The organism is Aeromonas sp. 95A, assembly GCF_051919235.1.
Classification (GTDB): domain Bacteria; phylum Pseudomonadota; class Gammaproteobacteria; order Enterobacterales; family Aeromonadaceae; genus Aeromonas; species Aeromonas veronii.
In genome coordinates this window covers 1-57671 of record NZ_JBQBFC010000001.1, presented here as the reverse complement: position 1 = coordinate 57671, position 57671 = coordinate 1, and the positions used below count along the sequence as shown (strand labels likewise).

Sequence of the window (57671 nt, the reverse complement as noted above, 5' to 3'; positions counted from 1 at the left end):
CGCACCTGAGCCTGTTTGTAGGTGAGCTCGCCTTTTTCAATCTGCTCGACCAGCGCCAGTTTAAAAGTCAGCGAGTAATCGCGCTGTGTCCGTTTCACACCTTGTCCCATTGGGTTCTCCATTTATTGGGGGGAAAGGTGTAAACCATATTCAGGATGGGACACTGCAGACAAAAAAAGCCCGACCTTGTTGTCGGGCTTTTGCTGCTTGGAGCCACCACGCACTCGCTCTAGCTGCGATATTGCCCGCAGCCTTATTCGCGCCACAGCCCGCCACTCATCACCCTCTCGATAGCAAACGTCCGGGCGTGCACCAGCAGCAGATCCGCATCCTGTCCGACCCCGATATGGCCCTTGCTGCAGAGCCCCAGCGCCTGTGCCGGATTGCTCGTCACCACGGCCAACGCCCTCTCCAGCGAGACACCGAGCCGGGTCGCGCGCACGCACTGCTGCCACAGGCTGGCAATCTGGCCGCAGCGCATCTCGATTAGCCGCCCCTCGCCATCAAAGCGCGGCAGGCTGGCGTTTGCATCCGAGCTGAAGGTGATGCGCTCGGCTGGCACATTGGCGGCCAGCAGCTCGAGAAGCGCATCGGCAGCAAGCCGCTCGCCATCCTCCAGCAGATCGGGAAAGCTCGAGGTGGTGAGGTCGACCCAACCTCCCGCCTTGCCCCACTCAATGGCCTCGGCAAAGAGCCAGGGGTTGCGGTTGCAGTGAGTGGGATAGAGCTGGCTCAGCGGAATATCGGTCTCATCGCGAAGAGCCCTCAGGGGGGCCAATGCCCCCTTGCCATCCCCGACATGGAAGAAGCTGACCCCGCTCTTGCCCGCAAGCAGCCCGGCCACCCGCGCCTCGCTGGCAAGCCTGGCCAGCTCGTCGTGGGTGGGCGCACTGGATCTGTGGTCGCTGATGGCCACCTCCCCCACCCCCAACACCTCGGGGATCAGGATGATGTCCGACTCCACCGTGCCGGTCAGGGTCTTGACCGGCAGATGGTAGGAGCCGGTATACATAAACGCGCTCACCCCGGCGGCGCGAAACTCGCGCACCTTGCCGAGCACCTGCGTGGGAGTGCGGGTCAGGCTGTCGGTACCAAGCGCCGCCACCAGCGTGGTCACTCCGGCCTTGAGCGCCTCGCTCGCCGCCAGTTCAGGGGTACGAAAGGCAAAGCCCCCCTCACCGCCGCCTCCCGTAATATGGGCCAGCGGGTCCACCATGCCGGGCACCAGATAGTGACCCCGTCCATCGACACACATCAGTGGCCAGTCGGCGGGCACGCTCATTCCCTTGCCCATCCAGGCGATGCGGCCATCCGCCACCAGCAGATCTTGCTGGCCAAGGTGGGTGGGGCTGAAGATCTCGGCTCCCTCGATCAGGGTCAACATGGCGATCCTCCTTGCACGATTGTCGCTTGCCCAATGAAAAGAGAGGGAGCAAGCTCCCTCCCCCCGTCAACCACCATATATATCGTACTTGAAGTACTTCTGGTTGATCTGCTGATAGGTGCCGTTGGCACGCAGGGCCTTGATCGCCTCGTCCAGCTTGCCCTTGAGCTCCTTATCGCTCTTGCGCACGGCGATCCCCATGCCATCACCAAACCACTGGCGATCGGTCAGGGCGGGCCCCACATAGTCGAACTTGTCGCCCCCCTCCTTGCCAAGGAGCCCCTGCTCGATGGCAGAGGCATCGGCCAGCAGGGCCAGCACCCGACCCGCTTTCAGATCGAGATAGGCCTCATCGGCATTGCCGTAGCGGACTATGGTGACATTCGAGCCAAAATTGTCGGTCAGGTACTTGTCGTGGGTGGTGGCACGCTGCACCCCGATGCGCTTGCCCGCCATGCCTTCCGGGGTCAGCGTCAGCTCGGTTCCCTTGGCCGCCACAAAGCGATTGGGAATATGGGCATATTTCTCGGTGAAATCGACCTTCTGGCGCCGCTCGTCGGTGATCGACATGGCGGCGATGATGGCGTCGTATTTGCGCGACAGCAGGGCCGGGATCATGCCGTCCCAATCCTGCGCCACCAGCTCGCACTTGACCGCCATCTGCTGACACAGGGCGTTGGCGAGATCGATATCAAACCCCTTGATCTCGCCCGACGCATCGGTCCAGGAGAAGGGCGGGTAGGCCCCCTCCACCCCGAAGCGCACGGTTTTCCACTCCTTGGCCATGGCGGGGGTAGCCAGCAGGCTGGCAACAAACAGGGCTGAGAGGGTCAGTCTGATCTTCATCTTGAGTACTCCATTACATAAAAAGCGCACAGGCGCGGACAAGGCACCGCAGGCGAATGCATGCGATGACCAAAAGCGGCAAAATCTGGATGAGCGAGATCACGCCCGAGCGGGCGTCAGTGAACTGCTCCAGAGGTTCGATCTATTCGTCGAACCACTCGGAGAGATAGAAAGGCTTGAAGTAGAAGGCCAGAAAAAAGCCTCTGGCTTTGCGCATCATGGTGGTTTGTCGCGTCCTGTGACAAAGATGGCAATCACCTTAGCACGCCCGAATTTTGCCCGGCAAGAGGCAGCCGCCAGGCAGTAGCAAAATCCCGATCATGGTCAAGGCAGGCGGGATCCGTTAGGCTCGAAGCACCTTGCCATCCCATAACAGACCCACAGCGACCGATGAATTTTCTGGCCCATCTCCATCTGGCTGCCCACACCCGAAGCTCTCTCACCGGCAATCTGCTCGGCGATTTCGTCAAAGGCACGCTGCCCACTGGGCTTGCCGCCCACTTCGATGAGGGGATCTGGCTACACCGCAAAATTGACGCTTTCACCGACAGCCACCCCGAGCACAAGGCGGCCGTCGCCTGTTTCGAGGCCCCCTGGCGCCGCTTTGGCGCCATAGTGGTGGATATGATCTACGACCACTGGCTGAGCCTGCACTGGGGACTGTTCAGCACCGAACCCCTGCCCCGCTTCCTGCAACGCAGTTATGAGCAGCTATTGGCGGATCACCCACGCCTGCCGGACGGACTGCCACTCCCCCTCAAACGGATGGCCGAGCAGAACTGGATCGCCTCCTACCGCCACAGGGAGGGGCTGGGGCAAGCGCTAAATGGCATCGGCCGCCGACTGCGTCGCCCGGTACAACTGGGAGAGGCGCTGCTGACCCTTGATGAGTCGCAGTGGCAAACATGCGAGGCGGGATTTCTGCGCTTCTATCCCGCGCTGATGGACTTTAGCCAGCAGCAACTTGCCCAATATCGGGCAGCCCAAGGGGCACAGTGATCCCTCTGGATAGAGCCGCTTCCCCATAAAAAACGCCCCTTGCGGGGCGTTTGTCATCAGTTGGCTTCATCTTTCTTTTTGCGAATGCTTAAGCCAAGTTCCCGACCACGCAGTCGGGCGTAATAGATGGTGCCGACAAAGGCGATAGTGGTGAAGACCAGCTCCACCACCGCCAGCCACCGCTCCCCCTCATCCGTGGTGATCAGGGTGAGGGCGTGCAGGAAATAGGGCATCAACACGAAGTTGCCCCAGGCGTGGGTGTAGGGGTTGCCCTGCACGATTCCCTTGAGGGGGAAGAGCAGCGGCACCGTCCAGATCACCGGCAGCAACCAGGGATTGAGGTCCGGATGGGGTGACAGCCACAGATGCCAGAGGATGACCCAGCCCAGCAGGCCGAAGAAGCCGACCAGAGTCAGCAGACGGGCAAAGCGGGTGCTCACTTGAGGATCTCCAGCACCTGCTCCGGCGGGCGACCAATGCGGGCCTGACCATTCTTGATGACAATTGGGCGCTCGATCAGCTTGGGATGCTGGTGCATGGCGCGAATAAGGGCATCACCGCTGACATCGGCCAATCCCAGCTCCTTGTAGAGATCCTCCTTGGTGCGCATCAGCTGGCGGGGATCGCTAAAACCGAGCAGAGAGAGCAGGTTGCGGATCTCATCTTCGCTCGGGGCCTGCTCCAGATAGAGCACCACATCAGGGGCGATCCCGTGCTGTTCCAGCAGGGCCAGGGTTTCGCGACTCTTGGAGCAGCGCGGATTGTGGTAGATTTGGGTCTCGCTCATGGTAACTCCCTGATTAATCGCAAGATGGGATTAGAAACGGCGCTATTGTAGGGGAAAGTGATGGTCAGGGTAAGCGGCAGTGGAAAGGAATTGAAACGAATTTGTTGGCTGATTGTGGCTGGCCTGCTGGGCGCCTGCACACCCGCCCCCGAATTTACCGATGCAACAGGGAAGTCGGTCAGCCTGCGCCACTTTGCCGGCAAGCCGCTGCTGATCAACTACTTCGCCCCCTGGTGCGCCCCCTGCCTGCGGGAGATGCCGCGCCTCAACGGGCTGGCTGCGGAGGGCCAGATCACAGTGGTGGCCATCAACTACGACCCGACCACGCCAGCAGAGCTGAACAAGCTGGCTGCGCAGTATCACATCAAGGTGCCGCTCCTTATTGCCAATGAAGATGCCAGGCTCCCCTTCCCTCGCCCAAGCGGCCTGCCCACCAGCTATCTGCTCGATAGCGAGGGCAAGCTCAAGCAGACGCTGGTCGGCGAGCTCGACCAGCAGCAGATCGAGATGCTCAAGGCGACCGCCAGCAGCCTGAGTCACTAGCCCATCGCTGCTATCACCGTCCCCCACCTCAACGCCACCGCCATAAACAACAAGGGCGCACCAGAGTGCGCCCTTGTTTGATAGGTTTCGTTAGCCCTTGAGGCTGTCGAGATCCTTCTTGGCCCGCTCCAGCTCGGTGATGCGCGCCTCCAGACGAGCCAGGGTCATCCGGTCGCTGGTGGTACCGCGTGCCACGATCAGCTCGTCGATGGCCGCCTGATAATCCCCGCGCAGTGCGAGCATCTCGGCCCGCGCCATATGCAGCTCGGTCATTCTGCCTGCCTTGCGATAGGCATCGGCCAGCAGGTTCCAGGCCAGATTGTTCTCCTCATGGGCACGGGCATAGGGGTCGAGGATGGCGATGGACTTCTTGTAGTTGCCGCTCTCGAGGTAGGCGTTGCCGAGGTTGACCACCACCACTTCGTTGTCCGGCATCCGGCTGCGGAACTTCTCGAGGCGCGCGATGGCCTGGGCACTGCGCCCCTTGGCCAGATCGATGTCGGTCTGGGCATCGACGATAAAGAGATCTTCCGGATGACGGGCCGCCAGCTCCTGCATCAGGGTATCAGCCTCCTCGGTGCGCTTGAGCTGGATCAGCGCCAGCGCCTTGCCATAGATGGCGGCATCCTTGAGCGGATAATCCCCCTTCTGGATCCGGCTATCGAAGTAGCTCAGCAGCCCCTGCGGGGTATCGGTACCAAAACGCACCTGAATCCGCACCTTGGCCAGCCAGAAGTCGAGACTGGGCGGCAAATCGCGGCGACCATAGCTGCCCGCCCGAGCGCGGGCCTCGCTGATCCGGGTCTCCGGCAGCGGGTGAGTGAGCAGCATTTCCGGCGGCTTGCTGGCGTAACGGTATTCGGCAGCCAGTTTCTGAAAGAAGTTGGCCATCCCCATGGGGTCGAAACCGGCATCATAAAGCGTCTTCATGCCGATGCGATCCGCTTCATATTCGTTGTCGCGGGTGTAGTTGATGGCCGACTGCATGGAGAGGCCCAGCGTAGTCTGCAACGCAGCGATACCGGCGGTCGGGTTGATCACCGCCAGCGCGATGGAGCCCACCAGGCCGGCCAGGGTCACCGCCGAGCTGCTCGCCTGCGCCTCCATATAACGGGCGATATGGCGCTGGGTCACGTGGGTGATTTCGTGGGCCAGTACCGAGGCCAGCTCGCTCTCGCTGTCTGCGTAGAGGAAGAGGCCAGTGTGCACCTTGACTCGCCCGCCGAGGAAGGCGGCCGCGTTGATGCTGGGATCATTGATGAGGAAGAAGGTAAACGGGAAACGTACCCCATCGGCGTTGGTCAGCAATCGCTGACCCAGATCGTCAATGTACTGGCTCAGCACCGGATCATCGATGATCGGCAGACCCGCACGGGCAAAGCGCATAAAAGCGTTGCCGTAACGCACTTCCTGCTCGATGGGCAGGGCAGCAACCCCGGCCGTGCCGATGTCGGGAAGCTGATTGTTGGCCTCGGCATGAAACGTGGCGCCCATCAGGGAAGCCAGCAGGGGAAGCGATGCCATCAGGGGGGAAAAACGTGCCACGTTATCTCTATCTCCATCAGAAAGGGCCTCGGCAGAATACCCTTGCCCATCAAGGGCTACAAGCGTTGTTTCATGCTCTTATCACGGCCATAATAGCGGCCACCTGCTTGATGGAGCCCCCATGGAAATTCTCGACCTGACCCCTTGGCGCTGCCCCGAGCCGCTGATCCGGCTCAAGCTCTGGTTAAGGGGGGCCAAAAGCGGTCAAACCGTCACCATCCGGCTGGCCGATGCGGGCTCCCGGCAGGATATTCCGGCCTATCTGCACCGTCAGGGCCACCATGTCGAGATGCAGCAACAACCGGACAATACCCTCTCTTTGCAGTTGGTTGTCGGGGCGAAGCAACCATCTTGAGCTCCAGTGATGTAAGGATGCAGTCATGTTAGAAGTATTGAAGCGCTGGTATCAGACCCGTTTTTCCGATCCCGATGCCGTTACCCTTTTCCTGTTGCTGGTGTTCTGCTTTGCCATCATCTGGCTGTTTGGCGATCTGCTGGCCCCCCTGCTGGTGGCACTGGTAATGGCCTATCTGCTGGAGTGGCCGGTCGCCCGGCTGCAAAAAGCGGGGCTGTCGCGCACCCTGGCCACCAGCGTCATTCTGATCCTCTTTATTGCAGTAGCAGTCGCCTCCTTGCTGGGTCTTATCCCGACGCTGGTCAGTCAGGGGATCAATCTGGCCAAAGAGGCGCCGGCCATGCTGACCCACGCTCAGGATTATGTCCGCACCCTGCCTGACAAATACCCCGAGCTCATCGACGTCAGTCTGGTGGAGACCGTCATCGACAATATTCGCCAGCGCATCCTCAGTGGCGGCGAGCATCTGGTAAGCGCCTCCCTCAGCTCGCTGGTGAACGTGGTCGCCATCATGATCTACCTCATTCTGGTACCGCTGATGGTCTTCTTTATGCTCAAGGACAAGCGGGTACTGATGGGCAGCCTGCGCCGTTTCCTGCCGCGCAACCGCACCCTGGTCAACCGGGTGTGGGTGGAGATGAACAACCAGATCATCAACTACATCCGCGGCAAGGTGATCGAGATCCTGATCGTCGGCATCGCCACCTATGTCCCCTTCGCCCTGATGGGACTGCGCTACTCGGTGCTGCTGGCGGTCGCGGTCGGCTTCTCGGTGCTGATCCCTTATATCGGCGCCGCCGTGGTGACGGTTCCGGTCGCCATGGTGGCCCTGTTCCAGTGGGGGCTCACTCCCGAGTTCGCCTGGCTGATGGTGGCCTATCTGGTCATTCAGGCCCTCGATGGCAACCTGCTGGTGCCGGTGCTCTTCTCGGAAGCGGTCAACCTCCATCCGGTGGCCATCATCATCGCCGTGCTGGTCTTCGGCGGCTTGTGGGGATTCTGGGGAGTCTTCTTCGCCATTCCCCTCGCCACCCTGGTCAAGGCGGTGATCAATGCCTGGCCAAAACGTGAAGAGATGCCCAGTGCCGCAAAATAACCTGCTTCCCCCTGCAATCGTGACAACGGAGTGTCCATGACCTTTTTTCGTCAAATCAGAGCGGCAGGGCTGACGGCCCTGCTCCTCGCTGCAGCCCTCCCAGCGCGTGCCGATATCGATCTTGGTGCCATGGATCTGCTCACCAGCGACAGTCCAACCAGTCCGGTGCCACAAGGCTTTGTCGCCGGTGCGGCGCTCATCGGGGGGCAGGCCCGTTATGAAGCACAAGATAACAGCCTCTACGCCATCCCCGGCTTTATCTATTTTGGCGACCAGTTCATGTTTCTGGGGGATCGAGCCCGCTACTACTTCCACAAGGATGAGAACGTGGCCCTCTACGGCTATGGCCGGGTCCGTTTTGGCAATCTGGATCCCGAGGACTCTCCGGCCTTTACTGGCATGGAGCAGCGAAAATGGCAGCTGGAAGGCGGGATCGGTGGCAACATCATCACCCCCTACGCCCTGCTGACCGTGCGTGCCAACAGCGATGTCACCGGCCGCAGCAAGGGGCAGGAGCTGCTGCTGTGGGCCGACTTCCCCATCCTGCGCGACAACCTGCTGATCATGCCCAGCATGGGACTGATGCTGCGCAGCAACAAGATGGCCAACTACTACTTCGGCGGCATCTCCGAGAGCGAGGCGACTGCCCAGCGGCCCGCCTGGGATACCGGCACCACCCTCTCCCCGATGGCGGCCCTCATCACCAGCTACCGCTTCAGCCCCAACTGGATTGGCATGTTTGCCATGAACTACGAATGGTATGATCGGGACATCAAAAACAGCCCCATCGTCCAGCACGATGGCGAGCTCTATGCGGGTTTTGCGCTGGGCTATATCTGGTAACGGTTATGAGTCTTGAACCGTGAGACACGACCAAACAAAAGGGAGCCCTCGGCTCCCTTTTTCACTGCTATCATCAGGCTGGTAGTACAGCCTGCTCAAGCGCCAATTCAGGCTTACAGCGCCGCCAGAAAATCGATCAGCTGCTGATTGACGAAGGCCGGATTTTCCAGCGACGAGATGTGGCCAGCCATCGGGATCTCCCTGAACGGGCAACCCAGCACCTCAGCCATCAGATAGCCCTCCAGCACCGGACGGGCCTTGTCCTCGCAGCCGGTCATCACCAGTGCGGGAGTAGTGATCTCCTCCAGCCACTCGATACGATCTTCGCGGGTCACAAAGCTGCGGCCCACCGCCACCATGGCGGCAATCTTCTCGTTTGGCCAGGCGGCCAGACGCGCCTTGAAATCGGCCAGCAAGTCGGCATCGGGCTGGTTCGCAAAGAAGATAGGCGCCACCTGTTCGATGATGGGCGCCGGCACGGTGCCGAGCTGCTCGATCATCGCCAGCATGCCGAGGTAGCGCTCGCAGGTGATCTGCGGTTCCAGGCCGACAAAACTGTCCATCAGCACCAGACCCTTGAGGCGGTTTGGCACCATGCGCGCCAGCTCCACACCCCACATGCCACCGATGGAGAGGCCCACCAACACGAACTCCTCAATGCCGAGGGCATCGAGCAGCGCCAGGTGATCCCGCGCCAAAGTCGCCAGGGTGCAGCCACCTTCGGGGAGCAGGTCGGAATCGCCGTGGCCCCACAGCTCGGGAACGATGCAGCGATAGCTGCCCTTGAGCGCCTCGATTTGCGGCGCCCACATGGCGCTGTCCCACAGATAGCTGTGACCAAACAGCAGTACCGGCCCTTGCCCTTCGTCCAGATAGGCCATCCGGCGGCCCGCTATCTCCATAAAATGCTTCATGTTATCTCCTGTTGCCAGCGATGGGCGGGCAGTGTATCACGTCCCCCTTGGCAGGTGACGCCTCCCTGGTGCAAGCTGACAGTGACTCAAAGAAGTCACCCATGAAAGGATGCCAAAAGGAGAAGCCCATGGCGAAGGAGAAGAGCAAGAAGCGGCCACGTCTGGACAAGAAGTGCTACGAGCACCACCTTGCCCATCTGCAGGAGGAGCTGGTCAAGCTGCAGGAGTGGGTCAAGCAGGAGGGGTTAAAGGTAGTGGTACTGTTCGAGGGACGGGACGCCGCCGGTAAAGGGGGCGTCATCAAGGCGATTACCGAACCGCTCAACCCCCGGGTCTGCCGGGTCACGGCGCTGCCCGCCCCCTCCGATCGGGAGCGATCCCAGTGGTACTTTCAGCGTTATGTGGCCCACCTGCCCGCCGCTGGCGAGATGGTGCTGTTTGACCGATCCTGGTACAACCGGGCCGGAGTCGAGCGGGTGATGGGATTTTGCAGCGATGCCGAGTATCGCGAGTTTCTGCGCGCCTGCCCCGAGTTTGAGCGGATGCTGATCCGCTCCGGCATCACCTTGATCAAATACTGGTTCTCGGTCAGCGATGAGGAGCAGGAGAAGCGCTTCAAGGAGCGGATCAACACTCCCATCAAGCGCTGGAAATTCAGCCCGATGGATTTGCAGTCCCGTTCTCGTTGGGTCGAGTACTCCCGCGCCAAGGATGACATGTTCACCTACACCGACACCGAGGATTGCCCCTGGTTCGTGGTGGAGGCAGATGACAAACGCCGTGCTCGCCTCAACTGCATCGCCCATCTGCTGAGCAAGGTGCCCTACGAGGCGATCCACTACGAGCCTATCAAGCTCCCCCCATCAAGACCGAAGGGTATGAGCGCCCGCCGCTGGCCAGCCAGACCTTTGTGCCCGATATTACCGCCGAACTCGAGGCCTGAACCGGGTTACCTTGCCTATCTGCATGTTCAAATCGCAGGCAATAAAAAGCCGGTCTGACGACCGGCAAAAAGGCATTGATTATTAAGAAAGGAAAACCAGCACAACAAAAATCAGGTACGGATATATTTGGCGGTACGGGGGAACGCCTGCTCCTTGGCATCGAACAGGTAGCAGGCTTCGGCCGGGATACCCACGCTGTAGGTCTGACCGGTCGCCACATCCACATCCGAGGTAGCCTTGACGGTAAAGTCGTGACCATCCACATCCATATAAACGAAGGACTCGGCGCCCAGGTGCTCGGCCACCTGCACGATCCCGCTCACCTTGCTGTGCGCATGGGGGTGATCCAGCGGCATCAGGTGCTCGGGGCGAATACCCAGCTCCACCTTGTCACCCACAGCGCCACTGCGGGCATCGACCCGGGCACGCACGGTATCGCCAGAGGTCAACTTGACCAGGCACTCCTGCTCGCCAATCTCCAGCAACTCGCCCGCCAGGAAGTTCATCTTGGGAGAGCCGATAAAGCCCGCCACGAACTTGTTGTCCGGGTTGTGGTAGAGATCCAGCGGTGAACCGAACTGTTCCAGGTTGGTGGCAGCTTCGGCCTTGAGCGGGCTCAGCACCACAATCTTGTCGGCCAGGGTCATCGCTTCCACCTGATCGTGGGTCACGTAGATGATGGTGGAGTTAAGCTCTTTGTGCAGCTTGGCGATCTCGATCCGCATCTTGACCCGCAGCGCGGCATCCAGGTTGGAGAGCGGCTCGTCAAACAGGAACACCTGCGGCTGCTGCACGATGGAGCGACCGATGGCGACACGCTGACGCTGACCACCGGAGAGCGCCTTGGGCTTTCTGTCCAGCAGCGGCTCAAGACCCAGGATCTCGGCGGCGCGCATCACCCGCTTGTGGATGTTCTCTTTGTCCATCTTCTTGAGCTTCAGACCAAAGGCCATGTTCTCGTAGATGTTCATGTGTGGATAAAGGGCGTAGGACTGGAACACCATGCCGACGTTGCGCTCTACCGGCGGCACGTCGTTCATGTAGCGACCGCCGATGGTCAGCTCACCGCTGGTGATGTCTTCCAGACCCGCGATCATCCGCAGCAGGGTGGATTTGCCACAGCCGGACGGGCCGACGAAGACAATGAACTCCCCTTCCTTGATGGAGAGGTTGATGTTGCGCAGGGTGTCCTTGTGAACAGCCGGATCGTAATTTTTGCGAACGTTGTTGAGTACTACTTCAGCCATGACGAGCTCCGCTCTTGAATCTTTGCAAATCGTGATAGCGGGGGGAGTCAGCTCCCCCGGCCATAAACTTAACCTTTCACACCACCGGCGGTCAGACCGCCAACCAACCAGCGCTGTGCCAACAGGAAGACCACTGTGATGGGGAAACCGGAGAGCACTGCAGCCGCCGCGAAATCACCCCACAGATAGTTCTGCGGATAGAGGTACTGCTGGGCCCCGACCGCCAGGGTCAGATTGTTCACATCCTGCAGCAGGATGGAGGCCATGGGCACCTCGGTAATGGAGCCGATAAAGGCCAGAATAAACACTACCGCCAGGATGGGCACCGACAGGGGCAACAGGATCAGACGGAATGCCTGCCACGGGGTTGCACCGTCGATGGCTGCCGCCTCCTCCAGAGAGGAGTCGATGGTCTCGAAGTAGCCTTTGATGGTCCAGACGTGGAGGGCAATCCCTCCCATATACGCCAGGATCAGGCCACCGTGGGTGTTGAGACCCAGCCAGGGAATATAGTCACCAATCTTGTTAAAGAGCGCGTAGATAGCTACCAGCGCCAGCACTGCCGGGAACATCTGGAAAATCAGCATGCCCTGCAGGATGGTGGACTTGCCACGAAAACGCAGGCGGGCAAAGGCGTAAGCACAGGTGGTGGAGAGCGTCACGATCATCAGGGCAGTGATGCCGGCGATCTTGATGGAGTTCCACAACCAGGTCAGCACCGGGAACGGCGGCGGCGTGATGCTGCCGTCGGCGTTGGTGATGGACATGCCCAGCGCCAGCTTCCAGTGATCCAGCGTCGGATTGGAGGGGATGATCTCCCCTACCGCGAAGTTACCGTTACGGAACGAGATGGCGATAACCATGATCAACGGGAAGATGATCAACGCCAAGAAGCCCCACATGACCAGGTGGGTTGCCCACACCCGGTATTTGACTGATTTGGGTTGTACGATTGCCATGTTGAAGCCTCCTTACAGCTGCTTGTCGGCTTTGGACAATTTCAGGTTGAGCAGCGCCAGCGCACCTACGATGAGGAAGATAGCTGTGGCGATGGCACTGGCCAGACCGTAGTCCTGACCACCCGATCCCTGGAACGCAATCCGGTAGGTATAACTCACCAGCAAGTCGGTGGTACCGGCAGGGGTGCTGGCGCCGATGATGTCGGGCGCACCGTTGGTCAACAACTGGATAAGCACGAAGTTGTTGAAGTTGAAGGCGAACGAGGCAATCAACAGGGGGGTCAGCGGCTTCATCAGCAGCGGCACGGTGATCTTGAAGAAGTTCTGTACCGGACCGGCACCATCCATGGCGGACGCTTCATAGAGATCTTCCGGAATGGCTTTGAGCAGGCCCATGCAGAGGATCATCATGTAGGGGTAGCCGAGCCAGGTGTTGACAATCAGGATCATCACCTTGGCCAGGAAGGGGTTGGTATACCAGTCCGGTTTGATGCCAAACGCAGCTTCCAGGAACATGTTGATCTCACCGAAGTTCTGGTTGAACAACCCCTTGAACACCAGGATGGAGATAAACGCCGGAATCGCATAGGGCAGGATCAACATGACCCGATAGAAACCGCGCCCCTTGAGCTCTTCCCACTGCACCAGACAGGCCAGCACCATGCCGATAGCCAAGGTGAAAGCGACGGAGCAGGTTGAGAAGATCACGGTCCAGATGAAGATCTGCAGGAAGGGTGACTGGATGCCCGGATCGGTGACGATGCGCGCGAAATTCTTCCAACCGACGCTCACCACAAAGCCCGGAGCAATGCCCTTGCCGACAAACTGACCCTGTTCGTCGATGTACTGATAGAAGCCGGTCTCACCATTGGGCAGCATCAGCTCGCCATTCTGGGTATCACGCAGCAGGTTGCTGTCTTTGATCACCACGCCGGACTTGAGCACGGCACCATCCATCAGACGGGTGTAGTGCTGCTTCTGGGCGGCAAACTTGCGCAGACTGCTCAGGGTCAGGTGGGTACCGCCATCCGGCAGTACCAGATCAAGGTCACTCAGATGAGTACGATGCTCAACAATGGCGCGGATCGGTGCGGCCTTGCTGGCAGCTTCGCCAGTGAAGGGCTGCAGCTCGACCACTTGCTGGGTGTTCTGCACACGGCCCTCGCGGGACGCCAGCTCACGGGCCTTGTTGGTCATCAGGGAAACAGGTTGGCTGATAAAGGATTGATCATCCTGTGTCAGCAGCAGCTGGAACTGGCCATTGTCGCCACCCAGCAGGGTAAAATCGAATTCACCGCCCGCCACCTTGTAGGTTTTCTTCAGGTGGTAGTCCCGCGCCTGCTCCACGGAGAGCAAGTTGGACCCCGAATAGTTGGTGAAGGCAATGCCAATGGTGTAGGCAAGAGGGAAGATGATAAACACAACCATGCCCGCAACACCCGGAAAGATGTAGCGATGGGCATAGGTCTTCTTGTTCATGAAGACATACAGACCGACGGAAACCACCACCAGATCCAGCAGCGCGAATACCCACTCGCCACTGGCGTACATCATCACGGCTGCGTAGCCGTTGAGGATGGCAACCAGGGCCGCTATGGTCCACTTAAGCCAGGTGTGCTTATCCTTCGGACCGGCATAGGACTCAACAGAAGGTACTACTTCCATGCCAATTAACCTTTATAACGCCAAGAGAGATTTGAGAGAGTGGGAGGCCATGACGGCCTCCCGGGTAGTGCGTGCTTACTGAACGATACGCTTGGCAGCGGTATCCAGAGCTTCGTCAACACCCTGACGGCCGGAGGTCACGTTCTTGAGGGCAGTTTCGAAGGAAGACCAGAAACGGCTCATCTCGGGAACGGATGGCATCGGCTCGCCAGCCTGGGCGTTCAGCATGGTGGCCTTGATGTGCGGATCGGATTCCAGGGTCTTCTGGAAGGATTTCAGCGCAACGGCACCCAGCGGCTTGTCGGCGTTAACCGGCGCCAGACCGGCATCGGTCAGCAGGTAGTTTTCCAGGAACTCGATAGCCAGATCCTTGTTCGGGCTGGCGGCGTTGATGGTGGCACCCAGTACGCCAACGAAGGCTTTGGCCGGCTTGCCGTTCAGGGTCGGCAGCGGCGCTACGCCGTACTTGATGCCGCTCTTGTCCAGGTTGCTCCAGGCCCAGGGACCGTTGATCATCATGGCCACTTCGCCCTTGTTGAACTTGGCGTCCATCACACCGTAGTCGATGCCTTTTTCCAGGTGACCGGACTTGATCATCTCGGAGATGTAGCCCACGCCCATCTTGGCACCTGCGTTGTTCACGCCGGTATCTTTGACGTCATAACCGGTAGCGGTTTTCTTGAAGGCGTAACCACCGTTGGCAGCCACCAGCGGATAGCTGAAGTACGGGGTGTCATAAGCCCACATGATGGCGCGCTTGCCGTTTTTCTTCAGAGTCTCGTCAATCTTGGCGATCTCTTCGAAGGTTTTCGGCGGCTCGGGCAGCAGGTCCTTGTTATAAATCAGGCTGACAGCTTCCATGGCAACCGGGTAACCATAGGTTTTGCCATCAACAGTCATGGCATCCCATGCCAGCTGTTCAAATTTGCCTTTGGTGGCAGCGTTCGGCGTTACCGGAACCAGCAAACCGGCTTTGACCCACTCACCGTAACGGTCGTGAGCCCAGAAGAAGATGTCCGGGCCGTTGCCAGTGGCGGCGGCTTGCTGGAATTTCACTTCAACCTGATCCGGGTGAGCCACAGTAACCTTGATGCCGGTTTCTGCTTCAAACTTCTTACCCACTTCAGCCAGACCGTTGTATCCCTTGTCACCGTTGATCCAGATGGTCAGCTGGCCTTCATCGATGGCAGCAGTAGCAGAGCAAGCGACGCCAAGAGTGGCCAGACCGATCAGGGATGACAGCAATTTCTTTTTCATGAGCCTTTCCTTGTATTAGTTCCGCGCTGTAAGAGCATTGTGTGCGAGATGAATATTATCCCAAGCGGCAAACGGCTCACATGACGCAACTCGCATTTTTGAAATGCAATTACGTATTTCCTTCCAGAAAGTTTTGAAAACATTTTCTTATTTCAGGGAATTACGGCCATTTATCGGCTTAATTCCAGACAACCACAGAATAATAATTACCAAAATGAAATAAAATTTCACGAGTGAAAGGGTTTTCACCTCAATGAAAACCCTTTCAGATGGTTTATTTTGTTTGATTTGTTAACAAAGTACCGCGCCAGTTTCGAGGTCTGCCCGGGCGCAATAAAAAAAGAGACCCCGCCGGGGCGGAGTCTCTTTTTGCGAGAAATGACGACCTGATCACACTCGGGAGCATGACTACGACTGGCGCAGCAGCTGATCCTTAAGATTGGGCGGCACACCCTTGATGGTCAGGGTGTCGGTCTGAGGGTCGTAAAAGATCCGGCTGTTCAGCAGCTTCTGCTCAAAGCTCAGAGTCAGACCGCCGCCGGAGCCAACAAACTTGGTCAAACCACGCAGGGTAGAGCGATCCGCCGGGAAGCGCTCTTCCAGCTCATACTCCTGACCGATAAAGCTGTAAAAATCGAGGTCACCGTCGCCAGGCAATTCTGCAGACAACTCCTTGATTTCGATCTCTTCACCGGCACTCGCCTGTTCGGTGCAATATTTGAAGACCTGCTTTTTATAGTCATTGCGCTCGGTCGGTTCGAGCTGACGACTGTCGCAATAATCTTCGACCGCCTGCAGCAAGCCTTTATTTTGTACCTTGGCATCCATGCCCTCGCGGGCGCCCAGCAGATCCATAAAGAAGTCGCCCAGTTTGCGACCAATGCGCCCCTTGCTGAAGGTGATATAACGGCGCGAATCAGGTTGGGTTTTCCATTCGGTCAAATCAATGCGGGCCACCAGATTGAGTTTGCCGATATCCAGATACTGGATATGGCGCAATTCCAGCGCTTCGCTGACGGTGACGCTCTCCTTGCCCTCCAGCAGGGCAATCAGCAGATAATCGACCCCGACGTAGTTATATTTGGCAAACAGCAGCACCCCTTGCTCATCGAGGGCGTGCTCCACCAGCTGCTTGACCAGCATCTGGGTCACGGTGACCGAGAAGGGAACGAATTCGGTCTGCTCGTCGAGCAGCTGTTCGAGGGCGATACGAAACGCGGGTGAAGGCTGCTTGGGAGCCTCTTCACCGTCGGCCAGCTCGGCGACGGCGGCCTCGGGGTCAGCAAAGAAGCCAAAGCCCTTGCCACCCTTGCCGTTGTAGATCCGATGCAGTTCCGCCATCAGTCCCTGTACCGCCTCATCAGGGAGCAGGGTCTGGCTGCGGGTATCGGCGTGGGGTTGACCATCGCCGCCCTGGCGCAAGGAGTGAAGAATGATCTTGTCGATATCGAGACTCATGTCACAAAGCCATAGTGTTAGCCGAAAGGGTGAAGTATTATAAGGCGCTTTGAACCGAGATGAACTGAAGATTATGCCTATCGTATCAAAGTACAATAACGAGCAATTTGACGCCCTGATGAACGACCTGATCACCGCGCTGGAAAAGCATAAAGCGCCGGTAGATCTCAGCCTTATGGTGCTTGGCAATCTGACCACCAATATCATCAACGGTATGGCACCGGCCCAGCGCCAGGCCATCACTGAAAAGTTTGTCCAGGCCCTGACCGCATCGGTCGATAATCGCCACGACGCACACTGAGTCCCCGACTCTGTTGATTTGACGTTTCTCAACGCAGATGGATCACTATGGTCGAAACCGGTAACCCCTATCGTGATAATGTCTCTCGCCTGATCACCTGGGGGCATTGGTTCTCCTTCTTCAACATTATTCTGGCCATGCTCATCGCCACCCGTTATCTGGGTGCCATCAGCTGGCCATCGACCACGCTTGGCGTGATCTACCTCGTTGTAAGCTGGATTGGCCACTTTTCGTTTCTGAGTTTTGTCACCTACCTGTTGACGATCTTCCCGCTCAGCTTCGTGCTGCCCAAGGAGAAGTCGTTGCGGTTCATCTCGGCCATCATCGCCACCCTGGCGCTGGTGCTGCTGCTGATCGACACCCAGGTATTCCGGCTGTTCAAGTTCCACCTCAACAGTCAGGTATGGCAGTTGCTGCTGGATCAGGCGCAAACCGAAGAGGGCTCAATCTGGAGCATCATCTTCGTTGCCGTGCCCACCATCTTCCTGCTGCAACTGCTGCTGTCGGCCTATGTCTGGCGCAAGATCAACAAGCGCAAGCGCCGCCAGTACGGCAATCAGGTGGGGCTGGCCCTGCTGATCTGCTTTATTCTAACCCACGTGGTCAACAGCTGGGCGGATGCGACCCTCTATCAGCCGATCACCATGCAGAGAGCCAACTTCCCCCTCTCCTACCCCATGACGGCCCGCTCCTTCCTGGCCAAACATGGCTGGCTGGATCTGGATCAGTACGAGAAGCAGGCGGCCTCCCAGGGGGATAACAGCGACAGCCGGATGCACTATCCGCTGCGCCCGCTCAACGTCAACGCCCCCCTGACTCACAACAATCTGCTGATTGTGGTGGTCGATTCGCTGCGCTTTGACATGCTCAACAACATCAACATGCCCAATCTGCAGCGCTATGCGGATCAGCATCTGACGTTCCGCAATCACCTGAGTGGCAGCAACGACGACCTGATGGGCATGTTCAGCCTCTTCTACGGGTTGCCCGGTCACTACTACAAGGACATCAGCAGCGACAAGCGTCCGCCGGTGCTGTTCGATGAGATGCTGCGCCAGGATTACCAGTTCGGGCTGTTCGGCGCGATGGAAGATGCCCAGAAGTATCGCAAGAGCATCCTCGCCGGTCTGCGCAAACAGGTGTTTGTCTCAGAGCAGAGTGACGATGGCAAGCTGCTGACCGACTGGCAACAGTGGCTGGAGAAGCGCTCTCCCGAGCGTCCCTGGTTCTCGCTGGTCTATCTCTCGAGCCCAGGCGACTACCAGTTACCCGCCACCATGAAGGGGCCGTTCCAACCGGAGCTCGCCAACTTCAATCCGGCGACCGCCTATCGGGCGGAGAACCTGCAAAAACTCGAGAACCGCTACAAGAACTCGGTCTTCTATACCGACCAGTTGCTTGAACAGATGCTGACCAAATTGCAGTCGCAGGGGATGGACAGCAACACCATCGTCGTCATCACCTCCAACCACGGTCAGGAGTTCAACGACACCCGCAGCAACAGCTGGGGCGCAGGCAGCAACTACTCACCCTATCAGGTGCAGGTACCGCTGGTACTGGCCTGGCCGGGGCGCGGCAGTGACGTTCGGGAGCAACCGAGCAGCCATTTCGATCTGGCGCCGACCCTGATGCAGGGGATGCTGGGCGTGCGCAATCCGGCGCGCGATTACAGCGTTGGCCGCTCGCTGTTTGATACCAGCCCGCGCAACTGGCTGCTGGCCGGGGATCAGAATGACTTCGCCATCTATGAAGGGGAGACCATCACCCACTTCAACAAGCAAGGTGACTTCGAACTGCTGGAGCGCAACAGCTATCGCCCGATCAAGCACGGCACCCCGGATATGGGCGCCATGATCCAGGTGATGAACGAGCTGAACCGCTTCTATCGCAACCAGTGAAGCGCCCGTTGATGGCTTGATACCATAAAAAACGCCCCGAATTCGGGGCGTTTTTCGTTGTATAGCCGGCCACGTTCACGACAGTTAGCCACCCCACCCTTGCGGGTACTTGTAGCCGACGAAACGCTTGGCTGCATAGGCTTTGAAAGCCGCCGAGTTGTAGGCTGCCGCCACATCTTTGGCAAACGGCTGATCCGCATCTGCGCTTTTCACCACCACCCAATTGATAAAATCGTAGCTGCGCTCCAGAAACAGTCCTTCAGTGAACGGGATTCCGCTGGAGGCGGCAAAATTACCGTTGATCACCGAGAAGTCCACATCCTCGCGCGAGCGGGGCAGTTGCGCCGCCTCCAGCAACACCAGCTTGAGATTGTGCGGATTGTTCACCACATCAAACTCGCTCGCCTTGAGCGGGTTGATCCCCTCCTTGAGGGTCAGCCAACCGAGATCCTGCAACATCAGCAGAGCCCGCGCCTGATTGGTGGGATCGTTGGGGATGGCCACCGTGCTCCCCTTTTTCACCTTGTCGAGTGCCGCCAGCTTGCCGGAGTAGAGCCCCATCGGGCCAGTTGGCACTTGGGTAATGGGTGCCAGCGACAAGCCGCGATCTTTGGCAAAACTCTCCAGATAAGGTTTGTGCTGGAAGCAGTTCACATCCAGTGATCCGTCAGCCAGAGCAATATTGGGAGTCACATAGTCGGTGAACTCCACCAGCTTGACCTTATACCCCTTGGCCTCCAGCTGCGGCTTGATGGAGTCGGTCACCATGTCGGCAAAATCCCCCACCGTAGTACCAATCACAATCTCCTGTTTGGTCGGCAAGGACGCATCGGCGGCAACCGCGGAAAAAGAGAGGCTCCCGACCGCCATCGCGGCAATAAAGGTGCTGGCGCCAGCAGTGGCACGCAAGGAAGCAGTGCAAGAAGAAGGTAAGAAGGAACGAAACGGCATAGGGACTCCCTGTCAGGTACGCATCAAGCTATGGGCCTGCGGCGGGGCCGCCCTCAGAAGTAACGCCCTTCACACCGCAGCAATCTAGCCATCCAAACGGCCATTTCAATTACCATAACAGAGCCATCCACCGCCGCCAAGCAATAAACTGCTGGTTCCACCTCATCACCCTTGCTGTCATCCCCGAATGCATAGCGGCTCTCACGTTGGCACACACAACCATGCCGCTCACGTTCAAGAGCGCACGAGCTCCCCTCGGGATTGTCCCGAATCGGGATGGCTGCGGCGAAGGAGAGTCGCGAGAGGAGTGAATTACAGATAAAAAGATCAGTAGTGGGCGGTGAGAACCATTCTCAATAGAACACATAACCAGCGTCATTGGAATACCTACCATAAACCAGATCGGATTTCTTTGAACCTCATTGCGTTTTTTGAAAATGGCTCTTTTTGAACCCCTGCCACCCGTGTATAGATTTCCGTCGCACTCAGGATGGTGCGATCCAAGATGGAGTTAAAAAAATAATGAAGCAAACATCGTTAGCACTGGCGATCACAGCACTGCTGTCGACCCTGCCCAGTGCGCTCGTTCAGGCAAATGAAGGTTGTGCGCCGCTCACCGGCAAGGAGAGCGGCATGGATATCGGACGCAGCAGCACCGAGCGCTGCCTGCCAGGTGCCAATCCCCTGCAGGATCAGCAGTGGTATCTGCTCAACAGCGGCCAGGATGGATTCAGCGCCCGTGGCGGTATAGCGGGCAATGATCTCAACCTCTGGTGGGCTCATCGCACCGGCGTGCTGGGCCAGGGAGTCAATGTGGCCGTGGTGGATGATGGTCTGGCCATCGCCCATCCGGATCTGGCGGACAACGTGCGTCCGGGTTCGAAAAACGTGGTGACCGGCAGCGATGACCCGACACCGACCGATCCGGATACGGCCCACGGCACCTCGGTCTCCGGCATTATTGCGGCGGTGGACAACGCCATCGGGACCAAGGGGATTGCCCCGCGAGCCCAGTTGCAGGGTTTCAACCTGCTGGATGACAACAGCCAACAGTTGCAGAAAGATTGGCTCTACGCCCTTGGCGACAGCGATGCCAGCCGCGACAACCGGGTGTTCAACCAGAGCTACGGCATGAGTGTGGTGGATCCCCGCTCTGCCAACTCTCTGGATCAATCCCAGCTTGATCGCCTGTTTGAACAGCAGACCCTCAAGGCGCAGGGCGCGGCCTATATCAAGGCTGCCGGCAACGGCTTCAACAAGATAGCGGCGGGCGGCTATGTGCTTAACCGCACCGGCAATGGCCCCAAATTGCCGTTTGAAAACAGCAACCTCGATCCCTCCAACAGCAACTTCTGGAACCTGGTGGTAAGCGCTCTCAACGCCGATGGCGTCAGATCCTCCTACTCCAGCGTCGGCAGCAACATCTTCCTGAGCGCGACCGGCGGCGAGTACGGTACCGACTCTCCGGCGATGGTGACCACGGATCTGCCCGGCTGCGACATGGGTTACAACCGCACCGACGATCCCAGCACCAACCGGCTGCACGGCAACCCGCAACTGGATGCCAGCTGCGACTACAACGGCGTGATGAACGGCACCTCCTCCGCCACCCCCAGCACCTCCGGCGCCATGGCGCTGCTGATGTCCGCCTACCCGGATCTGTCGGTACGTGACCTGCGGGATCTGCTGGCGCGCAGCGCAACCCGGGTCGATGCCACACAGAAACCTGTGATGGTCAGCTACACCAGCAGCACCGGCAAGGTGCGTGATGTGAAAGGGCTGGAAGGGTGGGAGCGCAATGCCGCCGGCATGTGGTTCAGCCCCACTTACGGTTTTGGTCTGATCGACGTCAACAAGGCCCTTGAGCTGGCTGCCAATCACCAGCCCCTGCCCCCGCTGGTACAGCTGCCATGGCAGAAGATCAATGTCACCGGCAGTGCCGCCGCCATTGCGGATGTGGGCAACAGCCCGACCAGCTCAACAACCCGCATCGCGACACCATTGACGGTAGAAGCGGTTCAGGTGATGGTGAGCCTGGATCACCAGCGTCTGCCCGATCTGCTGATCGAACTGGTCTCCCCCGCCGGCACCCGCAGCATCCTGCTGAGCCCCTTCAACAGCCTGGTCGGCCAATCTCTCGACCAGCAGCAGCTGGGCTTTGTACGAACCAAGGGATTGCGCGACATGCGGATGCTATCCAACAAGTTCTACGGCGAATCGGCGCAAGGCACATGGCGACTGGAAGTAACCGATGTTGCCAACGGTACCCGTCAGGTCTCTCTGCTCAATCGCGAGACTCGTGAGCGTACCACCCTGACCGAGCGCAACAATCGCCAACCGGGCAAGCTGATCTCATGGTCCCTGCGGGTCCTGGGTCACGATGCCAACCGCAGCTAACACGCTAGGAGTATTACCATGAACAAACCTGTTACCTTGCTTCTGGCAACCCTGCTGGCCCCCCTCTCGGGACAGCTCTGCGCACAGGAGTCCATCACCATGGATGGCAAGCAGTACAGCACCATAGAGGTGAACGGCCAGACCTACCTCATTCCTGACAACGGCAGCAAGAAGCGGGTCGCCCGCAGCCTTGACAGCAAGGTCCCGCAACAGACCCTGCGCCGCGGTGACGTGTTGATGCAAGGGGCCGCCAGCCCGGAGCTGACTGTAAGCGGCACCCTGCTGGTGGAAGCTGACGATGCCAGCGCCAAGGCGCTGGCGACTCGCCACGGCTTGAACTTCAAGCAGAGCAGCGGCGGCATCGCCCTGCTGGAGGCCAAATCGGGCACCGATCTCAACGCCATCGCCACCAAGCTCAAGAGCGAAGGGGTGAATGTGCAGATCGAGCTGTCAGGGGCCGAACAGCAGCCAAAATAGGCAAATGATGGAAAATACGAAACCACTTTGATGTCTGCATCTATATCTAAAATATCGAGGGGGCTTGAAAGCCCCCTTGTCATTACTGATATCACTCTGGTCCCTAAAAGCGCCAACTTAATACATCCGTGAAGACTGTCGATCTCGCCTGAATGGATAAAAAGGCCCCTATCGGGGCCATTTTCAGCATTTAGTTCAAGATAATGGGAAGGCAGGATGAACAAATCCCTGGTAACCATCGATATGCAACTTGGAAAGCAGTTCCACTTGATGTTGATCCTCGACACGGGTCGCAATGGTGGTCACACCGGCATTGTGTGCGGCGCGACACACTGCTGCCAGGAATGAGGTGTCTGCCCCCGGCTCCATGACCTGACTGGTATAACCGTGATCGACCTTGACATAAGCAGGCGACAACTCCTCCAGATAGCCCAGAGACTGGAAGTGACGACCATAGTGGTCAACCCCCCACTGGAAGCCATGAGCTTGCAAGGTGCCCACCAACGCAGCCACGTTGTCTTTATGTTTCATGATGGCAGCTTCAGGTATTTCAAATAACAACCGCTCTTTGAGCTCTGCATGTTCGGTCAGATAGCGCGTCAGCCAGGTTAAAAACTCATCCGAGCAGAGCGAGCCAGCAGTGATGTTGATCGCCAGTACCAGATCAGACTGTTTTTGCAGTAATGGAACGCAAGCATCAAGCACCGCCTGGTCAAACTCGCCCCCCAATTTGAACTGTTCAATCGCGGGCAAGAACTGACCGGCAAAATAATCTGTGCCATCCCGAGAGATAGAAGCAAACAGCTCGGCATGCAACCTTGCTCCATTATCAAACCGGCAAGCTGGTTGGGCTTTGAAGCGCCAAAGTTGACGTGAAATGGCATCTTGTACCAGATCTCGCCAGGCCAAACGCCCCATCAAACCTTGCTCAGTCCCCCCTTCCATCACCACAGCACCGCGGCGTTCATTGCGCGCCTTGCCAAGCGCATTATCGGCTTTGGTCAACAAGGCAGAGAGATCATCATTGCCATCACGACCGGCAATACCAATGACGGAGAGCGCATCCCCTTCGCCCATTGGATTCACCACCAGATCAGCAATGCGGCTATTAATCACTTCAGCCAACTCTTTTAGCTGAGTCAGATCGTCAGTTGGACAGAGCAGCGCATATTCCGTCGCGGAGATCCGTGCCAAGGCGGCGCCATCCCACCCTTTTAATTGCTCTTTCAAAGCCTGAGCTATCGATTTGACCATGTTGTCACGGGCAGCAAAGCCTTCATCGCGATAGATATCATCCAGCATGTCGACCGCAACCAGCATGACGCCACCTTGGCCAGCCTCCGCTATCCATGCGTTTACCTGACCCACAAAATAGGCTCGGTTGCCAAGCCCCGACACGGCATCGACATAAACCCGCTCACGCAATTTCTCGGCCTCATCGGCTTGCTCTTTGAACTGCAACGCCAACTTGCTTGAGAGGGTGTTGATCGCCTGAACGACCTGCTTCAATTCATGAGTTTTAGGCTCCGGGATCGTATGACCGAAATGGTGCAGCTCGATCTCTACGGCTTGATCACAGATCTGTTTGAGTGGCTTGAGCAAGTAGTTGAGTGCTCTCATCAACAAAATGGTGGTGATCAAAAAGCCGACCAGAAACCAGCTCGCCAGCTCACTCATCCCACGCCACAACTCGTAATAAGCCTGGCCGGGGTGACCCACTACTTTTAATTTTCCAAGCTGCAACCAGCCAGACGTCAGAATTGACTCGTTAGATACCTCAGGAAACAGTCCCAATTTCACAAACCACTGCGGCACCCCCTGAATATTGTTGGTATTTTCCTGCTCGATGACATCCTTTGATGCCAGCAGATCAAGGCGAACCAGTCGATAATAGCCACCATCAAAAATGGCCTGGATCACCGACTCGGCACCAACCTTGTCACCGTTTTCCAGATAGGGGGTGAGCGCAAGCCCCAGTGAGGTTGCCGTATTGATGACCGTTGTTTCCTGTTGCTGCGCCAGATAAGTGCGGGTTGAATTGAATTGCACCCAGTATGTGGCCGCAAATAACAATCCAAACAGCAGCAGCATAGTGGCTAATAACTGTCGATAGAGCGTCATAGGTTAATCATCCAAATTCACCACTGGCCGAGCCAATCGCCCCGAGGTCATGCGATTGCGTAAATCATTCCATAATCCCAAGCGGGATGATTGACCAGCCAGTTCCCCTTGGCCTCGTGCCTTCATCAACCACAAGTGACTACCGTTAAAACTGTAAATAGGCACCAGATCACGCCGCTGTGTGGCAGGGCGAATCGAGCCTATCAAATTATCCAAAATCACCGGAACGGAAGAGGGTGTCTCATAATATGCCACCACCATGTGAAACTGGTTGTAATCAAGAGCCTTGACGTACACCATCCGCATTTTATCATCCGGGATCCCAAGCTCGAGCAGCGTAGAGTATTTGGCGATACTGAAATCTTCACAGTCTCCCCCGGCGGCTCCCAAAAATTCCAGCGGGGTTGCCCAATAATCCTTTTTGCGCCACAACTTGATATCGTCAATAAAACGCATCCGATTGAAAAAATTATTAACCCGCTCAAGCTTTTTTTCTTCGCTCAGGGCCCTGCCCTTCGTCTCCATGACCAACATACGCCAACTGGTTACACGCTTGCCGGCTCTGGCGCCATAGGTCTGCTCCGCCCGCTTGATCAAGTTGAGATCTTCCTGTGGCAGAGGCTGACTGGCACAGAGCAGAAGTGAGAAGGGTAACAGCAGGATCCATAAGGAGTGGCGCAAAGCGCGTAGCGATCGGTATCTCCATTCATTGAGAAGATAACACCATCGGCTACCGGTACCACGCTGGAGTGTCACGTCATATTCCTGCTGCATTATTACTACTGCACTCCTCAAAGCCCGTACAACAACCTGCGTTAGCCAAACATGGTGACTGCCAGCAGCAGTCACCATGTTGGCGTTCATGATCCCTGCGGGATCATGAACAAACGGTTATTGCCTGGCCTGCCATTCAGCGGGTTGTTTGACGCTAAATGCATTGAGCAAGCTGCCTGTCGCGTTGAGAATGCGATAGTCCGCCAGCAGTGCATCATACTCGGCAGTGATATAGCTGCGACGCGCCTCAAACAGTTCGTTCTCGGTGTTCAATACGTCCAGCAATGTCCGTTGACCCAACCCAAACTGCTTCTTGTACGCCTGTACGGTGTCATAGCTGGCGTCAACATGCTCTTTCAGGAAGGTCTTTTGCTTGGCCAACGACTCTTTCGCGTTCCAGGCCAGACGAGTGCCTTCCTCCACTTGGCGGAACGCATTCAAATGAATGTCTTTCGCCTGAGAATAGAGCGCCGATGTTGCATTGCTCTCTGCCACATCAGAACCGCCACGGAACAGGTTGTAACGCATCCGCACCATTGCGGTCAGATCATCGTTGCGCCCTTTTACCGCATCGATATCCTCATTCCAGTTCTGATCGACCTCGAATGTTACATTCGGGTAGAAACCGGATTTGGCGCCTTCATGTTGATACTTGGCCGCTTCGATATCCTGCAGGGAAGAGAGCAGGGTCGGGTGGACTTCGGTCGCCGTTTTCAGCGCACTATCGAGGCTGGTCGGGATAAGTTCGGTATTGGGAACCGGCTGAACCAGATCTTTGGGCACCTCGTTCACGACACGAATAAATTCACTCTCTGCGTCGCGATAGTTGTTTTCAGCCGCAGCCTGATTTGAATAGGCCCTGGCAACACGACCTTCAATCTGGGTCTGATCCGCAGTAGAGCCAAGCCCTGAATCAGTCCGCTTGCTGATGTCGCTGCGGATCTGTTCGTGGGTTTCCAGGTTCTGTTTGGAAAGCTCCAGGATCTCCTGCTGACGCAGCATATTGAGGTAGACCTCAGCTACTCGAAGCGCGGTATTCTCTGCTTCAGAGATCATCGCCAGACGCTGGGCATTGGCTTCTGCTTCGGTTCTGGAGACGTTGTTGCTGACATCAAAGCCATCAAACAACATTTGCCGCAGGCTGAGTCCAGCCTCTTTGCGAGTCAACGAGTCATCACTAGTTGGATCACGACGCGTTGAAGGGCTATCAGTTTTTTCATAGCCTACGCCGCCACGCAGATCGATCGTAGGATAATAGCCACCCTTGGCTCCATCATGCTGATAGAGTCGTGCCTGATACAGATCAAACGCTTCCTTTATCTTGGGATGCGTAGCAAGTGTCTGTGCCACCGACTCTTCCAGAGTCTGGGCCTGACCCAAACTCGGGATCAGGATGCAGCCACTGACCAGCATGGCAACAATCGTTTTTTTCATGTTATCTCCAGTCATGTTTTGTTTTTAGATTGTTGGCTTATCGTTCTCTCAGTGCCGACTGCTTTGCCCGTAAAATCGGCTTAAGCAAATAGTCTAGGACACTTTTTTTACCAGTAATGATATCAGCACTGGCTAACATACCGGGGATGATGGGAAGTGCGTTAAGCTCATCGCCCAAGTAACTCTTCTCTGTTCGAACACGAACCAGATAAAAGGAGTTCCCCTCCTCATCCTGGATAGAATCCGCACTTATCTGTTCAACCTTGCCATGCAATCCTCCATAGATTGTAAAGTCGTAGGCAGTAATCTTGACGATGGCATCCAGCCCCGGTCGCAGGAAGGCGATATCTTTCGGTGACACCTTGGCTTCTACCAGCAAAGTATCCTCCAGCGGCACAATCTCCATCAGATCCATGCCGGGCTGAACCACGCCGCCCAGGGTGTTGATCTTGAGCTTCTTGATGGTGCCCTTGAGCGGTGCAATCACGCTGGTCCTGTCGACCCTGTCTCGCAAGCCAACCTGCCCTTCTGACAACTGGCCAAGTCGCCCCTGCTTCTCGTTCAGTTCAGTCTGGGAGTCTGCTCTGAATTTTAGCGCAATATCATTACGCTTGGAGATGGTCTCACGCAGTACCGAATTGAGTTTTGGGATCAGCAGACGGTTGCTCTCCAGCTCCCCCTGCATCTCGTTGACCTGCCGCTCCAGCTTGATTAGCTCCACTTGAGGCACTATACCTTCTTTCGCCAACGGGCGGCTAATATTCAGTTCCTGTCTGGCCAGATCCACACTGCGATTCACGGTGCGGATCTTGGCATTCAGTTCAATCAGCTCCTGCTCTTTCTGTTCGATTTGCTGACCAAGAATATAGAGCTGGTTCTTCAGGTTATTGAGGCGATCCCGCTGTACAGACCGCTCACGGTGTGCGTATTCGGCAAAGACGGTTTCATAACCATCGGGAAACTGGATTGGCGCTTCACCTACCACGACCTGTTCACGCCACCCCAGTGCCGGGTCGTTTTTCACCTCGACGCTGGCCATCTCGGCGCGCAGACGGGCCACATCCCCCTTCAGGGTGACGACCTCTTGCTCCCGTTCTCTAAAGTCGGAGCGGAAACGGGTGTCATCAATGCGCAGCAGCGGCTGCCCCTTTTCGACGATATCTCCCTCTTTGACGAAGATCTCTTTGACGATCCCCCCTTCCAGGTTCTGGATCACCTGCAGCTGACGGGATGGAATAACCTTGCCCTGACCCACGGTGACTTCATCCAGTTCGGCCCAGGCCGCCCAGACGATGGCACTCATGAAAAAGAGGAAACAGCACCACAACAGGATGCGAGCTCCGGTCGGCGTGGTCAGCAGTACAGCTGCCGCGCCGTCATCGACAAACTCCAGATGCTCGGGTGCTGGCAATACCTCGCCGGAAGGCATCTTTTTGCTGCGCTTGAACCAGTCCATGAGCCCCTTAACCATGGGACACCTCCTGCACGCGCACCTTGCCTTCCTTCAACTGCTGCAACACCACCTCTTTGGGGCCATCAGCAACGATCTGCCCCTGCTCGATAACGATCACTCGCGATGCCACATCCAGCATCGAGGTTTTGTGAGTGATGAGGATCAATGTGGTTTCCGGGCCCAGTCTGGCGAGCTCCTGTTTGACCTGCATCTCGGACTGGTTGTCCATGTTGGAGGTCGGCTCATCCATCACCAGAATGGGGGGATCATTGAGCAGGGCGCGTGCCAGCAGGATCGACTGACGCTGGCCACCGGATAGCTGACGGCCACCCTCGCCTATCTGCCGATCCAGCCCGTTAGGATCCCGGTTGGTAAAGTTGGTGACACCCGCCCGCTTGGCTGCGCGCAAGACTCTCACATCATCCACCAGCGGATTACCCAGCATGATGTTGTCCCGCACCGATCCGAAAAAGAGAATGACATCTTGCGGAACACAGCCGATATTGCGACGGATCACCGCAGGTGGCAGTTGATCGAGTTCAAAGCCGTCGATACGTACCGAGCCATCGGTCGGTCGATACAGTCCCATCAACAACTTCTCGAGGGTCGTTTTACCCGCCCCAATCCGGCCGATAATCGCCACCTTTTCGCCCGGCTGAATGCGCAAATTGATATTGTGCAGAGTGCTGGTTTCCATTCCCGGATATTTGAAGGATACATTTTCAAATTCAATGCGACCGGCAATCACCGGATGATGGATATATTGCTTGCCCTCCTCCTGCTCCCCCGGGGTTTGCATGATTTTTTCCAGAATATCCAGTGCTGACTTGGCCTGGTTATAACGGGTCGACAACACGGAGAGTTGCACCATGGGCGCAATGGCGCGGCTGGAGAGCATCACGGCGGCAATCATGCCCCCCATGGTGACCAAACCTTCTGAGATCTGGTAAACACCGACGATCACCAGACCGACCGTCACCACCTGCTGGATATAACTGGCTAGCGAGGACATGGAGTTGGTAATGCGGCGGGTCTGTACGCCCCAGGTGGAAATATGGGAAACGGCCTGTTCCCAGCGATGCTGGAACATGCTCTCGGCGCCGAAAATCTTGACGGTTTCCAGCCCGGAAATACTTTCAATCAGGTTGGCGTTCTTCTGGGACGCAAGGCGCGACCCTTCTTCGATGGACTGCTTGAGGGGCTCCTGAATATAAAAGCTGTAGGCGATGAGGATCAGCATGGCGACGATGGGAACCACCACCATTACGCCTGCAAACATCCAGATAATAAAAAGGAAGAAGACGGCAAAGGGCAGATCGATAAGAGTAGAAACCGTTGCGGAGGTGAAAAACTCCCGCACCGATTCAAATTCCTGCAGATGTTTTGCGAACGCGCCAGTGGAAGCGGGACGAGACTCCATCCTCATGCCCATCACCTTGGCGAAAATCTTGGCGGACAGTAGCACATCAGACTTTTTGCCAGCGATATCGATAAAGTAACTGCGCAACTGCCGCATCACAAAATCAAAGGTAAAGACCACCATAGCCCCGACCGCCAGCACCCAGAGTGAATCAAACGCCAGATTGGGCACAATCTTGTCATAGACGTTCATGGTGAAAAGAGGGCTGGCGATGGCAAACAGGTTGATCAGAATGGAGGCGATCAGCACATCGCGATAGATGCCGCGGGATTCGAACAAGGTGCTCCAGAACCAGTGTCCATCACGGGTTTCAAGCACCTTGGGCGAGCGTTCGTCAAACTTGAACTGCTTCTTTACATAGAAGAGGCGCCCCAGATACTCATCACCCAACTGGGCTGAAGTCAGCCATTGCGCGGCATCACCGGCCTGCGGGAAAATCACTTTCCCCTGGCTGCGATCTTCGTTCCACTCCAGCAAAATGCAGGCGCCACCACTGCGCATCTGCAATACACAAGGCAGCAGCAAGGGAGAGATATCAGCCAGTGGCTGTATCACTTCACGGGCGGATAACCCGCCCCGCTCGGCAGCACGGCAAAAGAGTGCGGTTGTCAGGCGTCCGGAGACCAGTGGCAACCCGGTCGTCAGGGCATCCTGACTGTTGGGCACACCATAAAAACGGGTCAAGAAGACCAGACACTCCAATAACTCATCAATACGACTTGTTTCTGCTTGCATAGCATCCTGTCACTGCATAAATGAGGTAGATAAGAGCGTTCATCGCTCATATTTCCCTGCTATAGCCACGCTAAAACCGAGTGGCCTTCCCGCTGATGAGACTGATCAGGGGATAAACCTGTCCAGATAGATCGCGACACTCATCGCCAATTTCCCGGCACAGCAGCAATGGCGGCATGATTCGTTATTGGTAAAAATAATCGGCTCATCAATACCATGCTAACACTGCAATCAGGGTGAATGTCGGAGTTAATTGATAATGACATTTATTATGGCGCACCACTATATCAACCGGCACGTACCAAAACTATAGTTTAGGGTATGAAGTTTTTTATATAACCCTATGTTTTACGTGAAAATAATAATCTGGTGCTCAATTATAGGTCAGGAAGTATGAAGGGTCTGCCCAACGCGTGACCTTGCGGGCCGCTCAATGAGAGTGCTTTGGCAATATCCGCCATGGCCGTCCAGCGATTTTCACACCAGGCTGGCGCCAACAGAGTTGGACGGCGCGCGGAGGCCGAAATCCGGTGATACACCACCTCGGGCGGCGTGTGCTGGATCATGGCGACAGCGGCTTCCACATACTGCTCCAGCGTCAATACCTCAAGGCGCCCCGCCTGCCACGCCTTGCCGAGAGTACTGCCCTCTACCACATGAAGCGGATGCAACTTGATCCCCTCAACACCGGTCTCAACGATGCGATGCAGGGTATCGAGGCTGTCCATCGGCACTTCGCCCGGCAGGCCGACGATCAGATGAGCACATACCTTGATGCCGCGCTGATGGGCACGTCTTACCGCATCCTCATAGGCGGCATAACCATGGCCGCGGTTGATCCGTTGCAGAGTCTTGTCGTTGGCGCTTTGCAGCCCGAGCTCCAGCCACACCTCGTAACCCCGGGCCTGATAGCCCGCCAACAGATCCAGCACCGCATCCGGCACGCAATCGGGACGAGTGCCCACACAGAGCCCCACCATATCGCTCACTGACAGCGCCTCTTCATACATCCGCTGCAGATATTCGACCTCGGCATAGGTGCTGGTATAGGCCTGAAAATAGGCAAGATAGCGCTTGGCACGGGTGACTTCGTCCCGGCGAGCCAGCAGTTGTTGCACCACGGAGAGTTGCTGAGCCGACTCGTCAGCAAAAGAGGATACGTTGCAGAAGGTGCAGCCACCACGGCCCAGGGTGCCGTCACGGTTCGGGCAGGTGAAGGCCCCGTGGATGGAGAGTTTGTGGATCTTCTGACCATGACGCTGCTTGAGATCCTGACCGAATGTATTGACGAGTTCGTGTAACTGCATGACACCTCCGCTAAAGGAGCGCCATTGTACGAGCTTGCGCAAAACAGGGGCTGAGCTGGATCAAGCTAGCGGAGAGGGGAAAACATATAAATACCCGACCAATTTTGAATAAATATAGAGAAAAAGCGCAAAAAAAGGATTTTTACAGTTCTTTGACGATTCAAACAGTAAACATCCATATGAAAATGAGACCTGATAACCCACTGTTGAACAATGAAAAATTCAAAGAGACCCGACAGCACACAATTGCAAGCATGGGATATTGAAAATGTGATCCCTTCCGCTGTCGGCCACATCGGGTTGGTAAAATTACTACATTCGCCCATCGTCGCCGAGCGCACCATTGAGCCCGTCAATGGCGATATATTTAACCAACAAAATCAAGCAACACAGAATAAATACTCCATAACTGCGAGCGAATCCCCCTAACCCGACATTTTGTTATGCGAATGTAACCATGAAGACAAACCTGACCTGCGATTGACCTCGCCAGAAAATCCCATTAGTTTGGAGATTCGCCACGTCAGGCAGACGGAACCACAAGAGCCAATCGCAATTTATGCAGTCAGGTGATGACTGTGCGATGCAAGGCCGAGCAAGGGAGAAATGCAATGTCACTATATGATCCAAAGCTGGAGAGGGATAACTGTGGCTTCGGCCTGTTGGCCCACATGGAAGGGGAAGCCAGCCACAAGCTTGTCCGTCTCGCGATGTCAGCATTGGCTCGCATGCAGCACCGCGGCGGGATCTCCGCCGATGGCAAGACCGGCGATGGTTGCGGTCTGCTGCTGCAAAAACCGGACAGCTTCTTCAGAGCTGTCGCCGAGGAGAAGGGATGGCACCTTGGCCGCAACTATGCGGTCGGCATGCTGTTTCTCAACCCTGACCCCGTATTGGCCCAGCAGACCCGCGACATCATCGACGAAGAGCTGGAAAAAGAGACCCTGAGTCTGGTCGGCTGGCGCAAGGTGCCCGTCGATACCAACGTACTGGGTACTATCGCAAAAGCCTCCCTGCCCAGCATTGAACAGGTCTTTGTCAACGCCCCGCCCGGCTGGGTCGACAAGGATCTCGAGCGCCGCCTCTATATCGTGCGCCGCCGCATCGAAAAGCGAGTCAACGACGACTACTTCTATGTGGTCAGCCTCTCCAACCTGGTCACCGTCTATAAAGGACTGTGCATGCCGGTGGACTTGCCGCGCTTCTATCTGGATCTCGCCGACATCCGTATGCAGGCGGCCATCTGCGTCTTCCACCAGCGTTTCTCCACCAACACCAGCCCGCGCTGGCCGCTGGCCCAGCCGTTCCGCTATCTGGCCCACAACGGCGAGATCAACACCATCGCCGGCAACCGCCAGTGGGCCAAGGCACGCAGCTACAAGTTTGCGACGCCGCTGATCCCCGATTTGCAGGAAGCGGCTCCCTTCGTCAACACCACCGGCTCTGACTCCTCCAGCCTCGACAACATGCTGGATCTCTTCCTCGCCGGTGGTATGGACCTGTTCCGCGCCATGCGCCTGTTGATCCCGCCTGCATGGCAAAAACACCCGAACATGGATGACGACCTGCGCGCCTTCTACGACTTCAACTCCATGCACATGGAGCCGTGGGATGGCCCCGCTGGTATCGTCATGACCGACGGTCGCTACGCCACCTGCGCACTTGATCGCAACGGTCTGCGTCCGGCCCGCTACGTCATCACCAAGGACAAGTTCATCACCCTCGCCTCCGAGGTCGGCACCTGGGACTACACCCCGGACGAAGTGCTGGAGAAGGGCCGGGTCGGCCCGGGCGAGCTGTTCGTGGTGGATACCAGCAACGGCAAGGTGTGGACCAGCTTCGAGATCGATGACGATCTCAAAAACCGCCACACCTACAAGCAGTGGATGGATAAACATTGCCGCCGACTGGTCCCCTTCGAGCAGATGGACGACAGCCAGACCGGTAGCCGCGAGTTCTCCGACGACCAGCTGAAAACCTATCAGAAGCTGTTTGGCTACTCCTTCGAGGAGCTGGATCAGATCATCCGGGTGCTCGGTGAAAATGGTCAGGAAGCGGTGGGCTCCATGGGGGATGATACCCCGATGGCGGTGCTCTCCTCCGGCCCGCGTACCCTCTATGACTACTTCCGCCAGATGTTTGCCCAGGTGACCAACCCGCCCATCGATCCGCTGCGGGAAAACCACGTGATGTCGCTGGCCACCTGTATCGGTCGCGAGCAGAACGTCTTCAACGAGACCTTCGGCCACGCCCACCGGGTGCTGTTCCAGTCGCCGATTCTGCTCTACTCCGACTTCCACCAGCTGCTGGCACTGGAAGGTGAGTACTACCGTCATCAGGTGATCAGCCTCAACTTCAAGCCCGAAGAGGGGCTGGAAGCGGCCATCGTGCGCATCTGCAACGAGGCCAAAACCGCTGCCAGGAGTGGCACCGTGCTGCTGGTGCTGTCGGATCGCGATATCAGCGCCGACACCCTGCCGATCCCGGCCGCCATGGCGGTGGGTGCAGTGCAGCGCACCCTGGTGGACAACAACCTGCGCTGCGACGCCAACATTCTGGTGGAGACTGCAAGCTGCCGCGATCCGCACCACTTCTCGGTGCTGCTGGGCTTTGGCGCGACCGCCATCTACCCCTATCTGGCCTACGAAACCCTGGCCAAACAGGTTGAAGAGGGCGTGCTCACCATGTCCCTGCGCCAAGCCATGGTCAACTACCGCAGCGGCATCAACAAGGGGCTCTACAAGGTGATGTCCAAGATGGGCATCAGCACGGTCGCCAGCTACCGCTGCTCCCAGCTGTTCGAAGCAGTGGGTCTGGCCAAATCGGTGGTCGATACCTGCTTCCGCGGCGTATCGAGCCGTATTCAGGGTGCCGATTTTGCAGACATCCAGCAGGATCAGCACAATCTGGCCCGTCAGGCATGGCTGGTGCGCAAGCCCCTCCCCCATGGCGGCCTGCTCAAGTTCGTCCACGGCGGCGAGTACCACACCTACAACCCGGATGTGGTGCAGACCCTGCAAACCGCGGTGCGCTCCGGCAACTATGCCGATTACAAGGAGTACGCCCGTCTGGTGAACGAGCGCCCGGTTGCCACCCTGCGCGATCTGCTGGCCCTGAAGAAAGTCGACAATCCGGTCGCGCTGGATCAAGTGGAGCCGGCCGACAAGCTGTTCCCCCGCTTCGACTCCGCCGCCATGTCCATCGGTGCCCTCGGCCCTGAGGCCCACGAGGCGCTGGCTGTCGCCATGAACCGCCTCGGTGGTCAGAGCAACTCCGGCGAAGGGGGCGAAGATCCCAAGCGCTTCGGTACGGAGAAGAACTCCCGCATCAAGCAGGTGGCTTCCGGCCGCTTCGGTGTCACCCCCCACTACCTGATGAACGCAGATGTGGTGCAGATCAAGGTGGCGCAGGGGGCCAAGCCCGGCGAGGGTGGCCAACTTCCCGGTGACAAGGTCACCGCCCAGATCGCCCAGCTGCGCTATTCCGTGCCCGGCGTGACCCTGATCTCGCCGCCGCCGCACCACGATATCTACTCCATCGAGGATCTGGCCCAGCTCATCTTCGACATCAAGCAGATCAACCCGAGCTGTCTGGTGTCGGTGAAACTGGTCTCCGAGCCTGGCGTCGGCACCATCGCCTGCGGCGTGGCCAAGGCCTATGCCGACTTCATCACCATCTCCGGTTATGACGGCGGCACTGGCGCGAGCCCCCTCACCTCGGTCAAATATGCCGGCTCCCCGTGGGAGTTGGGTCTGGCTGAAACCCAGCAGGCGCTGGTCGCCAACGGTCTGCGCCACAAGGTGCGGCTGCAGGTGGATGGCGGTCTCAAAACCGGCCTCGACATCATCAAGGCGGCCATCCTCGGCGCCGAGAGCTTCGGCTTTGGCACCGGCCCCATGGTGGCGCTCGGTTGCAAATACCTGCGTATTTGCCACCTGAACAACTGCGCCACCGGCGTTGCCACTCAGGATGAGAAGCTGCGTCGCGAGCACTTCACCGGCCTGCCGGAGATGGTGATGAACTACTTCAAGTTCATCGCCGAAGAGACCCGCGAGCTGATGGCCCAGCTCGGCGTCACCCAGCTGACCGACCTGATTGGCCGCACCGATCTGCTGGAAGCCCTGCCCGGCCTCACCGCTCGTCAGGCCAAGCTGGATCTCTCTGGCATTCTGGCCCGTCCGGTAGCACCAGCAGGCTCCAGCCTGTTCAGCCAGCAGCACAACCCCACCTTCGACAAGGGGCCGCTCAACCTCAAGATGGTGGAAGATCTGCTGGAAGCGGTGGAAACCTCAAGCGGTGGCGAGTTCCGCTACGACATTCGCAACACCGACCGCTCGGTGGGTGCGCGCCTCTCGGGCGAGATCGTCAAACGTCACGGCAATCAGGGGATGGCGGCGGATCCGGTCAAGGTGCACTTCAACGGTACCGCGGGCCAGAGCTTCGGCGTCTGGAACGCGGGTGGCCTTGAGATGATCCTCACCGGTGACGCCAACGACTACGTGGGCAAGGGGATGACCGGCGGCAAGCTGGTGATCAAGCCCCATGTCGGCGTGGCGTTCAAATCCCATGAAGCGGCCATCATCGGCAACACCTGCCTCTACGGCGCCACCGGCGGCAAACTCTACGCCGCGGGCACTGCCGGCGAGCGTTTCGCGGTGCGCAACTCAGGCGCCCTGGCGGTGGTCGAGGGAATTGGCGACAACGGTTGTGAATACATGACCGGCGGCATCGTCACCGTGCTCGGTCAGACTGGCGTCAACTTCGCGGCGGGCATGACCGGCGGCTTTGCCTACGTGCTCGACGAGTGCGGCAACTTCGCCAAGCGCACCAACCCCGAGCTGGTGGAACTGCTGGACGTGGCGGATCTCGCCATCCATCAGGAGCACCTGCGCGGCATCATCACGGCGCACCTCAATGAGACCGGCAGCTCGCGCGCCGAGGAGATCCTGGCCAACTTTGACTCCTATGTGCCCAAGTTCAGGCTGATCAAACCCAAGTCCAGCGACGTGAAATCGCTGCTGGGTCACACCAGCCGTTCCAGTGCAGAACTCAGAATCCAGGCGCAATAAGGAGGGAACCCTATGAGCCAGAACGTATTTCAGTTTATCGATGTCCAGCGGGTCGACCCGCCCAAGAAGCCGCTCAAGATCCGCAAAATCCAGTTTGTGGAGATCTACGAGTCCTTCAATCAGCCGCAGGTACAGATGCAGGCTGATCGCTGCCTCGAGTGCGGCAACCCCTACTGCGAGTGGAAGTGTCCGGTCCACAACTACATCCCCAACTGGCTGAAACTGGCCAAAGAGGGGCGCATTCTGGAGGCGGTGGAGCTCTCCCACCAGACCAACAGCCTGCCGGAAGTGTGCGGTCGGGTCTGCCCGCAGGATCGCCTCTGCGAGGGCTCCTGCACCCTCAACGATCGCTTCGGCGCGGTGACCATCGGCAACATCGAAAAATACATCACCGACAAGGCGTTCGAGATGGGCTGGAAGCCCGATCTCTCGAACGTGGTCAAGACCGGCAAGCGGGTCGCCGTCATTGGTGCCGGCCCCGCGGGTCTCGCCTGCGCCGACGTACTGGCACGCAACGGCGTCACCCCGGTGGTGTTTGACAAGTATCCGGAGATCGGTGGCCTGCTCACCTTCGGCATCCCCTCCTTCAAGCTGGAAAAAGAGGTGATGCAGCGTCGCCGCGAGATATTCCAAGGGATGGGCGTGGAGTTTCGTCTCGAGACCGAGGTGGGCCGTGATGTCACCTTCGCCGATCTGCTCGGCGAGTTCGATGCGGTCTTCCTCGGGGTAGGCACCTACAAGTACATGAAGGGCGGCTTTGCCAACGAAGAGGCGCCGGGCGTCTATGATGCCCTGCCCTACCTCATCGCCAACGCCAACCGGTTGCTGGGGTTCGAGAAGGCGCAAGCCGACTATATCGACTTCGCCGGCAAGCAGGTGGTGGTGCTGGGCGGTGGCGATACCGCCATGGACTGTGTACGTACCGCCATCCGTCAGGGGGCCGCCAAGGTGATCTGTGCCTATCGCCGCGACGAGGAGAACATGCCGGGTTCCAAGCGGGAGGTGAAAAACGCCCGCGAGGAGGGGGTTGAATTCATGTTCAACCTGCAACCGGTAGCTGTCGAGCTGGATGCCCATGGTCGCACCGTCGGCATCAAGGTGGTGAGCACCGAGCTGGGTGAACCCGACGCCAATGGCCGCCGCAATCCGGTGATCATCGAGGGCTCCGAGCAGGTGCTGGCTGCCGATGCGGTGGTGATGGCGTTTGGCTTCCAGCCCAACCCCCAGCCCTGGATGGCGGAGTTCGGCATCGAGCTCGACAACCGGGATCGCATCAAGGCCCGCGAGCAGGCGGAGTATGCCTTCCAGACCAGCAACCCCAAGGTGTTCGCCGGTGGCGACGCGGTACGTGGCTCCGATCTGGTGGTGACCGCCATCTACGAAGGGCGCAAGGCGGCCGAAGGGATCATGGACTATCTGGCGGTCTGATCCGACCGGCCAAGACCGTGATGCACTTTCACTATCAGCCCCGCCAATGCGGGGCTGATTTCTTTGACATGCCGCCAGTGAATAGCGATGGCTAACTCTTTGGCATCGGACAAACCCAAGAACTGCGCCATTCTGGCGCGGCATACTCATCGGGCCAATACTCGGTCTGCTGTTGAATTTTACCTTCCGCAACATGGTGAAATGTGATGGCGCGAGCATTTACGACCCCATCGCTGACCAGCACCTCACTGACCACCTCACTCCCTTGTGCCAGAAGACGGACAATCTCGAAGCGCCACAGGCCAGCTGCGGGGTAGCGACGATTGATCTTGATGAAGTTCTCTCGCCCCACAATCCGTTCTCCCGATTGGGGCCAGTCACAGAAAAAATCATCTCCCAGCCAGCTTGCCGCCTTCGCAAAGTCATTGCTCTGCATCTCCTGCCAATAGGCCTCTACCACTGCTTTTGGCTCCATGGTGTTCAATTCCATACTCACTCTCCCTACACACGCACCACCAGCCACTCCCCCTTGCCGACCGGCACCAGCGAGGTGGCAAAGGCCGGATCCTGCCCGACCTCGTTCATCCACTCCACCATCTCGCTGCGATGGGAGATGGCGTTGTCGACCACCAGCAGGCCACGGGGTGCCAGCAGGCGGCGGATCTGCGGCCACCATGCCCGGTAGTGCTGACGATCCGAATCGAGGAAGATGAGCTGATAGCCGCCTTGCGGCAAGGTCGGTAGCAACTCGCCCGCATCCCCTGCCAGCAAGGTTACCCAGGGGGCCAACTCTGCCTGCTGAAAGTTGTCATGGGCCAGCACGCGCTTATCCTCATCCAGCTCAATGGTTGTAACGTGCCCCTCCAGCCGACGCACCGCTTCTGCCAGCCAGAGTGTGGAGTAACCATTGGAGGTGCCGATCTCCAGCACCGCCTGCGCCCCACGGGTCTGCACCAGCACTGACAGCAACTCCCCCGTGTCGCGGGTGATATTGAGCAGCTTGCGGTGGCGTGCCTGCTGCATGCTGTCATTGCGCTCGCCAAGCTGCTCCAGCTGGCGTTTTAACTGTTCCAGTTCCATTGATATCCCTCTCGTCCTTGCCCAAAACCGTTAGCCCACACCTCCAAGCTTGGCATTTGGGAGTCAAATGATTGCTTTCAACCGCCATTCACACCACAAAGGATGAGAAAAGGACAACCATTTGAGGCAGAATTTGTGACGTCTATCTGTTACACTTCGCGCCCGCCATTTTCCGGCTCACTCTCTGACTTGATGTCAGGCGCAGCCGTCGGTGGTTACAACCTCCGTCTCGCTCATGCCGAGCTAACCAAGCCAAACACAGCCCAGCTGGAACACAGGAACCCATTATGAGATTTGAATCGTTCGATTTTGCCCCCGAGATTTTGCGTGCTGTCTCAGATTGCGGTTATCAGGAGATGACCCCTGTGCAGCAACAGGCGATCCCGGCCATTCGCCGTGGCCGCGATGTGCTGGCCAGCGCCCAGACCGGTACCGGCAAGACCGCCGCCTTCGCCCTGCCCATCTTGCAGCGTCTGGTAGACAATCCGGCTCCGGTCCAGCCTTCCAACGCCCGTGTGCTGATCCTGACCCCGACCCGCGAGCTGGCGGCTCAGGTGGCGAGCAACATCAATGACTTCGCCAAGTATCTCGATATCACCACCATCACCATCGTCGGCGGTGGCAAGCAGGACGTGCAGGCCAAGAAGCTCAAAGCGGGCGCTCACATCATTGTGGCCACCCCGGGCCGTCTGCTGGAGCACCTCACCGCCTGCAACCTCAGCCTCTCTGGCGTCGAGTGTCTGGTGATGGATGAAGCGGATCGCATCCTCGACATGGGCTTCAGTGCCGATGTGCAGAAGATCCTGCAAGCGGTCAACAAGACCCGTCAAAACCTGCTCTTCTCCGCCACCTTCTCCGACGCGGTGAAGAAGCTGGCCAACCTGATGCTGGATCGCCCGCAGATCGTCAGCGTCAACAAGCAAAACTCCACCGCCGACACCGTCAGCCACACCGTCTATCCGGTCGAGCAGAAGCGCAAGCGCGCTGCTCTCAGAGCTGATTGGCAAGCAGAACTGGCAGCAGGTGCTGGTATTCGCCAGTACCCGCGAGAGCTGTGATGTGCTGGTCGAGGAGCTGAACCTCGACGGCATCAAGTCCGCCGTTGTCCATGGCGAGAAGGCCCAGGGCAACCGTCGCCGCGCCCTGCGCGAATTCATGGAAGGCAAGGTACGGGTACTGGTCGCCACCGAAGTGGCCGCCCGTGGTCTGGATATCCCGAGCCTGGAATACGTGATCAACTATGATCTGCCGTTCCTGGCGGAAGATTACGTGCACCGCATCGGTCGTACCGGTCGTGCCGGCAAGCGCGGCATGGCCATCTCCTTCGTCAGCCGTGAAGAGGAGCGTACCCTGCTGGAGATCGAGGCCCTGATCGGCCAGAAGATCCGCCGCATCATGGTGCCTGGCTATGAGGTGAGCAGCCGTGACGAGCTGATCAAGCAATTGCAGGAGCGTCGTCGCTTTGGCAAGCGCCCGCAGCGTGAAGATAACGCCGTGGCCCAGGTGATGGCCGAAGCCAAGCTGCAGGGTCAGCGCCTCAAGCGTCTGGCTGCAGCCAAGAAGCCCCGTCAGCCGAAATAAGGCGGGCCGTTGCTCTATTGAACCGCAAAGGCGCCACTGGCGCCTTTGCCATCTCTGTCATCGGTGTTGGCCCCAGGTGGTCAACTCAAGGATTGCTTATGACCTCTCCTACCTACAATCAGGCCCTGCTCGAGATGGCCACCCAGAGCCTGGCCGAACTGGCCCGCACCGCCGAGCAAAAGGCGGGCAAGCGCACTCCGGCGCAAGAGAGCCACTTTCTCTGCACCTGGATGGCCGACTCCCTCAAGGAGAAGCGCTTCTCCCGTCTGGTGATGGAAGATTTGAAAGCTTGGGTGCAGCTTGGCCGCACTCTGGGTGCGGGCGCCGATCTCAAGGGATTGCTGGAGCGCATCGCCTTCCAATACCAGTGCGCCATGACCAATCCGCAGCAACTGGGGGCCAAGCTGGCGGCGCTGCTGGAGGAGCTCTCAGCGGCAGGCTGGCTGGTGCTGACCGAGAGCGAGGTGAACGCCAAGCTGCGCCTGCAATCGGGCGGTCAGGCGAGTCTGGTGGTAAGCCATAGCGAATATGAAGGCCATATCGAGGACGGTGAGCTTGTCAAACCCCTCACCCTCTATGTGCGCGGTGACGAGAAGGTGCTGGCTGAGGCGGCCTTCAAGCACGGCCTGCTGCTGAGCCAGGGCAACAAGAAGACCACCCTGGTCAAACATCACAAGGCCTACCGGCTGATGCCAGACAACGCCCAACCGGCGCTGGCACTGCTGGGCGAGGCCCGCCAGAGCGCCTGATCCCGCCTGTCTTCAGCAATAAAAACGGCAGACCCTCATTTAATGCAGGGCCTGCCGTTTTTTATTGTTCGCTCTTTGGTGATGAGGTCTGGTAGTCGTTTAGCGGATCTTGATGCCAATCTGGCCCGCGTCACACCACTCGAACATCACCTCCTCGCTCTTGCCGCAGCAACTGCCACCACAAACCCGACTCTCGCGCTTGATGACCCGCCCCTTGCGCATCCAGACGCCGAGCATGGCCTCCACCGCATCTTCCGAGGTGTGGAAGTGGCGAGCCAGATCACGCCGGCTCACCTTCTGCTGCGCGGCGAGGTAATCCCCCAGCTCGCGCAGGATCATAAGGTCACCACCTTGCGGGCGACGATGTCACCGTGACGGCGACCGGCCCACCAGAGCAGTACCAGAGAGAGGCCGTAGCTGACGATCCAGAACAGGCTCTGCTCCGGATGAGCGGCAAAGGTCGCGATCTGATAGAAGAGGGTGGCGCACATAAAGGCCATGTAGTTGCACCATACCGCCGTCATCAGCGCCCACTGGCGACCGGTTTCCCGCACCAGCGCGCCCATGGCGGCGGCGCAGGGCATGTAGAGCAGCACGAACAAGAGGTAGGCAAAGGCACCGGCCGCCCCGTCGAAGTGAGTCTGCATATTGCCGTAGGTGGAGACATCCACCTCCTGCGCCTCGGCGGCAGCTTTCTGATCGTCGAGGTTGCCAACATCAAGCCCCATGGGGTCGCTCGGGTTGATCTCCGCCAGATTGGCCGCCACGGCATCGATCGCCTCGTGGAAACTGGCCACCAGCGAGAACTCGCTCGCCTCCTCTTCATCTGCGCCACCACCGGCGTAGAGGCTGTTGAGGGTACCGACCACCGCCTCTTTGGCGAAGATACCAGTGACAATACCGACCGTGGCTTGCCAGTTGTCATCGCGCACACCGATGGGGTGCAGCACCGGCGTGACGGCCTGGCTGATTTTGCTCAGCACCGAGCTCTCCTGCTCCTGATGGCCAAAGCTGCCATCGGTGCCGAGCGAATTGAGCACGCTCAGCACGGCAACCACCAGTACGATGGTTTTACCGGCGCCAAAGACGAAGGATTTGAGCTTCTGCCAGGTCTTGATGGCAACGTTGACCGGACGCGGCCACTCGTAATCCGGCATCTCCATCAGCATGGAGTCGCTCTTGCCCGGCAGCAGGGTGCTACGCAGCAACAGGCCGGTGAGCACCGCCACCAGAATGCCGATGAGGTAGAGACCGAACACCAGGTTCTGGCCAGACTCGGGGAAGAAAGCCACCGCAAACAGGGCGTAAACCGGCAGACGGGCACCGCACGACATGAAAGGCGCCATGGCGGAGGTCATCAGCCGCTCCCGCTCGGAGTTGAGGGTACGGGTCGCCATCACCGAGGGGACGGTACAACCAAAGCCCATCAGCATCGGCACGAACGCCTTGCCCGGCAGGCCGAGGCGGCGCATCAGGGCATCCACCACGAAGGCGGCACGGGCCAGATAGCCGGAGCTCTCCAGCACCGCGAGGAAGAGATAGAGGCAGCCAATCACCGGAATAAAGGTGGCCACGGTCTGCAAGCCAACGCCAAAGCCATCAGCCAGAATGGCGCCCAGCCATTCGGGGGCATTGACCAGCCCCAGCAGGTGATGCACCCCATCGACAAACAGGGCGCCACCCATGATGTCGAAGAAGTCGATAAAGGCGCTGCCGACGTTGATGGCAAACAGGAACATCAGGTACATGACAAACAGGAAGAAGGGGATGCCAATCCAGCGATTGAGCAGCACCCGATCCAGCCACTCGCTCTGGGCCTCGGTGAGCTTGCCCTTCTGCTGACGAGCCTGTTGTACCCACTGGTGGATATGGCCGTAGCGAATATCCGCCAGTTGCAGGTCGATATCCTGTCCCTGATGGGCGCGAGCCACTACATTAGCTGCGGCCGCCTGCTGACCGGGCAGCAGGGTCTCCTGCATCACCGCATCCTCTTCCAGCAGGCGCAGGGCGCGGCCACGGGTAGTGAGGTGATGCGGGGCGAGCAGGGTTTCCAGCTCCGCCAAATCGGTTTCAAGCGCGTGGCCGTAATCGAGCTGCAAGGCGGCTTGCGGCTGACCGATAAACTGCCGGATCTGCTGCTTGAAGGCGGCAACCTGCTTGCTGTTGTGGGCAGAGAGGGCCACCACCGGGCAACCGAGGGATTTGCCTAGCTTGCTCTCGTCGATGACGATGCGGCGCTTTTGCAGGATATCCAGCTTGTTGAGCACCACCACCATGGGCAGGCCCAGTTCGCGCAGTTGCAGCGTGAGGTAGAGGGAGCGCTCCAGATTGGCGGCGTCGATGACGTTGAGCAGCAGGTCGGGTTGTTGGCCCTGGGCAAAGCGGCTGGCGATCTGCTCGTCCAGACTGCCATCCTGACTGGCCAGGCTATAGATGCCGGGCAGATCCATCAGCTTGAAGTGATGCTCACCCGCGCTGAACTCACCCATCTTCTTGTCGACGGTGACGCCACTCCAGTTGCCTACCTGCTGGCGGGCGCCGGTCAGGGCGTTGAACAGGGAGGTCTTGCCGCTATTGGGGTTACCTACCGTTACCAGAGAATAATTCATACCAGCTCTACCTCTATTTTCTTCTGAACCCGCCGCGTGTGTGGCAAGCCGCTTTGCAGGTTCGACTTCTTGTCTCTGAACCGCTCCCGGTGACGTTTCTTGACCGGAGCGGTAGCCGAGCAGGGGGTTATACCGGCTCGACTTCTATTTGCTGGGCCAGACTCTTTTGCATGGAGAGACAGATCCCCTGGCACTGGATCTGGAGCGGGTCCCCCAGGGGGGCGGAGCGCAGATAGATGACTTCAGTCTGGGGCAACAGGCCCATCACCATCAGTTTGCGGCGCAGCGGCCGGGCGAGCTGATTCATATTCTTGATGCGAGCACTCTGTCCCGGTGACAACTGCGTGAGTACCATGACTGACTCCTGAAGTTAAACAATAATAATTCGCTTTTACTTGGGGCATTATAAGCTGTGTCTTCAACTTTTATTTGAGTAAAATCAAACTCCGCTTAGCTAACCCATAAAGTATTGCCATGAGTCACGACAACAACAGCCGCCTCGTTTACAGCACAGATGGCGGCATGATCAAGGAGCAGAGCGCTCCCCAATCCGCCTCCCCCTTCCCCACCGACGGCACCGTGCGCATTCGCCGCGAGACCAAGGGGCGCAAGGGCGCCGGGGTGATCACCATTCATGGCGTACCCGCCGATCAGCAAAAATCCCTGGCCACCCTGCTCAAGAAAAAGTGCGGCACCGGAGGTGGTATCAAGGAGGGAGTGATCGAAATCCAGGGGGATAAACGGGACCTGATCAAAACCGAGCTGGAGAAAGCCGGTTTCAGCGTCAAGCTGGTGGGTGGCTGATCCCCTTGTCACTCATGCGGTTTTTCCCTAGAATGCCCGCTCCCATCGAGGGGGAGTAGTCTCGCACGCCGGTGCCATCCATTGCATGAATACCGGTTTGCGACCCTGATCAACATACTTGGTGCCAAATCACCATGGTCAGGGTGATCCATGCCAACCATGGATTTGACAAGACCTTTGACGGGCCAGTGCCAATACCGGGGACGGATGGCGCAGGCTTGTCTTTGGTTTATAACAATTCCGTCCCCCGGTCATTTTTATGGAAGCCTTGTTAACCTCAACCCTCAGCGTCGCTATTGCCGAAATCGGCGATAAAACCCAGCTGTTGGCGTTGCTGCTCATCTGCCGTTTTCGCAAGCCCTGGCCCATCATCGCCGGCATGCTGGCGGCTACCCTGCTCAACCATGCGGGCGCCGCCTGGATTGGTGAGTTCATCAGCCGCTGGCTCGATCCCAAGATAATGACCTGGCTGGTCGCCATCGCCTTTATCGCCATGGCTATCTGGATTTTGGTGCCGGACAAGATGGATGACGAGGAGAGCTCGCTGGATAAATACGGCCCCTTTATGGCCACCTTCGTGCTCTTCTTTATTGCCGAAATTGGCGACAAGACCCAGATTGCCACCGTGCTGCTGGCCGCCAAATATGACTCGCTGGTGCAGGTCATTACCGGGACCACCCTCGGCATGATGCTGGCCAACGTGCCTGTGGTGCTGATCGGCAAGCTGGGGGCAGACAAGCTGCCGCTCAAGGGGATCCGCATCGCCTGCGCCATCCTCTTCGTCGGCCTCGGGGTGAGCACTCTGATCTTTGCCTGATCGCCTTTTCCGCTGCTCAAGCCCTCCCCTGTGGAGGGCTTTTTTGTTTGCTGCTTTGTTTGCTACGTAATCCGCTGTCGCAACCACCAGCCGCAGAGCCAAGGGACAGTGCACGGTTGCGGGTGCCTCATGCCATAATGGGGCAAACCTCGTGGAGTCCCCCCATGCACAACGTATCAAGAGAGACGCTTCTCGAATGGGTCAAACAGGGACGGCTGGCGCCAGAGAAGCTGGCGGACGCCCTGACCCTCGCCGATCTTCCCCCCATCCGGCGCGCTGGCAGTGGCTGTTTGACCGGCTGCTGCTCTGGCTCGGCGCCATCTGTATCGGGGCTGGCCTCATCTTCTTCGTCGCCTTCAACTGGCAAGAGCTGGGCCGGGTCTCCCGCCTCGCCCTGCTGGAGGCACCGCTGCTCGCCATGCTGCTTCTGCTGTGGCGCAAACCGCTGGGGGATACCCCCCGTCAGGCGCTGCTGCTCGCCATCGCCCTCAATATCGGCGCCCTGCTGGCGCTGGTGGGTCAGACCTACCAGACCGGCGCCGATCCCTGGCAGCTGTTCGCCACCTGGGCGCTGATGCTGGTGCCGCTGGCGGTATTTGGCCAAAGCCCCCTGCTCTGGACCTTAAGCTGGCTGCTCGGCCAGCTGGCGCTGGTGCTCTACTGGCGGCTCGGTTTGTTCACGCTCTTCTTTACCTTTGATGAAGAGGGATTGGGCTGGTGCCTTACCCTGCTCAACGCCGCCCTCTGGGGTCTGCTTCTGCTGGCGCCAAACCGCTGGCGCCTGATGCCAAGCTGGCTGGCGGGTCTGGCTGCCGGTCTGGGGGCCACCCTGCTCACCCTGCTGGCGCTGTTTGATGCCGCCTCCCCGCTGGTGTGGCCGCTCTGGTTTGGCTGGCTCGCTGCGGCCTATGCCCTGTGGCACCACAAATTTATCGCCGGACTCGCCATGGGGTGCCTCAGTCTGATTGCCGTCATCCTCGCGGCGCTGGGCAAGTGGATGGAGCCCGACATCAACGGCTTCTTGCTGCTGAGCCTGATTGCCATCGGCCTTTCGGTCACCGCCGCCCGCTGGCTGCAACAACAACGGAGGTCTCATGAGTGATCTGACCTTTTGGCAAGCACTGCAACAGGCCAATCTGGTAGAAGGGGAGATGCCCCGCAACAACCAGCCCCACTGGTCGAGCCGCTTTCTGCTGGGGCTGGTGGGCTGGATTGCCGCCCTGTTCCTGCTCTTTTTCCTGTTTCTTACCTTCGAACAGCTGACCCGCGAGGCCAACAGCGCCCTGCTGCTGGGGGCCGTGCTGCTGGCGGGGGCCTACGCCCTCAATCGCAGCCAAAGCGGCGATCTCTGGGATCAGTTCGTGCTGGCCCTCACCCTGGCGGCTGATGCCTGGCTGCTCTATGGCCTGCTCGATCAGCTGGACCTTCATCACGCCCTGCTCTGGTTTGGGTTGTGCCTGCTGTCCCTTGCCATCGCCGTGCTGTTCGATCACTGGCTGGTGCGGCTGTTTCACAGCGTGGCGGCGGCCCTGCTGCTCACCCTTGGCCTCGCCTGCCTCGGGCTGCAACTGCTGGCCCTGCCGCTGGTGATGGCGGCCATCACCTTCTGCTGGCTGCGGGCAGATAGGGATCCAGAGCGTCACCAGCTCTACCACTCCATCACGTTGGGGCTCGCCCTCTCCCTGCTGGTGCTGGGCCGTCTGCACCACCCGCTCTGGGACGGCGGCAGCAGCATGCTGGACGAACTGGGGCTGTCCCGCCTGCCGCTCTGGCTCAATCCCCTGCTCTGCGCCGCCCTGCTGCTGGCGGTGATGGTGAAACTCAAGCTCCCCCTGCTGTTTGGCCTGCCACTGGTGCTGATCAGCGCCGTTATCCCCGGCATGGGGGCAGGCGCACTGGTGCTGATCCTCGGGTTTTATGCCGGCAGTCTGGGGCTGATGACCCTCTCGGCCCTGCTGCTGCTCGGTTATGGTTCGCTCTATTACTACGATCTGGGGCTCACCCTGATGACCAAATCCTGGCTGCTGCTGGGCTCCGGCATCCTGCTGCTGGGGGCCCGCCAACTGCTCACCACCTTTGCGGCAAGGAGCGACTCATGAAACCTGTCACCCGACAACTCGCCCTGTTGCTGAGCGGCCTCGCCATCCTGGCAGGCATCAATGCCACCGTCTGGCGCTATGAGCACGCCATGAGCAGCGGCGAAGTGGTGCTGCTGCGGCTCGCTCCGGTCGATCCCCGCTCTCTGATGCAGGGGGATTACATGCGGCTGAACTACGAGATTGCCCGCGAGCTGACCAGCCGCGATGCCCGTGCGACTCAAAACAAGGGCAGCGATACCCTGGTGATCCGCCTCGATGCCCATCAGGTAGCCACTCTGGTGGCCGCTGGCAAACCGGATCGACTCGCCAGCGATGAGCGGCTATTGCAGGTGCACCAGAGCGAGCGGCAGTGGCAGATTGGCCCCGATGCCTACTTCTTTGAAGAGGGCACGGGGGGGCAGTACGAAAGAGCCCGCTACGGCGAGTTCCGGCTGCAGGCGGATGGCAAGACCCTGCTGGTGGGGCTGCGGGATGAGGCCTACCAACCCATCGGGCAGATCCGCGCCCGCTGGTAACGGCAGTGAGTGGCTATTTACGCTGTTCATGGTCACACTCAAGAGAAGGTTGATCGCTAAGGATGTTCCCAATGAGGATATGGCTGATCTGTCATCTGTTGCTGCTCTGCTGGGCCTCGACGGCCCGGGCTGATCTGGGCAAGCTCGAGTACCTCACCGAAGAGTACCCCCCCTACAACTTCAGCGATCCGCAAGGCCAGCCCACCGGCCTTGCGGTCGATCTGCTGCAGATGATCTGGCAACACAGCGGCATGACACCCCAGCCGGTGCGCATCCTGCCCTGGGCGCGAGGTTATTACTTGCTAACCCAGAAGCCCAACGTGGTGCTCTTCTCCACCGCCCGCACCCAGGCGCGGGAGGATCTCTTCAAGTGGGTCTGCCCCATCGGCTACTCGGAGTACATACTGCTCGGCCGCAAAGCGCAAAACATCACCCTGACCGCCTTCGAACAGATGAGCCAGTACAAGATCAGCGCGGTGCGCTCGGACGCCGCCGAGCAGTTGCTGCTCAACAACGGCATGGATGACAACAACATCATCCCGGCCAACCGCCTGTCGCAGGGGTTGAAGATGCTGCTCTCCGGCCGCGCCGACCTGCTCGCCACCAGCAAGCTGGCGGGATATGACGCCATCCGCGAACTGAAGCTCAATAGCGACGACTTCAACGTGGCCATGGTGCTGAGCGCCGAGCAGCTCTGCTACGCCTTCAGCCGTCAGGTGCCAGACAGCGAGATCACCCTCTTTCAGCAGGGCCTGACCCGCGCCCTCGCTTCGGAGGAGTTTCGCAAATTGCAGGCCAAATACCTGCCGGTGCGCTGAGCACTCACCCGATGGGCAGCAGTTCGCTGCCCATTTTATTGATGAAAGATGCAATAGAGGTGGCTAGCTATTCCCGCCGCAAGCAGTCAAACTGGGCTACATAGTTGATTGCGAAGGATCTTTCCCGTGCGGACATGGCACCTACCTCATCTGCTACTGCTCTTGTGGGCCACCTTCGCGCAGGCCGATCCGGGCAAGCTTGAGTATCTGAGCGAAATCTCTCCCCCGTTTAATTTCAGCGACCAACAAGGGATGCCGACCGGATTGTCGGTGGAGCTGATGCAGCTTATCTGGAAAGCGCGGGGCGTATCGCCCCAGCCCATCCGCATTCTGCCCTGGGCCCGGGGCTACAACCTGCTGCAACAAAAACCCAATGTGGTGCTCTTCTCCACCGCCCGCACCCCGCAGCGGGAGGCGCTTTTCAAGTGGGCCTGCCCCATCGATCACTCGGAGTTTGTGCTGCTGGGGCGCAAGGCGGACAACATCACCCTAGGCTCCGTGGCCGAGATCAGCCGCTACAAGGTCGGCGTGGTGCGCTCTACCGTCTCCAGACAGCTGCTGCTCGAACGCGGTATCGATGAGCGCCAGCTGATGCTGGCCAACCGCCTCACCCAGGCGGCCAAAATGCTCACCTCAGGTCGCGCCGATCTCTTTGCGACCAACAAGCTCGCGGGCTATCAAACCCTGCAGCAGCTCGGCTTCAAGCCGGATGACTTTCATGTCGCCTTCGTGCTGGATGCCAGACCGCTCTGCTACGCCTTCAGCCGTCAGGTGCCCGACAGCGAGGTCGCCCTCTTTCAGCAGGCGCTGACCCAGGTCGTCGCCTCGGCAGATTTCTCGGCCCTGCAAGCCAAATACCTGCCACTGCGCTAACGCCCTGATCGCCGCCGACACAGGGCGCAAGATGGCGGCCGCCCCTCGCGCTTTTTTGCCAAACATGCTCCATCGCCTTGGCGAAATCGGCCAGCTTGGTCACACTTGAGCAGATATTCCCTTGATCAGGATGGCAAAAATGAAACCATGGATTGGATTGGCCGGGGCGCTGCTGGCCACCCTCGCACAGGCGAGTCCTGAGCTCGGCAAACTGCACTACATCACCGAAGAGTACAAACCCTACAACTACGCCGATGCCAGCGGTGCCCCCACCGGCCTCGCGGTCGAGCTGCTGCAACTGGTGTGGAAAAAGACCAATACGCCGGCGCAGCCCATCACCATCATGCCCTGGGCGCGCGGCTACTACCTGCTGACCCAAAAGCCCAATGCGGTGCTCTTCTCCACCGCCCGCACCCAGGCGCGGGATCCCCTGTTCAAGTGGGCCTGCCCCATCGGGTATGCCGAGATCGTGCTGGTGGGGCTGGCCGATCGCAATATCACCATCACCAAGCTCGACGATGCCAAGGCGTTCAATATCGGGGCGGTGCGAGCCGATGTGGGGGAGCAACTGCTGCTCAACAACGGCTTTGACGAGACCAAACTGATGGCCGCCAACCGGCTGGCACAGGCGCTCAAGATGCTCACCTCAGGCCGGGTCGATCTGGTCTCCACCAACAAGACCACCATGGAGCAGCTGATCGTCGAACAAAAACTCGATCCCGCCCGCTTCAAGGAGCAGTGGGTACTGAGCTCGGAGCAGTTCTGCTTCGCCTTTAGCCATCCGGTGAGCGACGAGCTGGTCAAGGAGTTCCAGACCGGCTTGACCCAGGTGCTGGCGAGCAGCGAATACCCGCTTCTGCACAGCAAATACTTCCCAACCCCTACCGCCAAATAGCGGCGCGGAGTCGAGCGCCAACAACAAGGGGCCCATTGCGGGCCCCTTCGCTTTTTCCGTTTGCGCTCCCCTCTTTTTACCTTTTGCGTCCCCCTCGCGGCGTCATCCCACCGCCCCGCTACGACCAAACCCCGACAATCATCAACTAATCGCGAATTAATAAAAGTTTGTGCCAGCGCAAAAAATCACTCTTTTCTGATAGTTAGCTCATCAAAACCATAGATAAGACCACTCTGGCTCCGTAATATGGCGACGGGCGTCTGTTGACCCCTTTTCCGAGATCAATGGTCAACGGCGCAATCTGGTAGCGAGAGTCAGGGGCGGTAGCCACTTTAACGTAGGGTCGATTAGCGAAGCGTAATCGTCCGCGGTAACCGTCCCCTCTCCCCTTGCGGGAGAGGGCTAGGGTGAGGGGGGTCGGTAACGTCATTACATGGCGGAATATCGCCAGCCTAAATGGCATGGCTTCGCCATGCAGGACACGAGGACTCCGTCCTCGATGGGGTTTCGCCGCCGCTGCGCGGCTTGGCGAGTGACTTTTCTTTGCGTGGCCAAAGAAAAGTCACCAAAAGAAAGGCCACCCCCACTTGTTCGCCCTCCTACGGCGGGTTCCCTCGGTTCAGGCAAAAGGTTGGCGGAACGACACAGACGGTACATCCCTGTACCGCCTGCGTCTGCGCCGTCGTCCATGACGGCGCTCCTGACCTTGTGCCCTCACCTCGGCGAACAACAGGGGGCAACACCCAACCCGCAGCACCGAGGCCAGTTAACAAGCGTAGGGTGCAATAAGCGCAGCGCATTGCACCGCGCTAACACTTCCCTGCCTATTCGGGGCAAAGATCGGGCGGGTTGTTATCTCGCAGCCAACCCCTAGCCCACCCCATGGCGAGAGCAGATTGTCGCAGCTATGCAACAAGCACCATCGACATGATTGCATAGGTGAAAAATCATATTGGGTACAGTACAAGTGGCATACATCTCTATCGGGAAACAGTTTTTATTGAAGGCCCGATAGTGAGTGTTTAGTAGTGATAACGACCTTATTTCTCGAACGTTCTAATCGAACCTACGACCCTGAAATAATATATAACAATATATTAGGAGAGATTACAGTGTATTTAGAGAGCCTTAAAATTGAAAACTACAGAAAGTTTCGAAACGAAAACAATCTTGTGAGATTTGTAGAGCCAAGTAACATTACTACTACGCAACAAAATGTAGATAACCCCAAATCAGTTATTGGCCCATCTACAACGCTTATCATTGGTAAAAATAATGCTGGCAAGACAACTATAGCCAATGCATTAAAACTAATACACGAGAATCGGCAACCCCGCTCTACCGATTTCAATAATAACTACTTATCAGAACTACACGATCAATACCTTACTACAGACGATGTAAACATTAGCCTGCCAGAGTTAGCTTTTACTATTAAAGTCGTGGTCGACATGGATAAAAACGACCTTATGTCTGGCTTAATAGAATTTGCCCATACACAAGCTCGCACTGATGGATTGAACAGTATTTTAATAAAAATAAGAATAGAGATTACTGAAGCATCAGTTTATAAAGATGCAATAATAAAACTGGTTGAATACTCCAAGAGGCATAGTTTAAGCCGCAATGAAAGCATTCAATTATTTTACGAGTTATTAGATCAATCATCTGATTTTCTAAATCAGGACTCTGAGAAAAAACTTTTCACTATAAAATACTACAATTCTAATGGACATGAGGCAAAAAAGTTTTCATTAAAAGAACTAATTAACCTTAGAGAAATTAAAGCTAACAGGCATTTAAAAGATGGTGTTTTAAGTGAGGTTTTCAATAAAATTATTAAATTCCAGTTTGACAATGATTTAACTAACAAAGGGATTTTGAAAACGGAAGTCAGTGGTATAAACCAAGTATTAACAGAAAAAATAAAGGCAAAAAGTGATAATGTTTCATCTGTGCTCACACAAATAGAGGATAAAAACCATGTCGACTTGAATTTAAGTGGCAACGTTACTTATGATAAAGTCGTGAAAGAACTAATAAAGTATAATTTTTCTGATAATGGCGATTACATACCTGAAAGTCAGTTTGGACTAGGCTACATCAATCTTTTAAACATTATCGGCGAGATTATTTACTATGTTGATAGTTATAAAAAAGATAGCCAAAACAGTTCTATTAATTTACTGTTTATAGAAGAGCCAGAAGCATTTATGCATCCTCAGATGCAAGAGTTTTTCATCAACAGAATTGATAATGCAGTACAAAAGGCTTTGGAAATTTCTAAAGGCTCTGATGAGGATAGCAAAATATTAAATTGCCAAATAGCTATAACTACCCACTCATCTCACATTGTCAATAGTAAGATACATAGCAGCAACTCGTTTAATAATATTAACTATCTCAACATTATAGATAAATCAGCCAACGTTATAAATTTAAATGATGATGTTATATCAGCTGATTTAGATGATAGCAAAGATCTTAAGTTTATTAAAAAACATATAAAATATAAAGTTTCCGAGCTATTTTTCGCTGATGCAATTATTTTTGTTGAAGGTGCAACTGAAGAAACCCTTCTTCAGTTTTACATAGATAAAGACCCGATTTTAAAAAATAGCTACATATCTATTTTTAATATAAATGGAGCGCATGGGAAAGTTTATTTCCCATTAGCAAAAAAGTTAAAAATCCCATGTTTAATTATCACGGACTTAGACATTAAAAGGTCTCCCTGTCAAAAAAACAAGCCCCATAATATATCTGATGACGATTGTATAATTTGTGGGCATAAGAAAGACATTGCTGACACCCCTGAAATTAAAGAAAAAATAAATTACTCTCAGATAAAAGATTTGGATGGATTCCAGACTACAAATGCAACTATAAAATTTTTCATGAGCAAAAAACCTTCTGTATCTACAGAAAAAGATCTGAAAAACATAGACTATATTAATGATGAAAATATTTTTGTTGTTTTTCAGAAAGACATAATCAATGATTATTATGCAACTAGCTTGGAAGAAGCATTTATACTTGAAAACTTTAATAACTCAATCCTAAATTCAGCTCTAGAGTCCTGCAAGCCACGTACATATCATCAGATTGTAAAAGCTAAAAGCACTAAAAATTTCGAGGCATTGAAACACAGGTCGTTTGAAATTCAACGTGCACTTTCAGATAGTAAAAGTGACTTTTCTGGTGAGTTACTCTATCAATCTATCATTTCAGACGACAATAGCTACCCAACACTACCTAGATATATTTTGGATGGATTTGCTTGGGTAAAAAATAAATTATCAGAATAGCCTTATATGAGGTTGGCAATGTCCAATAAATTAATAGATGAAGCTCAAGTCACTCAGACCTTATTTGATACCATAGACAGAAATGATAGTTTCATATTTAGTGCCGGTGCAGGTTCAGGAAAAACCTACGCATTGATAGAATGTTTGAAATATATACTAAGGAATAACTTTGAACGCCTTCGCAATAATAATCAACAAATGGTATGTATTACATATACTAACGTTGCTGTAAATGAAATAAGAACTCGACTCGGAAATTCAGATACTGTTATAGTTTCAACAATACATGAGATGCTCTGGTCAATTATTCAAAGATTTCAGTCAGAGCTTGTCTTGATTCATCTTAGCAAGATCAGTAGCGAACTAGAGAAACTAGATGCGGAGTTATCGAGTGATCCAAATGACAAACTTGGTTTTTTTACTTTTTTATCACTAGAAGAGCAAAATTCTTGTATCGAACTAATCAGAAATACCAAAGAAATTTATTATGCACATCAGAACTCAAATTCAGCAACTTTCAAAGCCGCTTATACACCTTTTGAAGATAAGTACGGTAAAAGTAAAATCCATTCATGGCTAAGGAACTACAAGGTATTTCAAGAAGTAGCAAAGCGCATATATAGAAAAGATCGATATACTCAGTGCATTGAAAATATAAAGTCATATAAAAATGGCTATACAGCGGTCATTTACGATAATAAGTTTAACGCAGATAGATTAGATAAAATGAGATTTAGTCACGATACTTTATTAGAGTATTCCTATAGCCTCATTAATACTTATCCATTGCTAAGTAGATTGATTATTGACAAATATCCATATTTTTTCATTGATGAATACCAAGACACTAATAAACATGTAGTGAATTTGATAAGGCTAATATATGACTTCTCTATCAATAATAAAAGGGATTGGTTAGTAGGATATTTTGGTGATACTGCTCAGACCATCTATCCTGATGGCATAGGCATTAAACTTGAAACTATTTATAGCGATTTAAAAACCATAACCAAAATATATAATCGCCGTTCACATCTACAAATCATCGATACAGCTAACGCAATAAGAAATGATGATATATCTCAAGTCCCAATCAATGATGGCAGGAACCAAGGAAATGTCATATTTTATTACGCACCACCTGAAAATGATAAGGCTAGAGTTGATATAGCAAAGAAATTTATAGAGAAGTATATAGTTCAAGTCGGAGATGATGATGGTATTGACTGTTTGGTACTAACAAACAAATTAATGGCTGAGATGAATGGATTTGGTGATATTTATCATGCATTTAAACTGGCAGAGAATATATATTATGATGATTTGAACACAAAATTATTATCCAATGAACTTGATAAATTAGACCCCACCATACGAATCATATATAAGATAGTCAATCTTTATTTATTGGTTAATAATCATAATTCAACATACTACGAACTTTTTGGTGATAAGGGCAGAATAGTTAAGTTTTCGGAAGCTAATGATTTTCTAAAAAAGATGCGTGCATTTAAAGCCATAACATTAGGTGACTTCCTATCTGAAATTTCAAACTACTATATTGATAGTCCCAATCCCCCCCCTTTAAATATTTTTATAAATTCTTTTTTGGGTTCAAATTTTGATGATGTACTGAAACATAAAAATATTCAATCATTTATAAAGTATTTACTGAAAGAACTAATGTTGCCCCGTAGTGAAGGCGGGCATGAAAATGATGACCTAGAGATAGCAAGAGTCGACAACATTCTAAATATCAGACTCGAAACATGGGCCCTCTGGGTCAATTATATTAACGAAACTATTCCTGGCCCTATAAGATATCACACATACCACGGAACGAAAGGTGAAGAATATAGTAATGTAGCTATTATTATGGAACATAGCTTTGGTCGAAATAGTAAAGGGAGGGATAAATTTAAAAAATTTTTCTTATACAGAGCATCAACAGATGAAACTACCTTGCCCACCCCTGATGATGATGACATTTTCAATACTAGAAATTTAATTTATGTTGCGTGCTCAAGGGCGATTAAAAATTTATGGGTTCTTTATTTAGATGACATTAATGAAATAGAAGGTGGTCTAAATAAAATTTTCAAAAAAATTGAACCATGGAAAAATTCATAACCTATGGCGATTGAATTCGCCAAACACGCTTCTACCCCCACTAAAAAACTATTTCGTCAACCCCTTGCACCGCTCTTCCCCTGCGGAGTAATAAACCATCGACCAGAAAAATAAAACCACGGGCGGGCACGGTATTGGTTCCCCCTTCAAGCCGCTTGGTCGAGTTCAACGGGTCAGGAGCGCCATCAGGGATGATGGCGCAGCCGCAGTCGGCATATGGGCCAAATCGGATCAGGGCGAGCACTGCTCGTCCCCGATTTGGCGCGAGAACAAGGAGGTTCGAAGCGGGCTTTGGTCGAAGCCAGGGATGGCGTAGGACAAAGTGCAGTCTGCGGCGACCCGTTGGACGAGACGAGGGAACCCGCGAAGCGGGCGGTTTACCGGGGGAAAAGACTTTTGGTGACTTTTGGTCTTTCAAAAGTCACTCGCCCCAGCCCGAAGGGCGGGCAAACACCTTCGAGGGCAGCGCCCTCGCATCCTGCATGGCGAGGCCATGCCATTAAGGCGTAGGACGATATTCAGCCGAGAAATGACGTTAGCCCCCTCACCCTAACCCTCTCCCACAAGGGGAGAGGGGATCAGAGCCTAGGCCACCGAGGCTTAAAAGGTGTCTCAGGGAAAAGACAAACAAAAACCGCAGCCCTAGGGCTGCGGTTTTTATTGGCTCAACCTGTTGGCACCAGACGCCAACAAGGCCAACCGGCCTTAGGCACGGCGCCAGCTGGTCTTGCCGGCGCTGTCTTCCAGCACGATGCCCATCTCGGTGAGACGGTTGCGAGCGGCATC

At 56.4% G+C, this 57671-nt stretch carries 45 protein-coding genes and 3 pseudogenes (1 of these 48 running past the window's edge); 24 read left to right on the top strand and 24 right to left on the bottom strand.

Features of this window, described 5'->3' with window-relative positions; translation table 11 throughout:
- The 3 genes from ACTG2U_RS00240 to ACTG2U_RS00230 form a co-directional block, all read right to left on the bottom strand.
- Positions 1–110 (bottom strand): IS3-like element ISAs31 family transposase gene (locus ACTG2U_RS00240; RefSeq protein ID WP_439973848.1); it reaches 1110 nt to the left of the window's first position. Within the gene, positions 1–110 belong to an annotated coding region that runs on past the window's edge; the region does not span the whole gene.
- A 143-nt stretch (positions 111–253) separates the two neighbouring features.
- Positions 254–1384, bottom strand: coding sequence for a beta-aspartyl-peptidase (gene iadA, locus ACTG2U_RS00235; protein WP_158113968.1), 1131 nt, complete (start codon positions 1382–1384; stop codon positions 254–256).
- 66 nt (positions 1385–1450) lie between these two features.
- Positions 1451–2230, bottom strand: coding sequence for an ABC transporter substrate-binding protein (locus ACTG2U_RS00230; protein ID WP_026034932.1), 780 nt, complete (start codon positions 2228–2230; stop codon positions 1451–1453).
- A 390-nt stretch (positions 2231–2620) separates the two neighbouring features.
- Here ACTG2U_RS00230 and ACTG2U_RS00225 point away from each other — a divergent pair, with 390 nt between their 5' ends.
- On the top strand, positions 2621–3229 hold the full coding sequence (locus ACTG2U_RS00225) for an ACP phosphodiesterase (RefSeq protein ID WP_439973847.1): 609 nt from the start codon (positions 2621–2623) through the stop codon (positions 3227–3229).
- A gap of 56 nt (positions 3230–3285) precedes the next feature.
- Here ACTG2U_RS00225 and ACTG2U_RS00220 read toward each other — a convergent pair whose 3' ends face one another.
- Together ACTG2U_RS00220 and arsC are read right to left on the bottom strand one after the other, a co-directional pair.
- On the bottom strand, positions 3286–3669 hold the full coding sequence (locus tag ACTG2U_RS00220) for a DUF2069 domain-containing protein (protein ID WP_139444289.1): 384 nt from the start codon (positions 3667–3669) through the stop codon (positions 3286–3288).
- Positions 3666–4016, bottom strand: coding sequence for an arsenate reductase (glutaredoxin) (gene arsC, locus ACTG2U_RS00215; RefSeq protein ID WP_042657676.1), 351 nt, complete (start codon positions 4014–4016; stop codon positions 3666–3668). Before arsC ends, ACTG2U_RS00220 begins: the two co-directional genes overlap by 4 nt.
- Positions 4017–4076: 60 nt before the next feature.
- On the opposite strand from arsC, the gene ACTG2U_RS00210 reads away from it, so the two are divergent.
- Entirely contained in the window at positions 4077–4559 is a 483-nt protein-coding gene (locus ACTG2U_RS00210; RefSeq protein WP_115521799.1) for a TlpA family protein disulfide reductase, read from the top strand.
- Between the two features lie 90 nt (positions 4560–4649).
- Here the strand turns inward: ACTG2U_RS00210 and ACTG2U_RS00205 are convergent, their stop codons facing one another.
- On the bottom strand, positions 4650–6104 hold the full coding sequence (locus ACTG2U_RS00205) for a beta-barrel assembly-enhancing protease (RefSeq protein WP_439973844.1): 1455 nt from the start codon (positions 6102–6104) through the stop codon (positions 4650–4652).
- Positions 6105–6225: 121 nt separating this feature from the next.
- Between ACTG2U_RS00205 and ACTG2U_RS00200 the strand changes: the two genes are divergently transcribed.
- The 3 genes from ACTG2U_RS00200 to ACTG2U_RS00190 are packed head-to-tail and all read left to right on the top strand — an operon-like array spanning position 6226 to position 8398.
- Positions 6226–6459 (top strand): sulfurtransferase TusA family protein, encoded by a 234-nt coding sequence (locus ACTG2U_RS00200; protein WP_005361432.1) that lies wholly within the window; start codon positions 6226–6228, stop codon positions 6457–6459.
- Between the two features lie 25 nt (positions 6460–6484).
- Complete coding sequence (locus ACTG2U_RS00195; protein WP_064339944.1) at positions 6485–7555, top strand: AI-2E family transporter; 1071 nt, start codon at positions 6485–6487, stop codon at positions 7553–7555.
- A 36-nt stretch (positions 7556–7591) separates the two neighbouring features.
- Positions 7592–8398: a MipA/OmpV family protein gene (locus ACTG2U_RS00190; protein ID WP_439973843.1), complete on the top strand. Its 807-nt coding sequence runs from the start codon at positions 7592–7594 to the stop codon at positions 8396–8398.
- 113 nt (positions 8399–8511) lie between these two features.
- Here ACTG2U_RS00190 and ACTG2U_RS00185 read toward each other — a convergent pair whose 3' ends face one another.
- A complete protein-coding gene (locus ACTG2U_RS00185) occupies positions 8512–9312 on the bottom strand; it encodes an alpha/beta fold hydrolase (protein ID WP_224969839.1) in 801 nt (266 codons plus the stop codon).
- A gap of 128 nt (positions 9313–9440) precedes the next feature.
- On the opposite strand from ACTG2U_RS00185, the pseudogene ppk2 reads away from it, so the two are divergent.
- Positions 9441–10255, top strand: a pseudogene (ppk2, locus tag ACTG2U_RS00180) (polyphosphate kinase 2).
- Between the two features lie 111 nt (positions 10256–10366).
- Here ppk2 and ACTG2U_RS00175 read toward each other — a convergent pair.
- The 5 genes from ACTG2U_RS00175 to yejK form a co-directional block, all read right to left on the bottom strand.
- On the bottom strand, positions 10367–11503 hold the full coding sequence (locus tag ACTG2U_RS00175; protein ID WP_005333867.1) for an ABC transporter ATP-binding protein: 1137 nt from the start codon (positions 11501–11503) through the stop codon (positions 10367–10369).
- Positions 11504–11571: 68 nt separating this feature from the next.
- Positions 11572–12462 (bottom strand): maltose ABC transporter permease MalG, encoded by an 891-nt coding sequence (gene malG / locus ACTG2U_RS00170; RefSeq protein WP_005333868.1) that lies wholly within the window; start codon positions 12460–12462, stop codon positions 11572–11574.
- A 12-nt stretch (positions 12463–12474) separates the two neighbouring features.
- Positions 12475–14127, bottom strand: coding sequence for a maltose ABC transporter permease MalF (gene malF / locus ACTG2U_RS00165; protein ID WP_005333870.1), 1653 nt, complete (start codon positions 14125–14127; stop codon positions 12475–12477).
- 75 nt (positions 14128–14202) lie between these two features.
- Positions 14203–15384 (bottom strand): maltose/maltodextrin ABC transporter substrate-binding protein MalE, encoded by a 1182-nt coding sequence (malE, locus tag ACTG2U_RS00160; protein WP_005333871.1) that lies wholly within the window; start codon positions 15382–15384, stop codon positions 14203–14205.
- Positions 15385–15792: 408 nt separating this feature from the next.
- Positions 15793–16842 carry a nucleoid-associated protein YejK gene (gene yejK, locus ACTG2U_RS00155; protein ID WP_421289845.1) on the bottom strand — a complete coding sequence of 350 codons (1050 nt, stop codon included), beginning with the start codon at positions 16840–16842 and terminating at the stop codon, positions 15793–15795.
- Between the two features lie 73 nt (positions 16843–16915).
- On the opposite strand from yejK, the gene ACTG2U_RS00150 reads away from it, so the two are divergent.
- Together ACTG2U_RS00150 and ACTG2U_RS00145 are read left to right on the top strand one after the other, a co-directional pair.
- Entirely contained in the window at positions 16916–17143 is a 228-nt protein-coding gene (locus tag ACTG2U_RS00150; protein ID WP_005333874.1) for a YejL family protein, read from the top strand.
- A gap of 47 nt (positions 17144–17190) precedes the next feature.
- Complete coding sequence (locus tag ACTG2U_RS00145; protein ID WP_439973842.1) at positions 17191–19041, top strand: DUF3413 domain-containing protein; 1851 nt, start codon at positions 17191–17193, stop codon at positions 19039–19041.
- 84 nt (positions 19042–19125) lie between these two features.
- On the opposite strand, the gene ACTG2U_RS00140 is transcribed toward ACTG2U_RS00145, so the two are convergent.
- Positions 19126–19911, bottom strand: a complete 786-nt coding sequence (locus ACTG2U_RS00140; RefSeq protein ID WP_429011565.1) for a MetQ/NlpA family ABC transporter substrate-binding protein — start codon at positions 19909–19911, stop codon at positions 19126–19128.
- Positions 19912–20514: 603 nt separating this feature from the next.
- Between ACTG2U_RS00140 and asp the strand changes: the two genes are divergently transcribed.
- Both asp and ACTG2U_RS00130 read left to right on the top strand, forming a co-directional pair.
- Positions 20515–22389: a serine protease Asp gene (gene asp / locus ACTG2U_RS00135; RefSeq protein ID WP_429011491.1), complete on the top strand. Its 1875-nt coding sequence runs from the start codon at positions 20515–20517 to the stop codon at positions 22387–22389.
- A gap of 18 nt (positions 22390–22407) precedes the next feature.
- Complete coding sequence (locus tag ACTG2U_RS00130) at positions 22408–22866, top strand: serine protease chaperone (protein WP_064342001.1); 459 nt, start codon at positions 22408–22410, stop codon at positions 22864–22866.
- A gap of 195 nt (positions 22867–23061) precedes the next feature.
- On the opposite strand, the gene ACTG2U_RS00125 is transcribed toward ACTG2U_RS00130, so the two are convergent.
- The 6 genes from ACTG2U_RS00125 to ACTG2U_RS00100 all read right to left on the bottom strand — a co-directional run bounded on the left by ACTG2U_RS00125 (position 23062) and on the right by ACTG2U_RS00100 (position 32110).
- Positions 23062–24987, bottom strand: coding sequence for an EAL domain-containing protein (locus ACTG2U_RS00125; protein ID WP_088869235.1), 1926 nt, complete (start codon positions 24985–24987; stop codon positions 23062–23064).
- Positions 24988–24990: 3 nt separating this feature from the next.
- Positions 24991–25743, bottom strand: coding sequence for a transglutaminase-like cysteine peptidase (locus tag ACTG2U_RS00120; protein WP_005350994.1), 753 nt, complete (start codon positions 25741–25743; stop codon positions 24991–24993).
- Between the two features lie 135 nt (positions 25744–25878).
- Positions 25879–27195 (bottom strand): TolC family outer membrane protein, encoded by a 1317-nt coding sequence (locus ACTG2U_RS00115; protein WP_058059334.1) that lies wholly within the window; start codon positions 27193–27195, stop codon positions 25879–25881.
- A gap of 37 nt (positions 27196–27232) precedes the next feature.
- Positions 27233–28666: an HlyD family type I secretion periplasmic adaptor subunit gene (locus ACTG2U_RS00110; RefSeq protein ID WP_335812239.1), complete on the bottom strand. Its 1434-nt coding sequence runs from the start codon at positions 28664–28666 to the stop codon at positions 27233–27235.
- Positions 28659–30803 (bottom strand): type I secretion system permease/ATPase, encoded by a 2145-nt coding sequence (locus ACTG2U_RS00105; RefSeq protein WP_106843946.1) that lies wholly within the window; start codon positions 30801–30803, stop codon positions 28659–28661. Before ACTG2U_RS00105 ends, ACTG2U_RS00110 begins: the two co-directional genes overlap by 8 nt.
- A 377-nt stretch (positions 30804–31180) precedes the next feature.
- The gene (locus tag ACTG2U_RS00100) at positions 31181–32110 is read right to left on the bottom strand and encodes a TIGR01212 family radical SAM protein (protein ID WP_005337371.1); all 930 of its coding nucleotides are present in this window, start codon (positions 32108–32110) and stop codon (positions 31181–31183) included.
- A 611-nt stretch (positions 32111–32721) separates the two neighbouring features.
- Between ACTG2U_RS00100 and gltB the strand changes: the two genes are divergently transcribed.
- Both gltB and ACTG2U_RS00090 read left to right on the top strand, forming a co-directional pair.
- Positions 32722–37179, top strand: a complete 4458-nt coding sequence (gene gltB, locus ACTG2U_RS00095; protein ID WP_439973841.1) for a glutamate synthase large subunit — start codon at positions 32722–32724, stop codon at positions 37177–37179.
- A 12-nt stretch (positions 37180–37191) separates the two neighbouring features.
- Positions 37192–38607, top strand: a complete 1416-nt coding sequence (locus ACTG2U_RS00090; RefSeq protein ID WP_064341967.1) for an FAD-dependent oxidoreductase — start codon at positions 37192–37194, stop codon at positions 38605–38607.
- Between the two features lie 91 nt (positions 38608–38698).
- Here the strand turns inward: ACTG2U_RS00090 and ACTG2U_RS00085 are convergent, their stop codons facing one another.
- Both ACTG2U_RS00085 and ACTG2U_RS00080 read right to left on the bottom strand, forming a co-directional pair.
- Positions 38699–39097, bottom strand: coding sequence for a nuclear transport factor 2 family protein (locus ACTG2U_RS00085; protein WP_439973840.1), 399 nt, complete (start codon positions 39095–39097; stop codon positions 38699–38701).
- 11 nt (positions 39098–39108) lie between these two features.
- Positions 39109–39687: an O-methyltransferase gene (locus ACTG2U_RS00080; RefSeq protein WP_439973839.1), complete on the bottom strand. Its 579-nt coding sequence runs from the start codon at positions 39685–39687 to the stop codon at positions 39109–39111.
- A 287-nt stretch (positions 39688–39974) separates the two neighbouring features.
- Between ACTG2U_RS00080 and ACTG2U_RS00075 the strand changes: the two are divergent.
- Both ACTG2U_RS00075 and ACTG2U_RS00070 read left to right on the top strand, forming a co-directional pair.
- A pseudogene (locus tag ACTG2U_RS00075) lies at positions 39975–41268 on the top strand (DEAD/DEAH box helicase).
- A 98-nt stretch (positions 41269–41366) separates the two neighbouring features.
- Complete coding sequence (locus ACTG2U_RS00070; RefSeq protein WP_439973837.1) at positions 41367–42017, top strand: DUF2913 family protein; 651 nt, start codon at positions 41367–41369, stop codon at positions 42015–42017.
- Between the two features lie 99 nt (positions 42018–42116).
- Here the strand turns inward: ACTG2U_RS00070 and ACTG2U_RS00065 are convergent, their stop codons facing one another.
- The 3 genes from ACTG2U_RS00065 to ACTG2U_RS00055 form a co-directional block, all read right to left on the bottom strand.
- Positions 42117–42356 carry a FeoC-like transcriptional regulator gene (locus tag ACTG2U_RS00065; RefSeq protein WP_005350974.1) on the bottom strand — a complete coding sequence of 80 codons (240 nt, stop codon included), beginning with the start codon at positions 42354–42356 and terminating at the stop codon, positions 42117–42119.
- The gene (feoB, locus tag ACTG2U_RS00060; RefSeq protein ID WP_236768262.1) at positions 42353–44626 is read right to left on the bottom strand and encodes a Fe(2+) transporter permease subunit FeoB; all 2274 of its coding nucleotides are present in this window, start codon (positions 44624–44626) and stop codon (positions 42353–42355) included. The genes ACTG2U_RS00065 and feoB overlap by 4 nt, the downstream gene beginning before the upstream one ends.
- Before the next feature lie 127 nt (positions 44627–44753).
- Entirely contained in the window at positions 44754–44981 is a 228-nt protein-coding gene (locus tag ACTG2U_RS00055) for a FeoA family protein (protein WP_005337384.1), read from the bottom strand.
- 119 nt (positions 44982–45100) lie between these two features.
- Here ACTG2U_RS00055 and ACTG2U_RS00050 point away from each other — a divergent pair, with 119 nt between their 5' ends.
- The 10 genes and pseudogenes from ACTG2U_RS00050 (at position 45101) to ACTG2U_RS00005 (ending at position 56885) form a co-directional block, all read left to right on the top strand.
- The gene (locus tag ACTG2U_RS00050; protein ID WP_005337385.1) at positions 45101–45430 is read left to right on the top strand and encodes a translation initiation factor; all 330 of its coding nucleotides are present in this window, start codon (positions 45101–45103) and stop codon (positions 45428–45430) included.
- Positions 45431–45689: 259 nt separating this feature from the next.
- Positions 45690–46247, top strand: coding sequence for a TMEM165/GDT1 family protein (locus ACTG2U_RS00045; RefSeq protein ID WP_005337386.1), 558 nt, complete (start codon positions 45690–45692; stop codon positions 46245–46247).
- 164 nt (positions 46248–46411) lie between these two features.
- Positions 46412–47349 (top strand): annotated as a pseudogene (locus ACTG2U_RS00040) (DUF2157 domain-containing protein).
- The gene (locus tag ACTG2U_RS00035; RefSeq protein ID WP_439973836.1) at positions 47342–48346 is read left to right on the top strand and encodes a DUF4401 domain-containing protein; all 1005 of its coding nucleotides are present in this window, start codon (positions 47342–47344) and stop codon (positions 48344–48346) included. Before ACTG2U_RS00040 ends, ACTG2U_RS00035 begins: the two are co-directional and overlap by 8 nt.
- The gene (locus ACTG2U_RS00030; protein ID WP_323977781.1) at positions 48343–48861 is read left to right on the top strand and encodes a GDYXXLXY domain-containing protein; all 519 of its coding nucleotides are present in this window, start codon (positions 48343–48345) and stop codon (positions 48859–48861) included. The genes ACTG2U_RS00035 and ACTG2U_RS00030 overlap by 4 nt, the downstream gene beginning before the upstream one ends.
- A gap of 71 nt (positions 48862–48932) precedes the next feature.
- Positions 48933–49679 (top strand): substrate-binding periplasmic protein, encoded by a 747-nt coding sequence (locus ACTG2U_RS00025; RefSeq protein WP_150389310.1) that lies wholly within the window; start codon positions 48933–48935, stop codon positions 49677–49679.
- A gap of 126 nt (positions 49680–49805) precedes the next feature.
- Entirely contained in the window at positions 49806–50552 is a 747-nt protein-coding gene (locus ACTG2U_RS00020; RefSeq protein ID WP_439973834.1) for a substrate-binding periplasmic protein, read from the top strand.
- Between the two features lie 139 nt (positions 50553–50691).
- On the top strand, positions 50692–51447 hold the full coding sequence (locus ACTG2U_RS00015; protein WP_429207633.1) for a substrate-binding periplasmic protein: 756 nt from the start codon (positions 50692–50694) through the stop codon (positions 51445–51447).
- A gap of 1112 nt (positions 51448–52559) precedes the next feature.
- On the top strand, positions 52560–54755 hold the full coding sequence (locus ACTG2U_RS00010) for an AAA family ATPase (protein ID WP_439973833.1): 2196 nt from the start codon (positions 52560–52562) through the stop codon (positions 54753–54755).
- An 18-nt stretch (positions 54756–54773) separates the two neighbouring features.
- Positions 54774–56885, top strand: coding sequence for a UvrD-helicase domain-containing protein (locus ACTG2U_RS00005; RefSeq protein ID WP_439973832.1), 2112 nt, complete (start codon positions 54774–54776; stop codon positions 56883–56885).
- Positions 56886–57671 lie beyond the last annotated feature (786 nt).

Excerpts from the sequence above, each read along its gene's own strand:
- ACTG2U_RS00230 (WP_026034932.1), bottom strand. The coding sequence starts at position 2,230 with ATGAAGATCAGACTGACCCTCTCAGCCCTGTTTGTTGCCAGCCTGCTG.
- ACTG2U_RS00140 (WP_429011565.1), bottom strand. The coding sequence starts at position 19,911 with ATGGCGGTCGGGAGCCTCTCTTTTTCCGCGGTTGCCGCCGATGCGTCC.
- ACTG2U_RS00195 (WP_064339944.1), top strand. The coding sequence starts at position 6,485 with ATGTTAGAAGTATTGAAGCGCTGGTATCAGACCCGTTTTTCCGATCCC.
- gltB (WP_439973841.1), top strand. The coding sequence starts at position 32,722 with ATGTCACTATATGATCCAAAGCTGGAGAGGGATAACTGTGGCTTCGGC.
- malF (WP_005333870.1), bottom strand. The coding sequence starts at position 14,127 with ATGGAAGTAGTACCTTCTGTTGAGTCCTATGCCGGTCCGAAGGATAAG.
- ACTG2U_RS00185 (WP_224969839.1), bottom strand. The coding sequence starts at position 9,312 with ATGAAGCATTTTATGGAGATAGCGGGCCGCCGGATGGCCTATCTGGAC.
- ACTG2U_RS00145 (WP_439973842.1), top strand. The coding sequence starts at position 17,191 with ATGGTCGAAACCGGTAACCCCTATCGTGATAATGTCTCTCGCCTGATC.
- ACTG2U_RS00225 (WP_439973847.1), top strand. The coding sequence starts at position 2,621 with ATGAATTTTCTGGCCCATCTCCATCTGGCTGCCCACACCCGAAGCTCT.
- ACTG2U_RS00090 (WP_064341967.1), top strand. The coding sequence starts at position 37,192 with ATGAGCCAGAACGTATTTCAGTTTATCGATGTCCAGCGGGTCGACCCG.
- ACTG2U_RS00015 (WP_429207633.1), top strand. The coding sequence starts at position 50,692 with ATGAAACCATGGATTGGATTGGCCGGGGCGCTGCTGGCCACCCTCGCA.
- ACTG2U_RS00050 (WP_005337385.1), top strand. The coding sequence starts at position 45,101 with ATGAGTCACGACAACAACAGCCGCCTCGTTTACAGCACAGATGGCGGC.
- ACTG2U_RS00030 (WP_323977781.1), top strand. The coding sequence starts at position 48,343 with ATGAAACCTGTCACCCGACAACTCGCCCTGTTGCTGAGCGGCCTCGCC.
- iadA (WP_158113968.1), bottom strand. The coding sequence starts at position 1,384 with ATGTTGACCCTGATCGAGGGAGCCGAGATCTTCAGCCCCACCCACCTT.
- ACTG2U_RS00005 (WP_439973832.1), top strand. The coding sequence starts at position 54,774 with ATGTCCAATAAATTAATAGATGAAGCTCAAGTCACTCAGACCTTATTT.
- ACTG2U_RS00065 (WP_005350974.1), bottom strand. The coding sequence starts at position 42,356 with ATGATCCTGCGCGAGCTGGGGGATTACCTCGCCGCGCAGCAGAAGGTG.
- ACTG2U_RS00055 (WP_005337384.1), bottom strand. The coding sequence starts at position 44,981 with ATGGTACTCACGCAGTTGTCACCGGGACAGAGTGCTCGCATCAAGAAT.
- arsC (WP_042657676.1), bottom strand. The coding sequence starts at position 4,016 with ATGAGCGAGACCCAAATCTACCACAATCCGCGCTGCTCCAAGAGTCGC.
- ACTG2U_RS00035 (WP_439973836.1), top strand. The coding sequence starts at position 47,342 with ATGAGTGATCTGACCTTTTGGCAAGCACTGCAACAGGCCAATCTGGTA.
- ACTG2U_RS00200 (WP_005361432.1), top strand. The coding sequence starts at position 6,226 with ATGGAAATTCTCGACCTGACCCCTTGGCGCTGCCCCGAGCCGCTGATC.
- ACTG2U_RS00110 (WP_335812239.1), bottom strand. The coding sequence starts at position 28,666 with ATGGTTAAGGGGCTCATGGACTGGTTCAAGCGCAGCAAAAAGATGCCT.
- yejK (WP_421289845.1), bottom strand. The coding sequence starts at position 16,842 with ATGAGTCTCGATATCGACAAGATCATTCTTCACTCCTTGCGCCAGGGC.
- ACTG2U_RS00190 (WP_439973843.1), top strand. The coding sequence starts at position 7,592 with ATGACCTTTTTTCGTCAAATCAGAGCGGCAGGGCTGACGGCCCTGCTC.
- ACTG2U_RS00045 (WP_005337386.1), top strand. The coding sequence starts at position 45,690 with ATGGAAGCCTTGTTAACCTCAACCCTCAGCGTCGCTATTGCCGAAATC.
- ACTG2U_RS00210 (WP_115521799.1), top strand. The coding sequence starts at position 4,077 with ATGGTCAGGGTAAGCGGCAGTGGAAAGGAATTGAAACGAATTTGTTGG.
- ACTG2U_RS00175 (WP_005333867.1), bottom strand. The coding sequence starts at position 11,503 with ATGGCTGAAGTAGTACTCAACAACGTTCGCAAAAATTACGATCCGGCT.
- ACTG2U_RS00080 (WP_439973839.1), bottom strand. The coding sequence starts at position 39,687 with ATGGAACTGGAACAGTTAAAACGCCAGCTGGAGCAGCTTGGCGAGCGC.
- ACTG2U_RS00115 (WP_058059334.1), bottom strand. The coding sequence starts at position 27,195 with ATGAAAAAAACGATTGTTGCCATGCTGGTCAGTGGCTGCATCCTGATC.
- ACTG2U_RS00150 (WP_005333874.1), top strand. The coding sequence starts at position 16,916 with ATGCCTATCGTATCAAAGTACAATAACGAGCAATTTGACGCCCTGATG.
- ACTG2U_RS00100 (WP_005337371.1), bottom strand. The coding sequence starts at position 32,110 with ATGCAGTTACACGAACTCGTCAATACATTCGGTCAGGATCTCAAGCAG.
- asp (WP_429011491.1), top strand. The coding sequence starts at position 20,515 with ATGAAGCAAACATCGTTAGCACTGGCGATCACAGCACTGCTGTCGACC.
- ACTG2U_RS00085 (WP_439973840.1), bottom strand. The coding sequence starts at position 39,097 with ATGGAATTGAACACCATGGAGCCAAAAGCAGTGGTAGAGGCCTATTGG.
- malE (WP_005333871.1), bottom strand. The coding sequence starts at position 15,384 with ATGAAAAAGAAATTGCTGTCATCCCTGATCGGTCTGGCCACTCTTGGC.
- feoB (WP_236768262.1), bottom strand. The coding sequence starts at position 44,626 with ATGAATTATTCTCTGGTAACGGTAGGTAACCCCAATAGCGGCAAGACC.
- ACTG2U_RS00105 (WP_106843946.1), bottom strand. The coding sequence starts at position 30,803 with ATGCAAGCAGAAACAAGTCGTATTGATGAGTTATTGGAGTGTCTGGTC.
- ACTG2U_RS00125 (WP_088869235.1), bottom strand. The coding sequence starts at position 24,987 with ATGACGCTCTATCGACAGTTATTAGCCACTATGCTGCTGCTGTTTGGA.
- malG (WP_005333868.1), bottom strand. The coding sequence starts at position 12,462 with ATGGCAATCGTACAACCCAAATCAGTCAAATACCGGGTGTGGGCAACC.
- ACTG2U_RS00070 (WP_439973837.1), top strand. The coding sequence starts at position 41,367 with ATGACCTCTCCTACCTACAATCAGGCCCTGCTCGAGATGGCCACCCAG.
- ACTG2U_RS00025 (WP_150389310.1), top strand. The coding sequence starts at position 48,933 with ATGAGGATATGGCTGATCTGTCATCTGTTGCTGCTCTGCTGGGCCTCG.
- ACTG2U_RS00130 (WP_064342001.1), top strand. The coding sequence starts at position 22,408 with ATGAACAAACCTGTTACCTTGCTTCTGGCAACCCTGCTGGCCCCCCTC.